Raw genomic sequence first — 57,671 nt, forward strand, 5'->3', positions numbered from 1 at the left:
GCGGGAGCGGCTGTCGCCTGCGGCGGCGCCTGCTTCGCCTCCGCGCCCTCGCCCCGCACGATCGCCAGGGTCGCTCCCACGGGAACCTTCTGGCCCGGCTGAACGACCAGGGACTCGACGACGCCGCTTTCGAAGATCTCGACCTCGATGACCCCTTTGTCGGTCTCGACCAGAGCGACGATGTCGCCGCGCTTGACCGTGTCGCCCGGCTTCACGCGCCATTCGACGAGCGTGCCGAACCGCATGTCGGCGCCGAGCGACGGCATGCGAAATTCACTCATGGCCTCTCACCACCCGGCGCGCGGCCGCGACGATCCCCGGCACCTGCGGGATCGCCGCGTCCTCGAGGTGCTTCGGGTAAGGCATCGGCACCTCGGCGCTGCACACCCGCGCCACCGGCGCATCGAGATCGTAAAAGGCCTTCTCGACGATCCGCGCCGTGATCTCCGCCGAGATGCTGCCGCTGCGCCACCCCTCGTCGACGATGACCACGCGATGCGTGCGCGCCGCCGAAGCGACGAAGCTCTCGTCGTCGAGGGGGCGCAGCGTCCTGAGATCGATCACTTCCGCTTCGATGCCGTCGCGCGCGAGCTCCTCGGCCGCCTCCAGGGTCTTGAACAGCGTGCCGCCGTAGGTGATGAGCGTCACGTCTTTCCCCGCGCGCCGGATCGCCGCCCGGGAGATGTCCACCGCCCCGGCGTCGGCCGCGATCTCCCCCTCCATGTTGTAGAGCGAGCCGTGCTCGAAGATCAGCACGGGGTCCGGGTCCTCGAGCGCGGTCCAAAGCATTCCCCGGGCGTCTTCGAGGGTGGCCGGGGTGAGGACCTTGATGCCGGGAATGTGGGCGTACCAGCCCTCCAGGCTGTGGGAGTGCTGCGCCGCGAGCTGCCGCCCCGCGCCCGTCGTCATGCGGATCACCAGCGGAATGTTGAACTGCCCGCCCGACATGTGCAGGATCGTCGCCGCGTTGTTGACGATCTGGTCGAGAGCCAGCAGGCTGAAATTCACGGTCATGATCTCGACGATCGGCCGCGCCCCGCCCATCGCCGCGCCGATTCCGGCGCCGACGAACGCCGACTCGGAAAGCGGGGTGTCCCGGATGCGCTCCGGGCCGAACTCGTCGAGCAGGCCCCTGCTGACGGCGAAGCATCCGCCGTAGCGGCCGACGTCCTCGCCCATCAGGAAGACCCGCTCGTCGCGGATCAGCGCCTCGCGAATGGCGGCCCGCACCGCTTCGCGGTAGGTCAGCCTGATCTTCTCCGCGCTCATTTCTCCTCGCCTCGTCAAGGGGAACCGGGCCTCTGAACGGCGAACCTCCCGCCAGGCTCAGCCCGGGCGCTCGGAATAGACGAACCGGGTGAGATCCTCGACGGGTTCCCATGTGCCGGCCTCCGCGAATTCGATCGCCCGGGCGATCTCCTCGGCGATCTCCTTCTCGATCCGGTCCCAGTCCTCCGCCGTCATGAGTCCTTGCGCTTCGATCCGCGCCCGGAAGGTGGTCACCGGATCGCGCTTCTTCCACTCCTCGACTTCCTGTTTGTCGCGATAGAGCTCCGGGTCGTACATGGAGTGGGCGCGGAAGCGGTAGGTCCGGTACTCGAGAAAGTGCGGCCCGCCCCCGCATCGCACCGCCATGGCCGCGCGACGGGACGCCTTTTCCACGGCGAGCACGTCCATCCCGTCGACCGGCCATGCCGGCACCTCGAAGGACGCCGCCTTGAGGCAGAGATCGGTCTCCGATTCCGACCGCGCCAGGGCGGTGCCCATCGCGTAGAGATTGTTCTCGCAGCAGAAGAGGACCGGCAGATCCCACAACGCCGCAAGATTCATCGACTCGTGGAACTCGCCTTCGGCGACCGCGCCTTCGCCGAAAAAGCAGGCCGTCACGCGCGAGCGGCCCGCCAGCTTGTCGGCGAGAGCCAGACCCACGGCCAGGGGAAGGCCGCCGCCGACGATCGCGTTTCCCCCGTAAAAACGCGTCGCCGCGTCGAAGATGTGCATCGAGCCGCCGCGGCCGCGGCTGCAGCCCTCGACCTTGCCGTACATCTCGGCCATCAGCGAAGCGGCCGGGACGCCGCGCGCCAGCGCGTGACCGTGCTCGCGGTAGGTGGAGACGATCGCGTCGTCGGGCTCGAGCGCCTGCATCGCTCCCACCGCGACGGCCTCCTCGCCGATGTAAAGGTGGAGGAAGCCCCGGATCTTCGTGGCCGCGTAAAGCTCCGCGCACTTTTCCTCGAAGCGGCGGATGCGGAGCATCTCGCGCAGCAGATGCAGCGCGTGCTCGCGGTCGACGGCCAGCCGCTGCCGTTTGTTCTTTTGCGTTCGCCCGGTCTCGTGCCTCATGCGACCCGCGTTCCCGATCTTTCGACCCGTGTCGTCCCGGGGCTCCCCGGGCGCGCCTTCAGTCGTTCTCCAGAGTCGACAAATCCCCTTCGGGCAGGCCCAGCTCCCTCGCCCTGAGCAGGCGGCGCATGATCTTCCCGCTCCGCGTCTTCGGCACGCTGTCTCGAAAATCGATTTCCCTCGGGGCGACGGCCGGCCCCAGTCGGGCGCGCGCGAAGCCCAGCAGCTCCTTGCGCAACGCCTCGCTCGGCTCGTGCCCGGCTTTCAGCGAAACGAACGCTTTGACGACCTCTCCGATGACGGGATCGGGCTTTCCGATCACGCCCGCCTCGGCCACCGCCGGGTGTTCCATCAGCGCGCTTTCCACCTCGAAAGGCCCGATGAGATGCCCGGCCGACTTGATCACGTCATCGGCGCGCCCCACGAACCAGTAGTAGCCGTCGGCGTCCCGGCGGGCGAGATCGCCCGTCAGGTACCAGCCGCCGGCGAAGCACTTCCGGTAACGTTCCTCCTCGTGCAGGTAGCCGCGGAACATCGAGGGCCAGCCCGGCCTGAGCGCCAGCTCGCCCTGGACGCCGGGCTCGGTGACTTCCTCGACGGTGCCGTCCTTGTGCGCGTGGACGATCCCCGCTTCGATCCCCGGCAGCGGCTTCCCCATCGAGCCCGGGCGGATCGGCATGGCGGGAAAGTTGGCGATCATGATCCCCCCGGTCTCCGTCTGCCACCAGTTGTCGTGGATCGGCAGGCCGAAAGCCTCGCAGCCCCACATCACCGCTTCGGGATTCAGCGGCTCTCCGACGCTGGCGATGAATCGCAGGCTGCTCAGATCGTACTTGCGCGCGACCCCGGCGCCCGCTTTCATCATCATGCGAACCGCGGTCGGCGCCGTGTACCAGACGGTCACTTTTTGCTCCGCGATGATGCGATACCACCGTTCCGCGTCGAACTCCCCTTCGTCGACGACGCTGCGGATGCCGTGCGTGAGGGGCGAGATGATCCCGTAGGAGGTCCCGGTGATCCAGCCCGGGTCGGCCGTGCACCAGAAGACGTCGTCGGGATGAAAATCGAGCGCGTACTTGCCCGTCACGTAATGCGCGAGGACGGCCTCGTGCACGTGAACGGCTCCCTTCGGCCGGCCGGTAGTCCCCGAGGTGAAGTGAATCAGCGCCATGTCCTCGGGCGCGGTCGCCGGAATTTCGAAATCGTCGGCGGCGCCGTGCATGAGCTTCTGAAAATGCGCGGTGCCGGCGGGCGCAGGTCGTTCTCCTTCCGCGATCACCAGCACGTGCTTCAATCCCGGCAAAGCGGCCCGCAGATCGCTTATCCTGCGCCGGACGTAAAGCGTCTCGGTGGTGACCAGCACGCGCCCGTCGCCGATGGACAGTCGCTGCTGGATCGGCTCGGGCCCGAACGCCGAAAAGAGGGGGCAAAAAACGCTGCCGTTCTTCAACGTTCCCAGCGCGGCGATGTAAAGCTCGGGGATCCGGCCGGTCAACGTGAAGACGCGCTCGCCCTTTCCCACGCCCAGGTGCCTGAGGACGTTCGCAAATCGGTTGCTCAAGCGGCTCAGCTCGCCATAGGTGAAATCCCGCGCGCCGTCCTGCTTGCCGAGGCAGCGCAGCGCCAGCCGTTCGCGTTTTTCGCTCCGGGCATGCCGATCGACGCATTCGTAGGCGATGTTGAGCCCGCGTCCTTCGGGGAGCCCCGCCAGCTCCCGCCGCATCCGTTCCCACGAAAACTCGGCGCGAGCACGCTCGTAGCTCGTCAGGTTGGGCTCGACCTTCCAGCTCGACGGGGGTTTCTCGAGGATCTGCCACGCCATCGAATCTCGCCGACCTCCGGCTCAGGCGGTAGCGCAAGAAGCGAGCCAGGGAAATCCGTCGGAAATCTGCCGCCTTGGTGAACCCTCGGAGAGCGCCTCTTGCCAATCGTGCAAAGGCGACCCGCGTCTTTTTTCAAAACTGAAAAGGCGACGCTTCCGCTCCGGCCTCGCCCGTCTTCTTTCACCGGCTTTGTGCGCGGGGGCAAGGCACCGAAATTGCGATTCGAACCGGACGAAGTCGGCGATTTCCGGCAAAGGAGGGGAAGAAATGAAAACCGGACCCGTGGGACGCACGCAGGCGGTTCCCAAGCGGTCGCGCCGGCGGCGGTTGGACGTCTTCGACGCCACGATGGCAAAAACGCAAACCTGGTTGAACGAGCTGATGCTCGCGCTCGGATGGGAAGGCAAGCCGCAAAAGGCTTATCTCGCGCTTCGCACCGTGTTGCATGCGCTGCGCGACCGCCTGCCGGTGGACGAAGCCGTGCAACTGGGCGCTCAGCTCCCGATGCTCGTCCGCGGCTTTTACTACGAGGGATGGACCCCCAGGAAAAAGCCGGTCAAGGAGCGGCGCGAGGAAGACTTCCTGGAGCACGTCAAGGAAGCTTTCAAGGACGACGTCACGGTCAACGCCCGCGAGATCGTTCGCGCCGTCTTCAGGCTGCTGCGCCGTCACGTCAGCGCCGGCGAGGTGGAAGATGTGCGGCACATGCTTCCCAAGCCGCTGCAGCGCCTCTGGCCGTAGACAGGGCCCGCGCAACCGATCCGTGAAAGAAGGGGCTCTCTCGCGCTCCGGCGTCCGCCAGGCTCGGTCCCGATCGGCGACGGTCGCTCGATGCGGCCGCCCCTTGAACCGCTGCGTCCTGCATCGACATGAGCGCGCCGCAATTGGATAACCGGAGCGATCGGATGCTTCGTTTTCCTCCGGAGGGCGCTTCTCAGGTGTCGGGGCGCGAGCAGGCCGGTCTCTCTTGGTACCGGCGGGAAGCCGCCGAGGTGGTCGAGGAGCTGGGCACGGATGCGGAGCGCGGCCTCACCGCCGCCGAGGCGCTGCGGCGGCTTGCGCGCTACGGGCCGAACGAGCTCCAGGAGAGCCGCAAGCCTTCGCCCTGGACGATCCTCGCGCGACAGTTCAAGAACGTCCTGGTCGTGATCCTGATCTCGGCCATCGCGCTTTCGGCCGCGCTCGGCCACGACCTGGAAGCCGCCGCGATCGGCGCCATCGTCGTGCTTGCCGTCCTTCTCGGCTTCTTCCAGGAATTTCGGGCGGAGAAGGCGGTCGAGACGCTGCGACGCATGGCGGCGCCGAAGGCAACCGTGGTGCGGGACGGACAGGTGCTGGAGATTCCGGCGCGAGATCTCGTCCCGGGGGACATCGTCCTGGTCCGGATGGGCGACAAGGTTCCCGGCGACGCTCGGTTGATCGAGGCGGTAAACCTCAGGGTCGAAGAGGCCGCGCTCACCGGGGAATCCGCTCCCGTAGAAAAGCAAAGCGACGCGCTTCGCAGCGACGCCCTGTCCGCGGGCGACCAGACGAACATGATTTTCGCCGGGACGGCGGTCACCTACGGGCGCGGCAAAGCCGTGGTGGTGGCGACGGCCATGGAGACCGAGTTCGGCCGGATCGCGCGCCTCCTTCAGACCATAGAACCCGCGAAAACCCCTCTGCAGCGGAACCTCGATCGGGTCGGGCGCGCCCTCGCGCAGGCGGCCATCGCGCTGGTGCTGATCGTCGTCGGGCTTGCGGTGCTGCGCGGGCAGCCGCTGATCGAGATGCTGATCTTCGGCATTGCCCTCGCCGTCGCGGTCGTCCCCGAAGCGCTCCCGGCGGTGGTCACCATATCGCTCGCCATCGGCGTCCAGCGGATGGTCAGGCGCAACGCGCTCATCCGGCGCCTGCCGGCGGTGGAAACGCTCGGCAGCGTGTCGGTGATCTGCTCCGACAAGACCGGAACGCTCACACGCGACGAAATGACGGTCCGGCGGATTTTCGTCGACGGCAAGCTGCTCGAGGTTTCGGGGTCCGGCTACGAGCCCAAAGGCGCATTCTCGTGCGGCGGCGCTCCGGCCCCGATTTCTCCCCCGCTGGACGCCCTGCTCCGCGCCGCTGCGCTGGCATCCGACGCGGCCCTGATACAAAGCGACAACGACTCCGGCCCTCTCGGATGGCAAATCAGAGGCGATCCCACGGAAGGCGCGCTGGTCGTGGCGGCCGCCAAGGCCGGCCTGTGGAAAGCCGATCTCGAAGCGCGGTATCCCCGGATCCATGAAATCCCGTTCACCTCCGAGTCCAAGCGGATGACCACGCTGCACGCAGCGCCCGAGGGCATCTTCGCCTGTGCGAAGGGCGCGCCCGAGGTGATCCTCGGCTCGTGCACGTGTGTGGCGACCGCATCCGGTCACGCGCCGCTGGACCCGGCGGTCCGGGACGGCATCCTGCGGGCCGCGCGCGCGATGGCCGGAGATGCACTGCGTGTGCTGGGGGTAGCCTTCAAGCCGGCCGCAACCCCGCAGGATGCCGAGCGGGATATGGTTTTTCTCGGCCTGGTGGGAATGATCGATCCGCCGCGCCCCGAGGTCGCCCAGGCGATCGAGAGATGCGAGCGGGCGGGCGTCAAACCGGTCATGATCACCGGCGATCACCCCGTGACCGCGGAGGCCGTGGCGCGCGAGATCAATCTGCTGAAGGACGGCAGGGTGCTCACCGGAGCCGAGCTGGACGCCCTCGGCGAGGCGGAATTCGAAAGCAGCGTGGAGACGGTTTCCGTTTACGCTCGGGTCTCGCCCGCGCACAAGCTTCGCATCGTAACGGCCCTCCAACGAAAAGGTCATGTCGTCGCGATGACCGGCGACGGCGTCAACGACGCCCCGGCCTTGAAGAAGGCCGACATCGGCATCGCCATGGGGATCACCGGAACGGACGTCAGCCGGGAAGCCGCCGCGATGACGCTGCTCGATGACAATTTTGCGTCGATCGTCGCGGCCGTGGACGAGGGACGCCGTATCTTCAACAACATCAAGAAGTACCTCATGTACCTGCTCTCCTCGAACATCGGCGAGATCGGCCTGATGCTCGGCGCCGTCGTTCTCGACCTGCCGCTGCCCCTGACGGCCGCCCAGATTCTCTACGTGAACCTCGCCACCGACGGCTTGCCCGCGCTGGCGCTGGCAGTGGATCCGCCGGAAGCGGACCTCATGAGCCGCCCTCCGAGAAATCCTCGCGCCGGAATCTTCACCCGGCCGGTGCTCGTCCTGATGAGCGCCGGGGGGTTGTGGTCGGCGATGGCCAACCTGTTGCTCTTCCGCTGGCTGATCTCGTCCGGTCGGCCGGCCTCGGAGGCGATGGCGATGATCTTCGTTTCGCTGGTCGCGATCGAGTTCTTCAAGGCCTACAACTTCCGCTCCGATCGCCTTTCTGCGTTCGCGCGGCCGTTCGCCAACCGCTGGCTGAACGCGGCGGTGCTGGCCGAGCTTGCCTTGCTGGCGTTGATCGTCTACCTTCCCGTGCTCCAGCTGTTGCTCGGCACGTTCGACATGAGAGAATCGGACTGGCTGGTGGCGATCGGGGTGGCCTCGACGATCACGCCGGTCCTGGAGCTGACGAAGCGGCTCGCCCGGCGCGGCTGGTTCGGCGAGCTGGACTGAGTCGTTCGGGAATGACGGAGACGCGATGGTTCTATGGCTGCAATTCCTTCTTTGCGCCGGGCTGATTCTGGTCTCGGGCGTTTACGTCTCGCGCTACGGGGACGTCATCGCCGAGAAGAGCGGCCTCGGCAGGACCTGGATCGGCGTCGTGCTCGTCGCCTCGATCACCTCGCTGCCCGAGCTGGTGACGGGGGTGAGCTCGGTTGCGCTTTTCGACCTGCCCGACATCGCGGCCGCCAACGTCCTGGGCGCGTGTCTCCTGAACCTGGCGATGATCCCCGTGCTCGACTTCCTGAACGGCTCGGAGCCGATTTCCGCGCGCATCCACCAGGGGCACGTGCTCACGGCGGGGTTCGGCATCCTGATGCTGGGCGTGGTGAGCCTCGGGACGATTCTCGGCCCGAGGCTCCCTTCGATCGGATGGGTGGGCGTCGGCACCCCGCTGTTCATCGCCGTTTATCTTGTGGCGATGCGGATGGTGTTCGTTTACGAGCGCAGGCGCATCGCCGAATTCGTCAGGGAGATGGCGGAAGAAGCGCGGTACCGCCACGTTTCGAAGCGGAGAGCCTACGCCCTCTTCGCCCTGAACGCGCTGGTGATCGTCGGCGCGGCGCTCTACCTCCCCCGGCTCGGGGAGCAGATCGCCGAGGCAACCGGCCTGGGCCAGACCTTCGTGGGCACCGTTTTCATCGCAATTTCGACGACGCTTCCCGAGCTGGTGGTGTCGGTCTCCGCGCTCGCCATCGGCGCCGCCGACATGGCCGTGGGCAACCTTTTCGGCAGCACCGTGTTCAACGTCTTCATTCTGGCGGTGGACGATCTCCTGTACCCCCGCGCCCCGCTGCTCGCTGTCGTCTCGCCGGACCACGTCGTCAGCGCGCTCTCGGCGATGATCGCGCTTTCCATCGCCGTCATCGGGCTCGTTTACCGCAGCGGCAGGAAGCCGATTTTCTTCGGCTGGGACTCGCTGGCGATCCTGGCCGTCTATCTGGTGAACCTCTCGCTCCTCTACGCGACGCGCTAGAACGCGCCCCGACCGCAGGGAGGCGGCGATGAAGAAACGCTCGTGGCTCGTCAATATCGAGGATTACGCGCCGCTGATCGGCGAGGAGGCCGTGGAGCGCACCATGCGCAAGGCGCAGCGGCTTCGCGGCATGCACGTGGTGCACGTGAGCTCCACGTTTTACGGCGGCGGTGTCGCCGAAATCCTCTCCTCGGAAACTCTGCTCGCGCGGAGCCTCGGGATCCGCGCCGAATGGCGACTGATCCAGGGTACTCCGGACTTCTTCAGCGTCACCAAGAAGATCCACAACGCGCTCCAGGGCGCCGCCATCAACCTGACCGACCTGAAAAAGGAGATCTACGAGACGGTCATTCTGCAGAACGCGATGCGCATGGACATCGGCGGCGACTTCGTCGTGATCCACGATCCCCAGCCGTTGCCGCTGGTCCAGCACACGCGGCACACCTGTCCCTGGGTATGGCGCTGCCACGTCGATCTCTCGAACCCGAATCCCGAGATCTGGGACTACTTGCGCGGCTTCGTCGATCAGTACGACGCCGTGGTGCTCTCGCTCCCGGAATACCGCCGCGAGCTCGCCGTCCCGCAACTCTTCATCATGCCGGCGATCGATCCCTTCTCGGCGAAAAACGCCGAGATGAGCGAGGACGAGATCCGGGATCGGCTGCGCCACTACCGGATCCCCACCGAGCTCCCGATCGTCTGTCAGGTCTCGCGTTTCGACCGCTGGAAGGACCCGGAGGGCGTGATCGAGGCCTTCCGCATCGCGCGCCGAGAAATCGACGCCACGCTCGTTCTCATCGGCAACGTGGCCCTGGACGATCCCGAAGGCCAGGAGGTGTTCGAGTCCCTGCTCAAGAACGCTGCCGACGACGTCTGGATTCTCACCGTCGAGGACAGCGCCCTGGTCAACGCGTTGCAGCGGCGCGCCCACGTCATCGTGCAAAAATCGCTGCGCGAAGGCTTCGGGCTGACCGCGGCGGAGGCGATGTGGAAGGGAACCCCCGTGATCGCCGGGCGCTGCGGCGGGCTCAGGCACCAGATCGAGGACGGCGTCAACGGTTTTCTCGTTTCCTCGGTCCAGGAATGCGCCGCGCGCATCGTGCAGCTCGTCCGCGACGAGAAGCTGCGGCGGGAAATGGGCCGGCGGGCGCGGCAGACCGTGTGCGAGCGCTTCCTGCTCGCGCGCAAGCTCGAGCAGTTCCTCGACCTCTTCAGCGCCTTCGAGCCTCAGTTCGCCGTCGACCGGCAGCGGCTGGAGGCGCTGCAATCCGGAGCCTTGCCGGGAGCGCCGGCCACGGGCGCGGCCGGAGGGGCGCGGCCGGGCTCCAAACCGGGGGCCCGCTGACGGAGACGGGGCGTGAAACGGCGGCGCGCAACGTTTCGGGTCGGGACATCCGGCTGGCACTACGCCCACTGGAGGGGAATCTTCTACCCCGAGGATCTTCCGCCGGCGCGGTGGTTCTCCCACTACGCCCGCGAGTTCGACACCGTCGAGATCAACAACACGTTCTACCGTCTTCCGGAGGCGGCCACGTTCGAGGCCTGGCGGCGACAGGCCCCGCCCGGCTTTTGCTACGCGCTGAAGTTCAGCCGCTACGGGTCGCACATCGTCCGGCTCAAGCGGCCGCGCGCCACGATCGGGAGGTTCCTTGCGCGCGCCACGCGCCTGGGGGAGTTCCTCGGACCGATCCTCGTACAGCTCCCGCCGAACTGGAAAGCCGATCCCGGCCGGCTCGCGGCCTTCTTGAAGGCCGCCCCGAAACAGCTGCGCTGGGCGGTGGAGCTCAGGGACCCGCGCTGGCTATGCGAGGATGTATTCGCGGCGCTCGAGGAGCACGCCGCGGCGCTCTGCATCCACGACCTGATCGCCGATCACCCGCGTCGCCTGACCGCCTCCTGGACCTACCTGCGCTTCCACGGCGACCGCTACAGCGGGAGCTACTCGCCGCGGCGTCTGAGAGCCGAGGCGGGCTGGATCCGCGACCGGCTCGAGGAAGGAAGGGACGTCTTCGCCTACTTCAACAACGACGCCGAGGGCTACGCCGTCCGCAACGCCGCCGATCTTCGCGCCTACGTCACGGGGAGATGAAAAGCCGCCGGTGCGCTTTCCGGCCCCAGACATGGTTCCTGCGTCCAGGATCCCGGGCTTGCCTCCCGACGAGCTCAGGAGCTCCGCTCGCTGAGATAGTAGAGGATCGGCACCGTGACGCGGGATAAGAGCAGCGAGGCCACCTCTCCGGCCATCAAAGAAATCGCCAGCCCTTGGAAGATCGGGTCGAAGAGAATCACGGAAGCGCCGACGATCACGGCGGCGGCCGTGAGCATCATCGGACGAAACCGCACGGCGCCGGCGTCGATCACGGCTTCCGCCAGAGGCATCCCCTGCGCCCGGCGCAGTTCGGCGAAATCGACGAGAATGATCGAGTTCCTGACCACGATTCCCGCGCCGGCAATGAAACCGATCATGGAAGTTGCCGTGAAGAACGCGCCCATCAGAGCATGCGCCGGCAGGATGCCCACCAGGGAGAACGGGATGGCCGCCATGATCACCAGAGGCGTTTTAAACGACCGGAACCATCCCACGACCAGGATGTAGATCAGGACGAGAACCGCGGCGAACGCGATGCCGAGATCGCGAAACACCTCGTAGGTGATGTGCCATTCCCCGTTCCATTTCATGGAAAAGCGCTCCGCGGAGAAGGGCTGCCGGGCGACATGTCGTTCCAGCCGGCGGCCGTCCGGAAGTTGCAGCCGATCGAGGGCTTCGTTCATTTTCAGGATCGCATAAACCGGGCTCTCCTCGCGTCCGGCGACGTCGCCCGTCACGTACACCACGGGCATGAGGTTCTTGTGATAAATGGTCTTGTCGGCGACCTGCCTTTCCACGCGGACCAGCTCGCCCAAAGCAACGAGATTGCCGTTCTGGCCGATGACTTTAACCGACTGCAGGTCCCCGAGGCTCGAACGCCCGGCCCTGGGCAAGCGGAGTACGATGGCGACGTCCTCTTTTTCTTCGGGCTGATGCAGCAATCCCACGCCCGCTCCTTCGACCGCGAGTCTCAACGTGCTGGCGATCTGTTCCGTGGAGACGCCGTTGAGCGCCGCCTTCTCCTTGTCGACGAGGAAGCGGTATTTGACCTGGTCGTCCTCGACGTACCAGTCGACGTCGACGACTCCTTCGGTCTTCTCGAAAATGTCCCGGATCCGGCGCGCGATCTCGATCTGCCGCCGGTAATCCGGACCGTAAACTTCCGCCACCAGCGTCTGCAGAACCGGCGGACCCGGAGGCACCTCGGCGACTTTGACCCGTGCATCGTACCTGGCCGCGATCGCGGCAATCCCGGGCCGAACTCTTTTGGCGATTTCGTGGCTCTGAGCCCGGCGCTCGCCCCTGGGTAGAAGATTGACCTGGATATCGGCGACGTTTGGCCCGCGCCGAAGGAAGTAGTGGCGCACCAGGCCGTTGAAATTGTAAGGCGAGGCGTTCCCGATATAGGCCTGATAGTGGGTGACCTCGGGCACAGCATGAATCGCGCCGCCGATCTCCCGCGCAATCGCCGCGGTCTCTTCGAGCGTCGATCCTTCGGGCATATCGATGACGATTTGAAATTCGCTCTTGTTATCGAAGGGCAGCATTTTCACCACGACGACCTTGAGGGCAACGAGAGAGAACGCCGCCGCCAGGAACACCACCACGGCAGCGAGAAATCCGAACCGCCATTTTGGCACATGGATCAGCGGGGTCATGACGCGGCGGTACCACCGAGTCGTGAGGCTTTCTCCGGATCGCACGTGATCCGCCGCCCCCGTCCGTCGAAGGAGCCGGAGCGAGGCCCAGGGCGTCACCACAAAGGCGACGATGAGAGAGAACAGCATCGCCGCGGAGGCCCCGACCGGGATGGGCCGCATGTACGGCCCCATGAGGCCGCGCACGAAAGCCATGGGCAGGATGGCGGCGATGACCGTGAAGGTCGCCAGGATGGTCGGGTTGCCCACCTCGTCCACCGCCTCGACCGCAATCTCGAGCAACGGCCTGTCCTGGTTCTCCGGCAAACGGCAGTGCCGGACGATGTTTTCGACCACGACGATGCCGTCGTCGACCAGAATGCCGATGGCAAAGATGAGGGCGAATAAGGTTACGCGATTGAGCGTGTACCCGTAAAGGTGGAAAACGACCAGGGTGAGCGCCAAAGTCACGGGAATCGCGATCGCGACGATTCCCGACTCTCGAAGGCCCAGAACGAGCCAGATGAGCACCGACACCGACAGGATGGCGAGCAGCATATGAAAAAGCAGCTCATCGGATTTCTCTTTGGCCGTCTCGCCGTAGTTGCGGGTAATGGTCCAGCGAACGTCGCTCGGGATCAGCCGGCCCTGAAGCTCCTGCACCCCGGCGGTGACCCGCTCGGCGACCGAAATGGCGTTGGTGCCCTTGCGCTTGGCGACCGAAATCGTGACCGCAGGGTAGAGGGTCGCGGGCGCCCCTTCGACCCGGCGGGATCCCCCGCCCGGACCTTCGCCGAAAAACACATAATCGGCCGGCTCCTCCGGCCCGTCTTCGAGCTGGGCGACGTCGCGCAGATAGACCGGGCGGCTTTGAAAAACCGCGATCACCACCCGCCCCACGTCCTCGGCGGTCTGGAGAAAACCGCCCGCCTCCACCGCGAACTCCCGGTTCGCGCTCGAAAAACTGCCGGCCTGCAACTGTCGATTCGCCTGTTCCAGCACCGGGACGATGGTCGCGGGAGCGACGTTGAAAGCAGCCATCTTGGCCGCGTCCAGGACCACCCGGATTTGCCGCCGCTGGCCGCCGATGATTCTGACTTCGGACACGTCTTGAATCCGCTTGATACGGTCCCGGAGTTCCGCCGCGATCCGCCGCAGCATGAAATGATCGTAGCGATCGCTCCACAGCGTCAGCGCCAGCATCGGGACGTCGTCGATCGACCGCGGCTTGATCAGCGGCGGACTGGCGCCGGGCGGGATCAGGTCGAGGTTCGCGAACATCTTCTGGTTGAGCCGAACGATGCTCTGTTCTTCATCCTCACCCACGTAAAATCTGACGATCGCCAGCGCGGCGCCGGCCGTGGAGGTGGAGTAAACGTACTCGACGCCGGGAATTTCCCAGAGCAGCGCCTCCATGGGTTTGGTGACGCGCTCCTCGACTTCTTTCGCGCTGGCGCCGGGCATCTGCACGAAGACGTCGATCATCGGCACGACGATCTGCGGTTCCTCTTCGCGGGGAAGCAGCAGGATCGATCCCGCCCCGAGCAGGACCGACGTCAAGATGACGAGCGGCGTAAGCTTCGAATCGATAAAGGCGCGGGCGACTTTACCGGCTAATCCCAATTTTCGCCTCCTCAGAGCGAGCCTGGCGTGGAAGCTTGCTTCCTTCGTCGACGCGCTCGATGCCTTTCGTGACGACTCGCTCGCCCGCCTTGAGCCCGGAGAGAATCTCCACGCGGTCCCCGTAGCGCTCTCCCGTCGTGACCAGCCGGAAACGGACGATCCCTTCAGGGTTCGCGACGTAGATTCCGACGAGCTGTCCCCTCCGCAAAAGCGCCGCGGCAGGGACGCTCAAGACAGTGCGCTTTCCCAGAGAAAACCTCGCCTTTCCATAGAGTCCGGAGCGGATCGCGGGATGGGACGGAAGAGCGACTTTCACGGTGAAAGTGCGACTCCTTGGGTCCGCGGCGGGGACGATCTCGGCCACGTTTCCGGAAAGTTCCTGCTCGACGGCATCGAGCACAACCGGAACCGTCTTCCCGAGAGCCACATGCCCCATCCGTGACTCCCCGACTTGAAGCTCGAGGCGATAGTGACCGGCTTCTTCGAGCGTCAGAAGGGGGCTGCCGGGAGACGCCAGCATGCCCGCCTCGGCGGTTTTTGCCGTGACCAGAGCATCAAAGGGAGCGGCGATCGCCGTGTAGCTGAGCACGGCCCTGGCATAAGCGAGCCTGGCCTTCGCCTGCTCCTTCCTGGCCCTCAGGGATTGCAGATTTTCCTCCGCGCGTCCCGCCTCGGCATCCGCGATCGCGTATCTGGTCCTCACCTCGTCGTACTCCTGAGGAGCCACCGATCCTCTCGCGATCAGCGACTCGTACCGCTTGAAGGTGGCGTATGCCAGCTCTCGTTGCCCGCGGGCCGCAACCAGCCCCAATTCGGCGCCTTTCACGGCCCTTTCGATCTCGTCGAGCGCCGCCTCGGCACCCTGAAGCTCGGCCCGAAGATCCCGATTGTCGATCTCGACGACCGTTTTTCCCCTGGGTACCCGGTCGCCTTCCCTGACGGCGACCGCGACCACGGTCCCGACGATCTTGCTGGAAAGCGTCGCGGTTCTCCTCGACACGACCGTGCCGGTGGCCTCGAAAAAATCCTCCCCGAGCGTCGGTTGAACGACCTCGACCTCGACGCCTCGAAGGGCGTTGGCCTCGCCCCCGCCCCGGCCTACCGGCCTTTCCCGAGAGCAGGCGGTAAGCGCCAGAAAGAACGCGATCGCCAGCGGTTTCTTCGCATTCATGGCAGCGCCCCTGTGGCAAGATTCAGTCGCGCGCGAAAGATTTGGCTGTTGATCCGAGCCTGGAGGAGGTCCTGCTCCGCTCTTTTCAACGCCGCTTCTCCGTCCACGACGTCGACGCTTTTCGCCAACCCGACCTCGTAGCGGTCCTTGACGATCCTGAGGCTCTCCGCGGCCTGGTCCACGTTCTGGCTGGCCACGGCGACCTGCCGGCGCGACGAGCGGAGCCCCAGATAGGCCTCTTCGACCTCGACGGCGATCGCCTGAAGCAGATCGTCGCGGAGCAACCGGGCGCGTCCGGTCAGGGCTCTGGCTTCTCTCTCCTTCTCTTGCGTGGCGAAGCCATTAAACAGGTTCCACCTGGCCGTGATGAACACGGCGAAGCTCTCGCCGCTCGTGCTGAATTTCCGGGTGTTGCCCTCGAATTGGGTGACGAATCCCAGAGCGGGATAGTAATCCGCTCGGGCGGCGCGCATGCTTTCCGTCGCCTTCTCCACGTCCTTTTCCGCGGCCTTCAGATCGGGGCGAGAGGATCTCGCCACGGCAACGAGGCGGTGAAAGTCCTCCAGCGGGAGACGGTCCTCGTTCACGCGCTCGGTCAAGCGAAACTTTTCCGTCTCGATCCCCAGGACGTGTCTTAGCCGTGCGCGGCTGATCGCGACAAGGTTTTCGGCTTCCATCTTTTCTCTCTCCAGGCCGCCGACCAGAACCTCGGCGCGCAGGAAATCGGAGCGAACGGTGAGCCCCTTTTGGAAGAGATCTTCCGCTCGTCTTCGATGGGCGCGCGCGGACGCCAGCGCGCGCTCCACGACTTCAAGATTTCCATCGGCCAGGAGCGCCTGGTAGTAAGCCTCGGTGGCGCGAAAGACCACATCCTGCTGCGCCCGCCGTTTTATATCTTCCGAGGCTTCGGCGCTCAATTGGGCCTGCCGGAGATTTGCCGACAGCCTTCCCCCCGTGTAAAGGGGCTGCTCCAGGCGAATCTGGCTGCTGAGGTTGGTCAGCGGGGGAGGTTCGTTGAGGGATCCGATCGCGAAGTTCCTCTGCTTGAAGCTGGCTTGATCCAGGAGACCGGAAAATACCAGCGTCGGCTTGTCGCTGTAAGTAAATCCCTCGACGAGGTCCAGGCGAGGGAAGAAAGCCCCCCGCGCCTGACCGACGCCGCTGGCAGCAGCCTCCGACTGTCGCGCCACAGCCTGCAAGCGGCGGTTGTTCGTCAAAGCCAGCTGAACGGCCTCGGCCAACGTGAGAGGCGTCTGATCTTGAGCCAGCGCGGGCCAGCGGCACAGGAGCAGCGTCATGCAAAAGAAAACCCCGGCCATCCTCGGCGCCTGTTTCATGTTTCCTCCCTAATTTTCGCCGTTGGAAGATCCGCCTGCCGCCGGCGAATTCGACGCACCCTAGGCAAACAGGCGGTCCAGCAGGACCATCCACAGAAACCCCAAAACCGCGCCGACGGTCGCCTCGCGTCGATAGCCGCGGCTTTGACTCTCCGGAATCATTTCGCCGAACACAACGTACAGCATGGCGCCGGCCGCAAAGGCCAAACCAGACAGGAGCAGCGCCTGAGCTCCACTGACGAGCACGAGACTCGGGATTCCGACCAGAGGCTCCGTCAGACCGCTCAAGAGCGCGCTCCCGACGGCGCGCCCCCTGCCGTACCCTTCGCGAACGATGGTCAGGGCGACGGCCAAACCCTCGGGCATATTGTGCAGCCCGATTGCAATTGCCATGACTGTTCCCGCCGACTGGTTTTCTTGTCCGAAGCTCATGCCCACGGAGAGCCCCTCGGGAATGTTGTGGATGACCATGGCTAGAACGAGCAGCCAGACCCTGCGAAGGCGGGATGAGGTGCCATCGGCGCCCTGGGCCGGATGAAAGCGCTGGAACGCCAAACTGGCGAGGTCCAGGAAGGCGGCGCCGGCGAGAAAGCCCGGGCCCGCGGCCCATACGCTGCCCAGCCGCAACGAGGGAAGGAGCAGCCCGAAACTGGCGGCGGCGACCATGACCCCGGCGGCGAAACCGAGCATCGCATCGAGAGCTCGCTCGGGCTTCCCGGCCATGACCAGAGCCGGCAAGGCTCCCAGACCGGTGGCGAGGCCGGCGGTGAGACTGGCTACGGATCCGGCGACGATCGAGTCCATGCGCGAAGCAAAGCCGCGGCCGTTTCATTCGACGAACGTCAGGAGACCCATCACCGCGATCCCCGTCGTGATCAGGCCGGTCTGCAGGCCCAGCGCGCGAACGCTGCGGTCGTGCTGCAGCTCCGGAATCAAATCCGCCGCGGCCAGGTACACGAAGCCGCCGGCCGTGACGGGCAGCAAAGTCCTGGTGACGGCCTCGTGAGCCACGGTTCCTGCTCCCAGCGACACCCCCGCGCCGACGATCGCCACGCTCGCCGATGCCAGATTGAGCAGGACCGCCCTGCGCACGCTCAAGCCGCTGTGAACCAGGATTCCGAAATCGCCGAGCTCCTGCGGGATCTCGTGGAGCACGACCGCGATCGTGGTCGATATCCCGAGCGTCGGGCCGGCAAGATAGCTCGCGCCGATCACCAGCCCGTCGATGAAATTGTGGATCGCGTCGCCGAGAACGTTGATCGCCGCGAGCTCGGGCCGGCGAACCGTTTCGCCGGGATGGTGGTGCGCGTGGAGCACGCCGTGCGTGTGGCGAAGAAGCTTCTCGACGACGAAAAAGGCCATCATGCCGGCGAGAATCAAAAGCGAGGCTGCCAGCGATGCTCCAGCGGCTGCAAACGCTTCGAAAGTCCCCGGGATCAGGTGGATGAACGCGTCGCCCAGAAGCGCGCCGACGGCGAAGCTGACGAAAAAGGTGGCCAGGGCGCGCACGCGGGCTTCGTCCATCGACAGCGTCAGCACCCCGACAAGCGACACGAGACTGACCGCCAGAACGCTGGCGATCGTGAGCAGCACCGTCATCGACCCTCTACGATTTCGACAACTGCCGCCGGATGCGGTCGAGCACCTCGGCGAACGTCATCTGGTTCAGCAGGCGGCTGAACTGCGCCCGGTAATTGTTCACCAGGCTCACGTTCTCGATCACAACGTCGTAGACTTTCCAGTCTCCATCGGTTTTGTGGAGCCTGTAATTCACCGCGATCTCCTCGCCTTTGTCGGTGACGATCTTGGTGGCCACCTCGGCGAAACCCTGTTCCTCGGTCTCGCGGCCGTAGACGATCCTTTCGCCGTGATAGGACTCGATGTTCCGGATGTAAGAATCCTCGAGAAGCTGCGTGAAGAGCTTGACGAATTCCTGCCGCTCCGCCGGAGTGATGCGCCGCCAGGCGGCGCCGAGCGAGCGCCGCGCCATCTCGGGAAAGTCGAATCTGGGATAGATCGCCTCGCGCAGCTTTTGCCGGCGCTCCTCCCTCGCTGCGGGCCGGGCCAATTTCGGATCGTTGAGGATCCGCAGAACCCTGTCGGCGGTCGCGCGCACCTGATCGCCGGGGACCCCGGCGCGGAGATTTCCCGGAGTCACGGCGCAGGCGAGCACTACACCGAACAGAACGCGCGCGATCGAGATAAATCCTGCCGCCATTGCTTCAGTTCCCATCGAATCTTCGACTAACCAACCGCCGGCAGGCGGCCCCGCCCCGCACAACCACCCTACGATGTCTGCATGCCCCGGACCCCGTCAATATTTGGACAATACGGCGAGCAACCTCCGCGCGCCAGCCGGCGGCTGCACCTTGCCGGAAAGGATATCCCGCGCCGACACGGGTTTGCCGTAATACGCCGCGTTGAGCTCGTCGCGCGTGGTCAGGACCGTTCCCTCGAGAGAGACGCCGGCGAAAAGGCCCTGACTGCGGCTGTAGGTGTAAACGGCCGCCTGCAAGCCCACCGCGGCCTCCGCGGTGCGCCCGACGGGGCCGGCCGCCACGCTCAGAGCCCCGCCGAGAGTGAAACTGCCGCCTCGCGCGAACGCCTCCACGGCGGCCGGAGTGTTGAGCACGATGACCAGCTCGGAGATCTCGACGCCGGCCTGAAAGCCGGCTCCGATCCCTGCCGCGCCGATCGCCGAAGGGCCGCTCCAGCCGGTTTCGGTCCGCTGCACCACGATCCCGCTCCCCCCTCGAACGCTGCCTACGAATCCGGCCTTCGTGACGTTGAGGATCGCCAGTCCTCGTGCCGCGCGCATGACGGCGGGCGGAATTCCCGATTCCGGGATCGCCTCGAAGCGTTCGATGATGGCCGCCGCCTGGTCCACATCCGCCTGCATCGCGTTTTCGGGAGAAACCGTAGCGCACGCCGCGAACAACGCCGCAACGACGAGAAAAATGGTTGCTCTCATGCCGGCGCCTCCTCTTTTGTCGACCGGTTTCCCCTTTTGAAGCCTCGCCTTTCGAGCGACCGACCGAGCGGCGCTCACAACAGCTCGAGCCGCCAGATCGGGCTGCGGGCGTCCGGCGGCAGGCAGAGCACGGGCCGCGCGTTTTCGATGCGCTCGCCCGGCGGCTCGACTCCCAGGACGCGGCACAGGACGCGGAACACGCCCGAATGAGAGACGATCAGCGGAAGCCCTTCCGGCTCGACCCTGGCGAAACCGCGCAAGACCCGACTCGAAAACTCCTCCTCGGTCTCGCCTCCTGGAGGGGTGACCCCGGCGAGGCACAGGTCGCGCGGTCGGCCTTCGAGCGCGCCCCAGTTACGCTCCCCCAGCTCCGGAACGATGGTCACGGGCAGCTCCAGGGCTTCCGCGACGTACCGCGCGGTCTGGCGCGCGCGCTGCAGCGCGCTCGAGCAGATCGCCGTAATGCCGCGTCCCGCGAGCAACGCGGCCGCCTCGCGCGCCTGGACGTGCCCCAGCTCGGTCAGGGGGACGTCGCGCGAGCCGGCCACAATCCTGAGCACGTTCGCCTCGGTCTCCCCGTGGCGCAGAAAGTAAAAAGGCCGCGCGAAGAGCGGAACCCTCGGGACCTCCACCGTCATAGGCGCACCACGCCGGCCGCCGCGACTTCGGCCGGAGCAAAGGCGCGCGCGAGCTCGTCGAGAGCCTCGCGTTCGCAGAACGCCGGAACTACGGTGGCCGGCCCGGCCGACCGGACGAGGGCGACGTTGTCGGACAGGCGTGGGTGAACGTTCCAGCGCAGATATCGCGCCCGGCCGCTCTTGATCAGCCGTTCCGCCGGAGTGCCCGGCGGAACGTAGCCTGTAAAAACGATCGCCGGCCGTGCAGCACCTCCCCATTCCGCGACCCGGCGCGCGGCCTCTCCGGCCGTCGCGTCGGCGCGGCTCGCGAGCATCACTCCCTGCGTTCCGTCGATCGGCCCGGCGGTCGCCGCGATTCGGGCGATCTCCGTTTCAGTCCCAGGATGCAGCGACTCCCGGCCCTCTTCCGCCAGGCGCCGCAGCCCGGCGCGCACGGCTTCATCCACGCGCACGGCGCAACCCCGGCGCGCGAGGTAGAGAGCGATCTCGGGCCCCCGGCCGTCAGCCGGAACCGGCAGCAAAACGTCGCCCGCGGAAAAGACCGCATCGAAGCTCGCAAACTGTCTGGCAAGCGGCGTGTCGTCGGCTCCGTAGGAGGCGTCGAGGATGACCGTCCGCGCGGGCGGGGGAGCGTCGTAGCGGTAGAGAATCGACTCGCTCGAGTGGTCGCCCATGTAGAGAAGACCGCCGCCCACATGCAGACGAAGCCAGACGCCGCCCGGCGCGTGGCCCGAACGGCCCGTGTCGACCCGTATCCCGACGATGTCGGTCGAGCCTGCAAGCGGCAGGACGCGGGATTCGACGCCTGCCGGAAGGCCCCGGCAAACCCACTCGGTGGCGAAAACGGGAGGATTCCCGATCTTCGACATCAGGGACAGGCCGCCCGCGTGGTCCCGGTGGCCATGGCTCAGGACAAGAGCGTCGACCTCGCCGACGCCGCTTACGTCGGGCAGCAGTCCCGGCTGAGGCCCGTAGCCGAGATCGAGCAGCAGGCGAACGCTTCCGGCCTCCACGAGAAAGCAGGCCGGTCCCTTCCCGGCGACGCCCGAGATCGGGGTGAGCGCGGGTCCGGATGTCGCGGCACGAGCCGGTTGCATGTCGTCACCGGTGCTGTAGCAAAGCTTCCACGGGCAAAGACCGTGCCGGTCAAAAATACGCTTTCAACACGTACTGTTGCAGCATCCGATGGGTGTTGAAGAACGAGCCGTTGAGCGCGATCGCGTGCCGCATCACGTCGATGAAGCCGTTGCGGTTGCCGTAGAACAGCGGAACCACGACGTCCTGCAGCTTCTCGTAGAGCGCCGCCGCGTCGCGAGAGTGATTCTTCGCTTCGTCGCCCGCGGGCTTCGGTCCGATCGACCAGCCGGTCACGCCTTCGATGCATCCCTCGATCCACCACCCGTCGAGCACGCTGAGGCTGGGAACGCCGTTGAGCGCGGCCTTCATGCCGCTGGTTCCCGAGGCCTCGAGCGGCGGCTGAGGCGTGTTGAGCCAGACGTCGACTCCCGAGGTCAGCTTCTTCCCGAGCTCCAGGTCGTAGTTCTCCAGGTAGACCCCTTTGACCGAGCCCCGCAGCGACTGCAGGGCGCGAACGACGCGCTGGATCGATTCCTTGCCCGAGGCGTCATGCGGGTGCGCCTTGCCCGCGTAGACGATCTGCAACCTGCCGCCCGACGCGATCTCCTTCAGCCGCGCGAGATCCGAAACGAGAAGATCGGCGCGCTTGTACGCCGCCGCGCGGCGCGCGAAGCCGATCGTCAGCACGTCGACGTCCATCCCGGCGTTCGTCTGTCGGTTGATGTCCAGGATCAGCGACCGCTTCGCCCGCATGTGGGCGCGCCAGATGTCCTCGGCCGGAATGCTGAGCGCGTAGCGGAGGCTGAAATTGTCTTGCTGCCACCCCGGAATATACTGATCGAAGAGCCTGCGGAATGGCCCCGAAGTCCAGGTGGCGGCGTGCACGCCGTTGGTGATCGCGTCGATGTTGTACCCCGCGAACATCAGCCGCGAGATCTCGCCGTGGCGCTTGGCGACCCCGTTCACGTAGTGGCTCAGGTTCAGCGCGAGGTACGTCATGTTCAGGATCCCCTCGCAGCAGAAGACGTCCTTCATCTCGTGGACTTCCCGGCGCGCCAGGAGACGATCGACGAGATCGAGCGGAAACTGGTCGTGGCCCGCCGCGACCGGCGTATGGGTCGTGAAGATGCACTTTTTCCGGACCACCTCCACGTCGCGCGGCTCGATCTTCTCCCTGCCGGCCTTTCTCGCCTCCTCGTCCAGAAGCTCGAGCGCCAGCAAACCGGCGTGTCCTTCGTTCATGTGGAATCGGCTGATGGCGTCGTAGCCAATCGCCCGGAGCATTCTCACGCCGCCGATGCCGAGAATGATCTCCTGAGCCAGGCGATAGCGTTGATCGCCGCCGTAAAGGAAATGCGTCAGGGTCCGGTCCCACTCGGAGTTGTCCGGAAGGTCGGAGTCCAGGAAGTAGACCGGGACGATGAAGTTCCCGGCGCCGCGCAGCTCGTATTTCCACGCGCGGAGCTGCACGCTTCGACCTTCGATCACGACGGCGGTCCGGTGCGGGGTTTCGGCGAGAAAATCCTCGACCACCCAATCCACCGGCTCTTCCGTCTGCCATCCACTGGGATCCAGCCTCTGGTAGAAATACCCCTTGCGATGAAGGAGCGTCACGCCCACGAGGGGAACCTTCAGATCGGCCGCAGCCCGCAACGTGTCCCCCGCGAGCACGCCGAGCCCGCCGCTGTACGTGGGCATGGCCGCTTCCAGCCCGATCTCCATGGAAAAATAGGCGATCCACCTGTCGGATTCGACCGGCATACACCACCACCCGAGAGTTCGGTGCCGCTGCGTGACAGGATAACCCGCCGCCGGCGCAGCAGCGGCCGCCCTCTGCGCCGGCGAAAAAAGAATACACGATACCCGAACGGTTGACCATCCCGAAGGCCGTCGGCGCATTCGCGATTCGGGAGCGAATCGAGCCGTGAACATCGCGCCGGCTCACGGCTGAAGGCCCGCAAGCTGCGTCCAGCCGCCGCCGAGCGACTTGTACAGGGCGATGAGATTGGAGGCGACCCGCCCGCGGCTCTGGACCAGCTGGTCCTGGGACGCAAGCGACGTTCGCTCCGCGTCCAGCACCGTCTGGAAGTCGACCAGACCAGACGCGTACTGGTCGCGCGCCAGCTGCGCCGCGTGCCGGGCGGCCTGATCCGCCTCCGCGAGCGCCCGCTGCCGCTCCTGTTCTCCGGCATAGGCGACCAGGGCGTTCTCGACGTCTTCGAGCGCGGTAAGAACGGCGGCTTCGTACTGCTCCAATGCCTGCTGCTGGAGCGCGCTTTGGGCTTCGATCGCCCGACGGATCGCTCCGCCCTTGAAAATTGTCCAGACGAGGCTCCCGGCGAGGCTCGCCGCCCGGCTTCCGGCGGAGAACAGCCGATCGCCCGAGAGCGCTTCCAAACCGATGGATCCAGGCAGGGAGAGCCGGGGATAGAGATCGGCCGTGGCGACCCCGACGCGCGCGGTCTGCGCGGCGAGCTGCCGCTCCGCGCGGCGAACGTCCGGCCGGCGCCGTAGAGTCTCGGCGGGCACCCCGACCGCGATCTCGACGGGCGGTTGGGGTATCGGCTTTCGCGCCGACAACTCCGCGTCGAGCGCGCCCGGATGAACCCCGACCAGCACCGCGATCCGGTTCCTGGCCGCCTCGATGTCGGAGCGCAACCGCGGGAGCTGCGCGCGTGTGTTCTCGAGATTGGACCTCGCCTGTTCCACGTCGAGCCTGCTCACGAGGCCGGCCTCGAATCGCCATTCGGTGAGCTGCAGGGTTTCCGTCTGTGCTTCGACGTTTTCCTCCGCCACCTGGAGTTGGGCCTGGAGAGTGCGCGCCTCCACGTAGTTGACCGCGACCTCCGCGAGCACTGTCACGAGCACGTCGTGGTAATCCGCCACGCTCGCCTCGAGGTCCCCCTGCGCCGCCTCGACGGAACGGCGCACCCGGCCGAAGACGTCGATTTCCCACGTGGCGTCGAACCCGGTCTTGTACAGCTCGCGCGTTTCTCCCGCGCCGGTCTGCTCGCTGCCACGGCTGCGCGCGGCGGACGCGGTGAAGTTGACCTGTGGAAAGTATCCGGCCTCGGCGATGGCGCGCCGGGCCCGGGCCTCGCGCACGCGCGCCAGCGCGACCTTGAGGTTCCGGTTACCCGCCGCGGCCCGCTCGATCAGCGCCGACAGATCGGGATCGCCCAGCACGGTCCACCAGCGGGCGAGTCCATCCTCTGCCGGCGACGCCGCGCTCAGGCCGCCGCCGAGTTCGCGGCTCCATGCGGCCGGCAACCTCGTCTCGGGCTCGACGTAGTCGGGCCCGACCGTAAAGCAACCCCACAGCGCGAGCGCGACGGATAGAGCGCCCGAGAACCGCACGGCTGCGCGGGACACCTCGTACCGGCGACTCGCGCGTGTCGTCTCCAGGATGAACATGGTCCTTCCGCATTCATTCATGACGCAGCGCCTCGATCGGATCGAGCTGCGCGGCGCGGCGCGCCGGAACGTAGCCGAAGACGACCCCCACGCCTCCGGAAAAGAGCAGAGCGAGCACCATGATCCCGGGATTCAGCACCAGCGGAACTTCCAGCAGGCGCGCCAGGGCGGCGGACGCCGCGAGCGCGAGCAGCAGGCCGAACAGGCCGCCGAACGAGGCCAGCACCACCGACTCCACCAGAAACTGCGTCAGCACGTCGCGCTCGTAGGCGCCGATCGCCAGCCGGATCCCGATTTCGCGCGTCCGCTCCGTGACCGACACGAGCATGATGTTCATGATCCCGATGCCGCCCACCACCAGGCTGACTGCTGCGACGGCGCTCAGCAGCAGCGTGAGGATGCGGGTCGTACCGGTGAGCGTCTGCGCGATCTGGCGGGTATCCAGGACCGAGAAGTCGTTGATCTCGTTGGGAGCGAGATGCCGTCGCTCGCGCATCAACCGCTCGACGGCCGCCTTGACCCTGTCGATGGCGCCCTCCTCCCGCACGGAAAGCTGGATCGAAGAGATGTCGCGGTTGCCTGCGATACGCCGCTGAAAGGTCCGAAGCGGTATCACGACGAGATCGTCTTGATCCCTGCCCATCACGGACTGTCCTTTTGCCTCCAGCAGCCCGATGACCTCGCAAGAAACGTTCCTCAACCGCACCTTGCTGCCCAGCGGGTCCTGCGCGCCGAACAGCTCCCTGCTCACCGTGGCTCCGAGCACGCAGACGGCCTTGCCGGCGCGCAGCTCGGCCTCGCTGAACGTCCGCCCGCGCGCCAGGACCCAGTTCGCCGCGGCGAAGTAGTCGTTGGTCGTCCCCGTGACCGCGGTCGACCAGTTTTTGTTGCCGAAGACGGCCGTGACCGGCTTGGTCGCCGTGGGCGCCACGACTTTAAGATCCCCGATCTCCCGGGCGATCGCTTCGACGTCGCTCTCGCTGAACGGGGCCACGGTTACGCCTCGCCCGGGGCCCATCTGTCCCGGGAGCACGATCACCACGTTGCTCCCCAGGCTCGCGATCTGCTGAGAGACCTGCAGCGTGGCGCCGCTCCCGAGCGTCACCATCACGATGACCGACGCCACGCCGATGACGATTCCGAGGATGGTAAGGAACGAGCGCAGGGCGTTGCGGCGCAGCTCCCGCACGGCGAGCAAGAAGGCATTCCCGAGCATCACGCCGCCTCGTGCCGCTGGCCCTCGTCGGACTCCACGCGCCCGTCGACGAAGCGCACGACGCGCCGCGCGTACGCCGCGATGTCGCGCTCGTGGGTGACCAGAACGATCGTGATTCCGCGGTCGCGGTTGAGCGCGTCCAGCAGATCCATGATCTCGCGGCTCCGCGCGGTATCGAGGTTCCCCGTCGGCTCATCGGCGAACAGAACCCGCGGCGCCGTCACGATCGCGCGGGCGATCGCGACCCGTTGCTGCTGGCCGCCCGAAAGCTCGGAGGGAGTGTGGCTTTCCCACCCGCCCAGCCCCACCGCCTCCAGCGCCCGGCGGGCGAGCGCCCGGCGCTCCGCGACCGGATACCCGCGGTAGATCAGCGGCAGCTCGACGTTCTCCAGAGCCGAGGTGCGGTTGAGCAGGTTGTAGCCTTGAAAGACGAACCCGAGGAAATAGCGCCGCAGCCGCGCTCTCTGGACGCGGGAGAGGTCGCGTACCTCGACGCCCTCGAAGCGGTACGATCCCGATGTCGGGGTGTCCAGGCAGCCGAGAATGTTCAGGCAGGTCGATTTTCCCGAGCCGCTCGGCCCCATGACGGCGACGAACTCGCCCCGTTCGATGCGCAGGTCCACGCCGCGCAAGGCGTGCACCGCCGCCGTTCCCACGCCGTAGACTTTGGTTACCTTGCGCAGCAGGATCTGGGGTCCGCGAGCCGATTCTTCCGCAGGCGCTTCCATCACGAACCTGCCTTGATGACGTCGACGACGACCTGGGTTCCCGGCGCGATTTCGCCGCCGACAATTTCCGTCATCACCCCGTCGGTCGATCCCGTGGTTACCGGAACGGCAGCGAGCTCTCCGTCCCGCAGGACCCACAGCCGCTGCTGCCTGCTCTTCAGGTCGGCCGGCTCACGTCGGCGTTCCCGCGGAGGGCGGGGAAACAGCCGGCCAAGCAGGCTGCCGGCGGGAGCCGCTTCCTCTACCGGAGGCGGCGAAAAACGCAGCGCGGCATTCGGCGCCAGCAGGACATCGGCGAGCTTTTTCACGGTGATGTTCGCCGTGGCGGTCATACCGGGCCGGAGCGCGAGATCGGTGTTGTCGACCGAGAGCAGCGTCTTGTAGGTGACCACGCCCTGAACGGTCTCCGGGCCGTAGCGAACCTGCTTGACGACCGCCTTGAAGATCCGGCCCGGGTAACCGTCCACCGTAAAGAAGGCCTCCTGTCCGTCCCTGACGTGGGCCACGTCGGCCTCGTCGACGTCGACCTGCACCTCCATCTGCGCTAGGTTCTCCGCGATCGTGAAGAGCACCGGCGTCTGCAGCGATGCCGTCACCGTCTGTCCCGGTTCCACCTGACGCTTGAGCACGACGCCGTTGATCGGCGAGCGGATCACGGCCTTGGAGAGGTTCGTCCGGTCGATGTCGAGTTTCCACCTCGCCTCGGAAACCTGCGCCCTGAGCGTCGCCTCCAGCGCCAGCGCGCGCTTGAGCGCCGCCTCGGCGGCTGCGAACTCCCGCTCGGACGGGACCTTCCCGCCGCTCATTTCGCGGACGCGCTTGAAGCGCTCGAGGTTGTCGCGCGCTTCGGCCACCGTCGCCTGAGCCTCGATCAATCTGGCCTGCATCGACTCCAGCGTCGATTGGGACTGCAAGACCTGCGCTTGCAGCTTGTCGGTGTCGAGGCGGGCGAGAACCTGCCCGACGACCACGCGATCGTTGTAATCGACCTCGACCGTCCTTATGGTCCCGGAAATTTCCGTGCCCACTTCCACCTGGTTGACCGGCTGCACCGTGCCTGTTGCCGTGACAACGACCGTGAGATCTCCTCGCACCACCGGAGCCGTCCTGTACCGGACCGCCGTGGAGCGCCGGTCGGCGAAATAACGGGCGGCGGCAACGACACCGGCTAACACCAGCAGCAGAACGGCGGCGGCCTTGGCGTAACGCCTGCGGCGCGGCGCCTCGTCGAGGCGCAAAACCTCTTCGATTTCCCGCGCCGTATCTTCACGCAAGCTCATCGATCATGCCGTTTAGAATCGAAGTCATCGGACGCGGCTACGAATCCGCGGTCCGGAGCTTCTCACAGTCTCGCGGGCAATTACCGTGCCACGGAGCGAAAAGAAAGGAATCGATACGCGGTTCCGAGAATTGAAAAGAACGAGGCACTGGCATTCCCGGGCGTGCCATACATTCGTGCGCTCGGAAGCCGAGCTCTCCTTCAACCGGAAATCGTGCGGTCGCACATATCTCTCTGAAAAACCGCGAACCCTGGCTTATCGCACCGGGGGTCGATCGGCGAAATCGGATCGTCGCGCCGGCTGGCATCGGGGTTGCTTCTCGATAATTCGCTCCGGAAACGAGTGCTCGAAGGGAAACCACGGCAACGCCGCGCTAACGCGATGGCGAGCCGAGTCCCTCCTTAAAGACTGTCGGGAGGAATTGATCCCTATGTGGAGTCGGTTGTACCGCAACCATGCCATGATTCCGTGCCCCACCTTCGATACCGCTTCGGCGAGCTGGGTGCCGCAAGTCGCGATCAGCTGGTGGGAGGACGTTTCGCGACGTTTCGAGTTCGTCGAGTTTCCCGATCGGGTGACCAGCGAGGAGGAGGCGGTTCGCTGCGCCCTGGCTCGCGCCGAAACCTGGGTCGATCATCGCCTGGGCGGCATCTCCGAACGTTCTTGACGCTTTTCCGCTGGGGCGAAGACCTCCAGCGGATCCAGTCCTTTCTTCAGCGCTTCGGAGACCTTCTCCATGGCGAGCAGCCTTTCGGCCGAGGTCGGGTGGGAAGAGAGAAATCCTCGCTCGACGCTTTCTGGCATCTCGATCGCCATCCGGCGAAAGAGACCTTTGGCAACCTCGGGGTCGAACCCGGCCCGGTGAACCCAGATCAAACCGAACAGGTCCGCTTCCCTTTCCTGGTCTCGGTCGAATTTTTTCGTTGCGGCCTCGACGAGCAGCGCCGCCAGCTGGCCGGCCGCCTGGCCGCCGAAGATCGCTGCCGGAATGCTGAGCGCCAGCCCCAGGGCTTGCTTGCCGCGGAGGTAGGCCATGTGGCCCCGATACGCGTGCGCCATCTCGTGCCCGAGCACCACGGCCAGCTCGTCGTCGCTCCTGAGGAAGCGCATCATGCCTCGTGTGATCCACACGCCTTCGCCGTCCGTCCACGCGTTGACCAAATCGGGATGGATCCTGCCTCCGGTTTGCTCCGGCCGCCCGACGTAATGGAGCTTCAGCTTTTCTTTCGCGCCACTCGCCTTCATCAACCGGGCGCCGACTCGGTCGAGCCGCGCCTGCTGAGCCTCATGGAAGGCTTTCGCCTCGGCTTTCAGGGCGAGCTGGACCCGCTGCTCCTCCTCGGACTCGATCCGCGGGCCCGTAACGGTCGCGCACGAGGCGAGCGACAGGATAACGATTACCCGCGCGATCCTGGGGAGAACAGGAGGCCTGTGAACGCCGCCGACGCCGCGGCAATTCGGGGAGCTGCGTTCAATTGAAATCATTGCGCCCGGCTGCCGGTGGACCGTTCTCATTATCAGATCCCCCATGGACGAGGACGGCAATCGACGTGCCATTGCGATGGACCTCGCGTTTATTCCTAAAAATGAAAATCGACCACGCGCTTATTCCTAACCGTGCGACAAATTATGGCCTGTCCCCGCCATGACCGCGAATTCGAAGACCCGCTCGCTGCAAAACCGATTTGCCACGGAAACGCGGGGAAAATCGCCCTCGACCTATGGGGCGATGCCCGCCCGGATCGTTTCAGGCGCCGGGTGGCACACCCGTTGCTGTTTTCGCGGCATGTGATGCGCGAAAAAGTCGACCCGGGCACAACGGGAATGAGGTGCCGGGCAACTCAGGACGTAAGGAGTCACCGGGGGTTGATCAAGAGATCGACCGAAGGAACGATTCTCTACGACATCGAGAACCTCGGGCGCCGTCTCATCAGCGTCCGATGGGACATCGGTGTGACCGATTATGTATTCCCTTCCGAGATCGAAATCTTGGGGCGGCAGGGAATAGCGGCTTAGCCGGAATTTCTCTGCACGCAAAGCCCATGAACGATCACCGGCGGAAGGGGAACGAAGAACGCGCCAGTGCCGATTTCGCTCAGGCGAGAGGCGCGTTCAGCCACCGGGGTCGGTGTCCGGAGGTGATCGGTGGTCTTCTTATTGGGCCTTCGTCCTCGGGCATCCCGGCATTTCTTCATTCAGGCGCCGGCGGCATTTCTTTCAACGGCGATTGATCCCACCCCGCCTCGCCGGGCGTGTCGCCTTTTGTCCCGGGAGGGACGCGATGGTTGAACGCACGCGGGCTCCAGCGCAAGCCGATCGAGCTCTGCAGCGGGAAGTTGCCACGCGCCAGGCGGAGGAAGAAGTTCGCCTTCTTCTGACGCTGACCGAGGCCATCAGCACGGCGGAAGATTTCCACTCGGCGCTGGCGCTGACGCTCCAGAAAGTCTGCGAGTTCGCCGGTTGGGAGTACGGCGAGGCCTGGGCGCCCAACGAGCGGAAAGATCGACTCGTCATAGCCTCTTCCTGGCATGCGAAGAACGAGCAGGCGGAAAGGATCGCACGGGCCAGGCATGGAATTTCCTTTGCCCCGCACGAGGGGCTGCCCGGCCGCGTCTGGTCCAGCCGCCGCCCCGAGTGGAACGACGAGCGTGCCCTTCGATCCGGGATCGTGCGGCAGCCGGCGATCCTCGAGTTGGGCGTCCGGGCCACCTTTGCGATTCCGATCATGGCCGGGTCCGAAGTCTTCGCCGTTTTGTTGTTCGCCATGCTCGAGCCGCGCCGGGAGAGCACTCGTCAGGTCGCCATCGTTTCGTCGGTCGCCGCGCAATTGGGGTCGATCATTCGCCGCAAGCGGGCCGAGGACGAGCTCCACAAGCGAGAGACGTTGCTGCGTACCATCGTCGACAGCTCCAGCAGCGTCATTTACCTCAAGGACGCGGCCGGCAAGTATCTCGACGCGAATCGCCAATACGAGCAGCTCTTCCATCTCCGTCCGAGCGAGATCCGGGGCAAGACCGACCACGACATTTTCCCCGGAGAGCTGGCGGATGTATTCCGCGCGAACGACGTGAAGGTCCTGGAGGCCGGAACTGCGATGGAGTTCGAGGAAGTGGTGCCGTGTGACGACGGCCTGCACACCTTCGTTTCCAGCAAGTTTCCGCTGCTCGATTCCAGCGGAAAGCCATACGCGGTCTGCGGCATCTCGACCGACGTCACCGAACTGAAAAAAAAGGAAAAGGAGCTCGAAGAACGCCTGCTGCAGCAGGAAGGGTTTTCTCAGAGCGTGCTCAACACGGTGCAGGTGCCGGTGCTGCTGCTCGACCAGGAGGGACGACTGGACTACGCCAACCCCTGCTTTGAACGACTCTCGGGTTACCGCCTCGAAGAGGCTCGGGGAAAGGACTGGTTCGAGACGTTCCTGCCGCCCGGGGAGCGCGAACGATTTCGAAATGCCTACCGGACCGTGCTGGCGGGAGCGCCCGTGGTCGGCGATACCAGCCGGATCGTCACCAGGGACGGGTGTGAGCGCGAGATCGAATGGAACGCGAACCTGCTCAAAGACAAGAACGGCAAGCTGATCGGCGTGCTCTGCTCGGGATTGGACGTCACCGAGCGGAGAAGGGCCGAGAGCTGGCTGAACAGTCTGGTTCGAGCCGCTCCCGATGCTCTGGTGTCGATCGACCGCCGGGGCTCGATCGTGGAGTTCAACCCGGCGGCGGAGCGGCTGTTCGGTTATTCCAGGGACGAAGTGGCCGGCAAGCCGGTCGGTCTCCTGATGCCCGAGCCTTACAAGTCGGAGCACGGAGATTACATCGCCCGTTACGAAACGACCCGCGAAGCCCGCGCGGTCGGCCGGATTCGCACGGTGAAGGCGAAACGAAAAGACGGCAGTGTTTTCCCGATCGAGCTGTCCGTCGTGGAGATTCCCACGGAAGAGGGAATTCACTACGCCGCCTTTATCCGGGACATCTCGGAACGAATCAAGCTCCAGGGGCGGCTGATCGAGCACGAGCGGCTGGCGGCGATCGGCCTGACTTCGGCGAAGTTCGCGCACGAGATCAGCAATCCCATCAACGGCATTTATCTGACGGTTCAGCTGCTGCGACAGCGGCTTCAGCAGGCCGGGGCCGCAGACCAGAAAACCCTGGCGACGCTACAGACCATCGTCAGGGAAATCGAACGGTTGAACAATCTCCTGGGCGATTTCCGTGCCCTGTACCGCAGCGAACAGTACAAATTTCAGCCGATCTCGGTGGCGCAAGTCGTGGCTCAGACGCTGGCTCTCGAAGAAGCGGAATATGCGGGCCGGGGAATCCGGGTGCAGGTCGAAATTCCCGCCGATTTGCCCGCGGTGATCGCCGACGGTGACAAGCTCGAGCAGGCGTTGCTCAATCTCTGCAAGAACGCCGTCGAGGCGATGCCCTGGGGCGGCACGCTTACGGTGCGGGCCGCCGTGAACGGACCCGAGGTTGCAATCGAGGTCAGCGACACCGGCACCGGCATTCCGGCGGACATCGATGTCTGGGAACCCTTCAAGACCACCAAGAAAACCGGAACCGGGCTCGGCCTTGTCATCGTCCGGCGAATCGTCGCCGCTCACGGCGGCACGATCACCTATACGAGCGAATTCGGAAAAGGAACGACCTTCCGTTTGACTCTACCCTTGAGGCCGCAGGAATCGGCGGCCGAGAAGAGCGCGCCTCTTTGAACCTGGCGGTTTCGACGGCACGCGCCCGAAGAGCGTCGCATCCCGTCATGGAATCGCTGCGATACCTGGTGGCTCTCGGCCTGGTGGTTGCTTTGCCGCCGCTGTTTCTCTACTGGCTTTTGATCCACCCGCTGGTCCACTTCTGGCGCGCTCGGGGCATCGCGCTGACTTATACGATCGTCCTGACCGCAGTTGCGCTCGCGATGATGGGCCTGTTCTCCATTCGTCACTATCTCCTGGAAACGGATTTCGGCACGCGTTATCCGCTGGTCGCGCTGGGAACGGCATGTCTGGCGCTCTCCGCCGCCATGGGCTTTGCGCTGCGCGGGCGCGCGACGATCGCCGTCTTCCTGGGGCTTCCGGAAATAGCTCCGGACTTTTATCCCCGCAAGCTGATGACCGAAGGCATCTACGGGAGAATCCGGCACCCTCGCTACGTCCAGATCCTGATCGCGCTGGTCGGCTATTCCCTGATCGCCAACTATCTCGCCTCGTACCTGATCGTAGCGCTATGGGTGCCGGCCGTTTACATCATCGTTTGCCTGGAAGAGAAAGAGCTGAGAGAGCACTTCGGCGCCGCCTACGAGGACTACTGCCGTGAGGTCCCCCGGTTCGTGCCCAGGTTGCGCGGCAAGCGGTAAGCGAACCGCCGATTCTCACCGCTCCTTCAGTTCCGGGGACTGCTCGCCCAGATCCCAGGTGAGCGTGCGGCGGACGGTTTTGCCCTTCGGCACCGAAATCCGCTTGATCTCACGGGTGACGCCGTTGAACGTGGCGCTTACCCGATAATCGCCGGACGGCAGCTGGATGTAAAAAAACGGGCCGTTGGTGGTGAGAGAGACGATCTCACCGCCCTTGATCTCCGCCACGGCGAGCTTGATCCCGGCCAGATACGGACCCCGCTTCTCCGCGAAGGTGAGCTGCACGTTGTAATCTTTCGCCAGCGCCTCGATCGCTTCCCGCTCCTCGCTGCTCACCCCGCCGTGGAGATAGCGATAGCCCTGCGGGCTCTTTCCCTGTTCAACCGAAGACCCCGAGCCCATTTCCTGCGCGAACAGCTCCGCCGTCGGAATGCCGCATCTTACCGGCCCGGCGAGCGTCGCGACCAGAGCACCCAGCAGGATCCGCAAATGAAATGTCGAACGCATAACCCCCTCCGCTTCTAAGAGTTCAAACCGTTCAAGCCCGTCAACCGCCGCGCTCCGTTCAAACCGTGCCGCCCCGAAGGCGGCGATTCAATCCTCTGCGGCGGTTCGAAACCTCGAACCGGAAACCGGAAACCAGGAACGGGAATCCATGTCGGCTAGTATTCTTTCGCTTCCTTCCTGATTCGCTCCAGCTCCCTGCGCTGGCTTTCGAGCTCTTCTCGAGATTCCTTGAGCTGCCGTTCCAGCTCCGCCTGGCGGTTCTGCAACGCCTGGATCTGGTCGCCGATCAACGCTCCCGCGCCCAGGCCCAAGGCCCCGCCGATGGCGGCGCCCGTGCCGGGGCGCCCGACCGCGCTGCCGATAATGCCTCCGGCGGCCGCTCCGCCGATCCCGCCGGCCACCGCACCGGTCTCGCGCGTGGTCATGGGCGTCGAGCAGGAAGCAAGCCCCGCTGCAAGCAGCAAACCGATAATCAGGATCCGGATAGGTTTCATGTCTGTCCTCCGAGAGATGTATCCGCAAGAAACGTGCCCCGAAGGCGCCAGATTCGTCCCGACGCGGAAACGGCGCTGCGCATCGCAGAAAAGCCCGCGCTTCGGTCGCGCCGGAAACATTCTCCCCGATCGCATCCTGTCATTGCTGCAAGTACCGCAAGTCGGCCTTTTGCAGCGGCGCGAACCCATGCGGCTTGCGGCGGATCTCCGTCCCACCGTTTTATCCTTTTCACGACTTGCAAGAATTCAAGCCGTTTTTTCGCATTTCTGAAACACAATCTTCAGCCGACGAAATCGTTGGCACATCGGATGCATAAGCCTCCCATGAGCTTTCGAGGGTGACTTACATGCTACACAAGACCCGTCCTGGCAAGTTGGCTCTCTTGATTAGCGTCGCGGCCGCTGCGCTTCTGTGGGATCCGGGATTTTCCTCCTTTGTCCCGCTCGTGCTCGCCCACTGTGACACCCTGGACGGTCCTGTAGTCCAGGATGCCCGCAAAGCCCTCGAAGCCGGGAACGTCGATCGGGCTCTGATCTGGGTTCGAAAACCGGACGAGGCCGAGATCCGGGAAGCTTTCAACAAGACACTAGCGGTTCGCAGGCTCGGTGCGGAAGCAAGAGAGCTCGCCGACCGCTATTTCTTCGAGACCCTGGTGCGCGTCCATCGGTCAGGCGAAGGAGAGCCTTATACCGGGCTCAAACCGGCCGGCTCGCCGGTGGATCCGGGAATCGAAGCGGCCGACAGAGCCGTCGAGACCGGTAGCGTGGATGCCCTTGCCGATCGGCTCGGGCGGGAAGTCGCCGAAACCATCCGCTCCCGTTTCAGCTCGGTCATGGCGAAGAAGCGGCACAAGGATGAGAGCGTCGCCGCCGGACGCGACTACGTGGAAGCCTACGTCGCCTTCATTCACCAGGTGGAAAAGCTGCACGCCTTGCTGGCCGGCGCTCACGCGCCCGACCACGGCAGCGAAATGATGGGACATCGCCGGGATCCCGGCCACTGATGCAGGATCGGGTTCAGCCCTGCCGCGGCGGACCGGCTTCAGGTCAGCAGATGGGATGGATGCCGGCGGCGAGCTCCGCGCAAAATTCCCTCGTCCTCGCAAGGTTTGCGGCGACGATCGTGCGGACCTGCTTTGTGACGTCTCCGAGCTCCGCTCCCTTCGTCAGCTCGAGCTGCACCGAGGTGATCCACGGACGATCCACGGGGTCGCCGATGCGACTGCACAGCCATACGAAGACCTGCTCGACGCCTGAAACCTCCCGGTAAATCCGGCCGGCCAGGAGGTGGGCCAGAACGCTGTAAATCTTGCCCACGTGGCTCACCGGATTTTTTCCTGCGGCCGCTTCCGAGCCACGCGGGCGATTGAGCGCGATGATGCCGTTGACCTGATTTCCCCGCCCCACCTCTCCCGAGTCGGCGTCTTCCGCCGAAGTCCCAAGAACCGAGAGGTACATCCCGGCCGGTCCCGCGCCGCGCCGGTCCAACGTGTTGATACTCACCGCGACCTCCCGGAGCCGCCGCAGGCGGGACCGGAGATACGCCAGGAGGGTCTCGCGCATTTCCTCCTTTTTTCGAAAATAGCTTCGCTCGCCGGTCACGTACCCGTCGAGAAGCGGCATCGCAACCGTAACCCCGAGGCGATCCCGCTTGCGTATTCCCATGACCTTGACGTCCTTGCCGCTTTCGGGATACCGGCTCTTGAAATCCGGCCCGTTCAGGAACCTCTCCGTTTCGAGCACGAGGCTCTCCGTTTCCGTGAGAGGAGCGTATCCCACCGCCGCCGAGGTGTCGTTCGCCGCAACCGTGCGTGCCTTCCGGCGAAAAATTCCGGCCAGTTCTTCCGAGCCCCCTTTGAGCTCCACCTGGATTGCCAGGTGCCTGTCCGGATCGATGTTGGGAAAATTGGTTTCGAACCAGCTCCTGGCGGCCTCTGCCGCGAGGCTGCAGACGTCGAACTCTTCGACCGGAGTGGCGCGATCGCCGATCACGAGCCGCATGGGCTCGACCACCCGTCCTCCCCCGTAACGACGCTCGACCTTGCCGGCGATCAAAAGACCCTTGTCGCAGTTGTAATGGAGGACCCGCCCGACCTTCCGCTCGTATGCGGCGTACAGCTCCCGCGAGATGTGCTCCATGACGAGGTCACAAATCGTATCCGGATGGCCCACCCCCTTGCGCTCCACAATTTCGACGTCGCTTCGGGCAGCGTCGATCTGGTCGATGTAAAACTCGCCCATCGTCCGGCGGACCGGCAAGAGACATGCCAGAGCCGCACCCCGCTCCCCTGCCGGGCATGACCGGAGCCCCAATGGCACTTTCGCCAAGAAGACCCGGGACTTTTCTCCCTGGTGCGAAAAAATGAAGCCGGCCGATGACCGCCGGCGCGTTTTTCGCTGATTGCGGCCACGCTGTTCTGGCACGCTGGTTGCGGGAACGAAAATGAGGAGATCCAGGCCATGGCGCAAAAGCAACCGGACCTTTCGCTCTGGTTTTTCATCGTGGCCGTCTTGGTCATTCTGGCCATCCAAACCACGTTTCTTAGACCGCAGCCCGAGACCCTTTCTTACAGCCAGTTCAAATCCCTGGCCAGGCAGGGCCTGGTAACGGACCTGGTCGTGGAAACGCAGACGATTCGCGGCAATCTGAAGGCCGAGGGCTTGAAACAGGTCTTTACGGAAGAAAAAATCAGCCAGCTTACCAGGGACGGCAAAACCGTTTTTCCGTTCACGGTGGTCCGGGTCGAAGACCCGGACCTGACCAGGGAGCTCGAAGAGCTGGGGATCCCGTTTCGCGGAGAGGTGACCAGCAACTGGCTTCCCACGATCCTCTCCTGGGTGGTTCCCATCGCCGTCTTCTTCGTCCTGTGGAGTTATTTCTTCTCCCGGGTGGGCGGCGGCGGAGGGCTCATGCAGATCGGCAAGAGCAAGGCCAAGGTCTACATCGAAAAGAAGACCGGCGTGACCTTCGCGGACGTCGAGGGCATCGACGAAGCGGAGGAAGAGCTGGTCGAAGTGGTCGAGTTCCTCAAGAACCCGGCCAAGTATCAGCGGCTCGGCGGGCGCATCCCCAAAGGGGTGCTGCTCATCGGACCGCCGGGGACCGGAAAGACGCTACTGGCGCGGGCCGTGGCCGGAGAGGCCGGGGTGCCGTTCTTCAGCATCTCGGGGTCGGATTTCGTCGAGATGTTCGTGGGGGTCGGCGCGGCGCGGGTTCGCGATCTGTTCGCGCAGGCGGTTCAGTACGCGCCGAGCATCATATTCATCGACGAGCTCGACGCTCTGGGGAAAGCGCGCGGATTGAACATTCTCACGAGCCACGACGAGCGCGAGCAGACGCTCAACCAGTTGCTCGCGGAAATGGACGGCTTCGACCCGAACCAGGGGGTCATCATCATGGCCGCGACCAACCGGCCCGAGATTCTCGACCCCGCGCTGCTCAGGCCGGGCCGGTTCGATCGCCACGTCCTGGTGGACCGGCCCGACCTCAAGGGGCGCGAGAAGATCCTGCGCCTGCACGCGAAACGAATCAAGCTCTCCCCTTCCGTCGACCTCGCGGTGATCGCCGCCAAGACACCGGGCTTCGTGGGCGCCGACCTCGCCAACATCGTCAACGAAGCGGCGCTGCTGGCCGCCCGCCAGGGCAAGGACGCGGTCGAGATGTCGGATTTCGACGAGGCTATCGAGAGAGTGGTCGCCGGGCTGCAGAAGAAGAACCGCGTGATGAGCCCGAAGGAAAAAAAGGTGGTCGCATACCATGAGTGTGGCCACGCGCTGGTCGCCGAGTTGGTGCCGGGCGCCGATCCAGTCTCCAAGATCTCGATCATCCCGCGTGGAGTCGCGGCGCTCGGCTACACGCAGCAGCTCCCGACCGAAGACCGCTATCTGATGAGCCGCTCCGAGCTGGTGGCGAAGATCTCGGTTCTCCTCGGCGGCCGGGTCGCCGAGGAGATGGTCTTCGGTGATGTCTCTACCGGCGCCCAGAACGATTTGCAGAAGGCGACCGAGATCGCCCGAACGATGGTGACGCGATTCGGCATGAGCCAGAAGCTCGGCCTGGCGTCGCTCGAGGGTCCGAGGACGCCGCCGTTTCTTCCCGTGCCCGTGCAGACGCCCAGGGAGTACAGCGAGCGCACCGCGCAGGCGATCGACGAAGAAGTGAACCGGATTCTCTCCGAGGCGTACGCGAAGGTCCAGGAAATCCTCGGCTCGTATCGGCCGGCGCTGGACGCGCTGGCGACGGTCCTCCTGGAAAAGGAAACGATCGAGCGTCCCATGCTCCAGGCGATTCTGAAAGAGACGGCGCTCGACGGCATCCGTCGCGCCGCGGGAGAAGCCCCCGGTGAAAAACCGGACGGCGAGCCGGCCAAAGCGCACGCCTGACCGCTTTCGGCCGACTCGGCAAGCAGGGAAACGACCTTGAGCAGTCAGGTTCGCTGGGAGCATTTTCCGCACGGGGCGGACATCGGGGTGCGCGGGATCGGAAGCTCCAAGGAGGAGGCCTTCGAGCAGGCGGCGGTGGCGCTCACGGCGGTCGTCACCGACCCGGCGCTGGTCGCCCCGGGCGAGTGCGTGCCGCTTTCCTGCGAGGCTCCCGACGACGAGCTTTTGCTCGTCAACTGGCTCAACGCCGTGATTTACGAGATGGCGGTCAGGCGCATGCTCTTTGCCCGGTTCGAAGTCCGGATCTCGGGTCGAAGGCTCGATGCAAAGGCGTGGGGCGAGCCCGTCGATCCGGCCAGGCACGAGCCGGCGGTCGAGGTCAAAGGCGCGACCTGTACGGGCCTCAGGGTGGGGCGCGAGGACGGTGTCTGGGTTGCGCAGTGCGTGGTCGACGTGTAGTCGATTCGTATAAGGAGAACGTCGTGGATATCTCCCGTCTCGAAAGAAGAGCGGAAACCGAATGGTGGATCGCCCCGTTCGGCAAGATGCGCGTTCCGGCGGTGATCTTCGCGACCGAACGGCTGATCCGGGACATGGACGAGAAAGTGTTCGAACAAGTCACCAATGTCGCCACCTTGCCGGGCATCGTGAAGGCATCGTACGCCATGCCGGATGCCCACTGGGGCTACGGCTTTCCGATCGGAGGGGTCGCCGCGTTCGACGCCGACAAGGGCGGGGTGATCTCCGCCGGCGGCGTCGGGTTCGACATCTCCTGCGGCGTGCGAACGCTCCTGACGGGCCTCAGGGTCGAGCAGGTCGAGCCCGTAAAGGAGCGGCTGGCCGATGTGCTCTTCAGGACCGTCCCCGCCGGGGTGGGCAGCCGGGGAAAACTCAGCCTCGATCGCAGAGAGATGGATTCGATGCTAAAAGGAGGGGCGCGCTGGGCGGTCGAGCGGGGGTACGGCACCGAGGAGGATCTCCAGCGGGTCGAGGAGGGCGGGTGCGTTTCCGGCGCCCGCCCCGAAGAGGTCTCCGACCACGCCAAGAAGCGCCAGGAAGAGGAAATGGGGACTCTCGGCTCCGGCAACCATTACCTGGAGGTTCAGCGGGTCGCCCAGGTGCTGGACGGGTCGATCGCCGCCGCTTACGAGATCAGGGAAGGCGACGTGGTGCTGAGCATACACTGCGGGTCGCGCGGCCTCGGCCATCAAATCGGGACGGAATTTCTCGCCCGCATGGCGGTGAGCGCGGCCCAGTACGGCATCGAGCTGCCCGACCGTGAGCTGGCCTGCGCGCCGATCGATTCCCCTGTCGGCCAGGCCTATCTCGGGGCCATGAGAGCCGCCATCAACTGCGCCCTCGCCAACCGCCAGATCATCACGCATCTGGTGCGGCAGGCCTTTTCCGACGTGTTTCCCGGCGTCCGCCTGCCGCTGCTCTACGATGTGTCCCACAACACGTGCAAGACCGAGGAGCACGTGGTTGACGGCAGGCTCATGCGGCTGTTCGTGCACCGGAAGGGGGCGACCCGAGCCTTCGGGCCGGGTCACCCCTCGATCGCTCCGGCTCTTCGGGACGCCGGTCAGCCGGTTCTGATCGGCGGAACGATGGGGACGGCCTCCTACGTCCTGGCCGGTACTGCAAAGGGCATGGAGCTGGCCTTCGGCTCGGCGTGCCACGGCGCCGGGCGCAGCATGAGCCGCCATCAGGCGCTGCGGCAGTGGCACGGGAATCAGATCGTTCAGGAGCTCGCCGCTCGAGGCGTGGTGATTCGCAGCCGGTCGATGCGCGGGGTCGCCGAGGAGGCGCCCGGAGCATACAAGGACGTGGGAGCGGTCGCCGAGGCGGCCGACCGCGCCGGGCTGGCGCGGGTGGTCGCCCGTCTCGAGCCGATGGTCTGCATCAAAGGCTGAGGGGGCCGGCGGTCCGGCCGGAGGTGGAAGCGATGTTCGAACCCGGGGCGCCCCTGGTTTTTTTCGCCATCGTCCTGGTCCTGCTCATCAGCGGGATCAAGATCGTCAAGGAATACGAGCGGGCGGTCATCTTCCGCCTGGGCCGGATGGTCGCTCCCCGCGGCCCCGGGATCATCTACGTGATCCCCTTCGTCGAGAAGATGGTCAGGGTCGACCTGCGCACCGTGACCATGGATGTGCCGGCGCAAGACGTCATCACCCGGGACAACGTGTCGGTGAAGGTGAGCGCCGTGCTCTATTTCCGGGTGCTCGACCCGAATCGCGCCATCCGGGAAGTCGCCAACTATCTGTTCGCCACTTCGCAGCTGGCGCAGGTAACGCTGCGCAGCGTGTGCGGCCAGGCCGAGCTGGACGAGTTGCTCGCCGAGCGCGAAAAGATCAACACGCGGATCCAGACCATTCTGGACACCCAGACCGAGCCGTGGGGAATCAAAGCGGTGCTGGTCGAGGTAAAGCACATCGACCTTCCCCAGGAGATGCAGCGCGCCATGGCGAAGCAGGCGGAAGCGGAAAGGGAGCGGCGCGCCAAGATCATCCATGCCGAGGGCGAATTTCAGGCCTCGCAAAAGCTCGCGGACGCCGCAAGGGTCATCGGCAAGGAGCCCACGGCGATGCACCTGAGATTTCTCCAGAGCCTGGTCAGCGTGGCAGCGGAGAACAACCAGACGATCGTCCTGCCCATTCCGATCGATTTCGTGACCCGCCTGCTCGAGCAAAGGAGGACGGGCGGGAGCGACGGCGGACGAAAGCCTTCCTGACTCCGCGGAGCTCGCCATGAGCCTCAAGGTCCTGTCGGGCTCCTCCCACCCGAAGCTCGCCGAGCGCGTGGCCGCGGCTCTCGGCCTGGAACCCGTGCGGCGCGTGCTCGAGCGCTTCCCGGACAGCGAGCTCCATCTGGAGCTGCAGGAGAGCGTTCGGGGCGACGACGTTTACGTCCTGCAACCCACGAGCCCGCCCGTCGACGAGCACCTCCTCGAGCTGCTGCTCATGGCCGACGCCTGCCGCCGGGCCGGCGCAGGCCGCCTCACCGCCGTGCTCCCCTACTTCGGCTACGCGCGGCAGGACCGCCGCGCGCGCGGCCGCGAGCCGGTGAGCGCCCGGCTCGTCTGCGACCTGATCGCGGCGTGCGGCTACCGTCGGCTCGTCGCCGTCGATCTCCACAGCCGCGCGATCGAGACCGCTCTGACGATACCGCTGGAGCACCTGAGCGCGGTTCCGATTCTGGCGGAAGCCGTCCGCCCTTCCATCAGCTCCGACGCGGTGGTCGTCTCGCCCGACCTCGGGGCCGTTAAGATGGCCGAGCGCTACGCGGCGTTCCTGGATCTGCCGGTCGCCATCGCGCACAAGACCCGGATCAGCGGAACGGAAGTGAGCGTTCGGCGGATCGTCGGCGAGGTCCGCGGCCGGGAAGTACTGCTCGTCGACGATATGATCAGCACGGGCGGAACCCTGGAAAAGGCGATTGAGGCCTTGCTCGACGCGGGCTGCTCGCCTCACGGCATCAAGGTCGCCGCGAGCCATGCCCTGCTCGCCGGTCCCGCGGCGCGGCTGCTGGGAAAGCTTCCCGTCGAAAAGATATACACCTGCGACAGCGTTTCGGTCGCTGCAGGTTTTCCCGTGCCGATCCAGATCTCGCCGCTGGCCCCTCTCCTCGCCGAGGCGCTCCGGCGGCTCCACAACGAAGAATCGCTTGCAGGGCTGGTTAACCCCTAGGCGGTCGGCGGCTAAATTCAAAAGCCAATGCAAAAACCGGAAACGGGAACCCGAAATTGGCATCGTGCGAGCCTGTCATGCCGCTGGAATCCTTTTCGCACGGCTGAAAAACTATCGCCCGGCAATTGCAAAACTGGAAGGCGACGGCGCGGTGCCTTCGCCGAGCGAGATTTTCCTGTGGCATGCGCCCGGCACTGAAATTGCACTATGTCTTTGCGGAATTTTCCTGGAATTCGGGTTTCCGTTTTCTGGTTCTCACGCATCGGTCCGTTATTGAACTTTTCGAACCGCCGCTTTTCGGGCGGCTCGGCTTGAACGGAGCGAAGCGATTGAACGGTTTGAACGTATAATGGGCGCCCGCCCTGCCGGAAAGGAGGAAGGGGTTCCATGACCAACGCCGCCCTGGAGATTTTCGACTCGTCCCTGCAGAAGACCCAGATCTGGCTCAACGACGTGATGAGCGAGCTCGGCTGGGACAATATCCACAAAGCCTATCTGGCGCTGCGCACGGTGCTCCACGCGCTGCGGGATCGGTTGACCGTCGAGGAGGCGGTGCACCTCGGTGCCGAGCTGCCGATGCCGATACGCGGATTCTACTACGAGGGATGGACGCCCAGGAAGAAGCCGGTCAAGGAACGTCACAAGAGCGAGTTTCTCGACCACATCGCGCACGCTTTTCGCAACGACGAGCGCGTCGACCCGGAGAAGGTGGCGCGCGCGGTTTTCAAGGTCCTCTCGCGCCACGTGAGCAAGGGGGAAATCCATGACGTAACGCACCTTCTCCCCAAGTCGCTGCGCGAGCTCTGGCCGTAGGCCCCCTTCGGGCGCGGGCCCGCGCCGGCCGTCCGGGCCGCGCGGAGGGCCCGAGGCGCGGACTCCCGGAAACGAGGACATGGCGAAAGCAAAGCTCCTGGAACCGGTGGAGGTCTCGCGGCTTTCGCGCGCGGAGGCCCGGGACTATGCCGAGCGGCTGCGGCGCGAGATCCGGCGCCACGACTACCTCTACTATGTCAAAGACCGCCCGGAGATCTCCGACGAGGAATACGACCGGCTCTTCGATCAGCTCAAGCGCATCGAGGAACGGTTCCCGGATCTGGTCACGCCGGACTCTCCGACCCAGCGGGTCGGCGGGAAACCGCTCGAACAGTTCCGCATCGTCGAGCATACCGCACCGATGCTGAGCCTCGACGCCACGCGCGAGGAGAGCGAGGTACGGCGCTTCGACGAGCGCATGCGCCGCAGCCTGGGCGGCAAGGTGCGCTATCTCCTGGAAGAAAAATTCGACGGCGCCTCCGTGGAGCTGGTTTACGAGAACGGGGTGCTCGCGCGCGCGCTGACGCGCGGCGACGGCCTCAGGGGCGAGGAGGTGACCGAAAACGTCAAGACGATCCGCTCCGTACCGCTGAGGCTCCACGGCGAGCACCGCGCCCCGCCGGCGTTGCTCGCGGTCCGCGGGGAGATCCTCATGAGGATCTCCGCCTTCGAGGCGCTCAATCGCAGGCTGCTCGAAGCCGGGAACGAGCCGTTCGCCAACCCGCGCAACGCCGCGGCCGGCTCTCTGCGACAGCTCGATCCGCGCGTGACCGCGCAGCGACGGCTGGACGCCGTCGTGTACGAGGTCATGGCGGTCGAGGGAACCCGTTTTGCGGCCGACTCGGAAGCCCTCAGAGCCTTCGAGGACTGGGGCTTGCCGACGCCCGGCAGGGTCTTTGAAGTTTTTACCGTGGACGAAATCCTCGAGCGTCACGCCGAGCTTGCCAGGGAGCGCGACCGCCTCCCCTACGAGATCGATGGAGTCGTGATCAAGCTCGACGATCTGAGCGCTCGCGCGAGGCTCGGCTCCACGGCGCACCACCCGCGCTGGGCGATCGCCTACAAATTCGCGCCGCGCGGCGAGCGGACTCGCATCGAAGGAATCGCCGTTCAGGTCGGCCGAACCGGCATCCTGACGCCCGTCGCCTTGATGCGTCCGGTCGAGGTCGGCGGCGTGACCATAAGCCGCGCCACGCTCCACAACCGCGAAGAGGTCGAGCGCAAGGACGTGCGCACGGGAGACCTGGTGCGAATCCAGCGGGCCGGAGATGTCATTCCGGAGGTCGTCGAGCGTATTCCCGAACCCGGCCTGCGGCGCGCGCCGCCCTTCAAGATGCCGTCGAAATGCCCCGCGTGCGGCAGCCGCGTGATCGAGCGCGGCCCTTACACGCTCTGCCCGAACCGCTTCGGCTGCCCGGCCCAGCTCAAGGGTCGCATCCGGCACTTCGCATCCAAGAGGGCGTTCGATATCGAGGGTCTGGGAGAGGAGACCGTCTCGGCCCTGGTCGACCGCGGACTGGTGCGCGAGCCCGCGGATCTCTTCCGCCTCAAAAAAGAGGATCTGCTGAAGGTCGAGCGCTTTGCGGAGCGCTCGGCGGCCAAGCTCGCCGACGCCATCCGGAACAGCCGGCGCGTCGACCTCGCCCGTTTTCTCTACGCTCTCGGCATCCCGGAAGTGGGAGCGGCCGTGGCGCGGGATCTGGCGGACCATTTCCGGAGCCTCGATCGCCTGCGGCGCGCGCGCCGCGACGAGCTCGAAGCGGTTCCGGGGATCGGCCCGGCGATGTCGGAGGCGATTTACGAGTTTTTTGCCGATCGGAGAAACCAGCGGACGATCGACGCGCTGCTCGAAGCCGGCGTGCAGATCGCCGAGGCCAAAAAGCCCTCGAAGGGGCCGCTGAGCGGCAAGACCTTCGTCTTCACGGGCTCGCTCGATCGCTTTTCCCGAAGCGAGGCTCAGAAGCTGGTGGAGAGCCTGGGCGGCGAGGCCGCCTCCTCCGTGAGCCGGCGGGTCGATTACGTCGTGGTGGGCTCCGAGCCGGGGAGGAAATTCGACGAGGCAAGATCCAAAGGCGTCAAGACGCTGACCGAAGCCGAATTCATCGCGCTGCTGCGCGACGCCGGAGCCGCAGTCTAGAGTCCCGGCCGACGTCCCGCGTCCTGCGCCCGGAGTCCAGGGGAAGTCCGGGAAGCGAGGCCCGGGAACCGGGCAACGGAACCTTGCGGTCCGGAGAGAATTTATGGAAAACGTCGAGATCGCGCGGGTATTGAGCAGGTATGCGGACCTGCTCGAGATCCAGGGCGAAGACCTCTTCCGGATCCTCGCATACCGGAAAGCCGCGCGGACGCTGGAAAGCCTTTCGCAGCCGGTCGCCCAAATGCTCGCGGAGGGCAAGAACCTCGACGAGCTACCGGGAATAGGCAAGAGCATGGCCGAGCACATCGAGGAGATCGTCCGGACCGGGACCTTGACCGGATTCAAGAAGCTCCGAAAAAAGATCCCCGCGAGCCTGGCCGAGCTGCTCGACATCGAGGGCCTCGGTCCGAAGCGGGCAAAGCTGCTTTACGATCGTCTGGGCATAAGCTCCGTCAAGGAGCTCGAGCGCGCCCTCGACTCGGGCAAGGTCGCCTCTCTCCCGGGGTTCGGCCAGAAGAGCTGCGAGAAGATCCGCCAGGCGCTTCGCAATCTCGGCAAACGCCCCCGACGGTTCAAGCTGCTCGACGCCGACCAGCTGGTCCGGCCCCTCGTGGACTACCTGCGCAAAGGCGGCGACGTCGAGCAGCTCGAGGTTGCCGGGAGCTACCGCCGGCGCATGGAAACGGTCGGCGACATCGATATCCTGGCGGCTTCCGAAAAGCCGGAAGCGGTCATGGGTCGCTTTCGCGCCTATCCGGAGGTCGACCGCGTGGTGGCCGCCGGCACGACGCGCGGCACCGTGATCCTGCGCTCCGGCCTCCAGGTGGACCTCCGGATCCTCGCGCGGCGCTCCTACGGAGCCGCCTTGCACTACTTTACGGGATCCAAGGCTCACAACGTGGCGGTTCGCAAGCTCGGCGTGGAACGCGGCCTTCGGATCAACGAGTACGGCGTTTTCCGCGTGCCGCGCGGAAAGAAAGCCGACGAGACGGGCGTCGAGGAAGGCGAGCGGATCGGCGGTGCGACCGAAGAAGAGGTCTTCCGCGCGGTGGGCCTGGACTGGGTGCCTCCCGAGCTGCGCGAAGATCGCGGGGAGATCCAGGCCGCCCAAAAGCACCGGCTGCCCGACCTGATCGTCCTCGGCGACATCCGCGGCGACCTCCACCTGCACAGCAAGTGGACGGACGGTGCCGCGACGATCCTGGAGATGGTGCGCGCTTGCCGGGAGCGCGGTTACGAGTACTGCGCGATCACCGACCACAGCCGCGCCGTTCGCGTGGCCGGAGGCCTGAGCCCCGACGATTTCCGGCGGCAGCGGGACGAGATCGAGCGGGCGCGCGCGAAGGTGCAGGGCATCGCCGTGCTCGCGGGCTGCGAGGTCGACATCCTGCCGGACGGGTCGCTCGATCTGCCGGACGCGCTCCTCGAGCAGCTCGATGTCGTCGTGGCGGCGGTCCATTCCCGGATGAACATGACGCAGAGCGAGATGACCAGACGCGTCCTCAAGGCTCTCGCCCATCCCGCCGTGACCATCCTGGCCCACCCCACCGGGCGGCTGATCAACGAGCGCGAGCCCTTCGCCATCGATCTGGAACAGGTATTTCACGCGGCGAAAGAGCGCAACGTCGCCATCGAGCTGAACGCCCAGCCCGACCGGCTCGATCTCAACGATTTGCACGCCTTGCGCGCGCGTGAAATCGGCGTCAAGATCGCGGTCAACACCGACGCGCACAGCGTCGAGCAGCTCCATTTCATGAAATACGGCGTCGATCAGGCCCGGCGCGGCTGGCTGGAAAAGCGCCATGTCCTGAACGCCCTCGCCCGGCCGCAGCTCGAAGCCTGGCTCAATCAGCGGCGCCGGCGATTCGACAAGGCCGCCGCCGTTTGAACGGAGAAGTCTGGCACGGAAGGTTCTCCGGTTGTAAGCTGCTCATCGATGGTTGTAAGCTGCTCATCGATGGATTACCACCGGATCGTTTCGAGACTGTTCGTCGGTTCCTATCCGGAAAATGCCGCGGAGATCGAACGCCTGCGGCGGGAAAGCGGCGTCACGGCGGTGTTGAACCTCCAAACCGACGACGACATGCGCCACTTCGGGCTGGACCGGGATTCGCTGCTCGATTGCTACAGGAGCTGCGGCATCGAGCTTCGCCGCATTCCGGTGCGCGACTTCGACGCAGTGGATCTTCGAGACAAGCTCCCGGCTTGCGTGTCCGCATTGAACGACCTTCTGGAATCGGGCCACACGGTTTACCTTCACTGCTCCGCGGGCGCCGGCCGGTCGCCGACGGTGGCGATCGCCTATCTCTCGTGGCGCCGCGGCTGGGAGCTGGACCGGGCCGTCGCTCACGTCACGCAATGCCGGCCTTGCTTCCCGAACATCGAAGCGATCCGGCTTTGCAGCCCCGATCGCTGAGCCGCCCGCGCGCCCTTCCATTTACCAGACTCTCATGCCGGGAGCCGACAGCTCGGCATTTCGCACCAGCTCCGCCAGCGGCCATCCGTAGGAAAGCACGATCAGGATGACCGTCGCGATCAGCCACGGCCTCCACGCATCGAGCCACGCCGGGGTCTCCTGCACGTCGCGAACCGCTTCCGCGACCGGCATCTCCGCCGGATTCGCGACCCTCCGCGAAGCGAGCACGGTGCCGAGGATCACGATGAAATAAAGCACGACGCTCGTCCACAACAGGACGCCCCCGATCGCGGCGACGACCAGCAGCGGATTCCACTCGGGGGCGAGGTAAGGGGCCGCGCCGAGCATGGTCCGCCTCGGCACGCCGAACCGAAATCCGAGGAGGTGGTGGCTGATGGAAAACGGCGCCATCCCGGCGACCCAGAGCCACGCCTGGACGAGGGCCGTTCGCGGGCTCCACAGCTCCCTTCCGGCGAGCCGGGGAACGAGCCAGTAGCTGATCCCGATAAAGCTCAGGACCACGGCGGTGGCGAGCGTCAGGTGAAAGTGGCCGACGATCCAGAGCGTATTGTGCACGATCAGATCGACGTTGTACGAGGCGTTGATGATGCCCCCGATGCCGCCCAGCGCGAAGGTCACGATTGCGAGCGCCTGAGCGGTGAAAGAAGGATCGCGCCAGGGCAGCTTGCTGACCCAGCCGAACAGTCCCGTTCCGCCGCGCGCCCGGCCGCCCAGCTCCAACGATGCGATGACCGTGAAGGCGGTGAGCAGGCTGGGAAACGAAACCGCGTAGGTCAGCAACGCGTGAAACGCCTTCCACACGGGCGATATTCCCGGGTCGGCGAACTGGTGATGGAACCCCACGGGAATCGACAGCACGAGAAACAGCCAGAAAGCGAGGCGCGCCAGCGGATCGCTGAAAACCTTCCCTCCCGCCTGCCGGGGGAGCATGCCGTACCACGAGACGTAGGCGGGCAGGAGCCAGAAGTACACGATGGGGTGCCCGGTGAACCAGAAGAGGGTTCGGGCGAGCAGCGGGTCGGTTCCCCGGACCCAACCCAGGGACCACGGAATGAGCAGGGCGAGCATCTCGGCAGCGATTCCCAGGGACGCGATCTGCCACATCGCCATGGTCAGCACGGAGCCGAAGGCGATGAAAGGAGTGCGCACCCCCGGGTGCGCGGCGCGCCACGCGCCGAGGGTGAAATAGAGCCCGAAGCCTTCCACCCACGAGCCGACGACGACGAGGGTCAACCCGATGTAGAACAAGGCGCTCGCCTTCAGCGGCGGATAAAACGTGTAGAGCACGGTGGCGTCGTTCAGCAGCAGCGGAGCCGCGGCGAGCACCAGCCCGCCCGCCATCAGCCAGAGCCCTGCGGCGTTGAGCCGGGGAAAACGCAGGCTCGTCTTCAGGCTGTAAACGGTCGTGAAGGTCAGAAAGCCGACGATGAAAAAGGTCGTGAAGACCAGCGCGTTGAGAACTCCGTGAAGCGTCAGTCCCTGATAGTAGCTCTGGATTCCCGGCGCGAGCACGCCGTACAGGTCGACCCCGGCGTGCTCGAGAACCTGGAGCGGGCCGAACCAGGTGCCGAGGAACAGCGCTCCCAGCGCGATCCCGAGATGCCAGGCGGTCAGTTTCTCCTCGAGCGCGAAGCGGTCCTCAGGCATGACGCCTCCCTTTCATGGGCGTGGCTCGACGACCACCCTCCCGAACATCGCATGGTGAGCGAGGCCGCAGTATTCCTGGCAGAAGAACCGGTATTCGCCGGGCTCGTCGAACCGCGCGGCGATCTTGCTCACCTGCCCGGGAAGCACCATGACGTTGACGTTGGTCCGCTCGATCAGAAGGCCGTGCTGGAGATCGGGGCTGGTGATGTAAAAGGTCACCGTGGAGCCGGCCGGAACCCTGATTTCATTGGGAGCGAAGGCCCAGATCTGAGCCCTCATGTAAACGTCGTAGCGCCCGGGGCCCCGTTGCAGCACGGCCGGCTCGGCAAAAGGAGGATCGACCGCCACGCGGCCGGGGTCGACGCGCTTTTCGGGGCCCGGCAACGCAAAGCCGTAGAATGCGCCGATCACGACGGCGACGAAAAAGGCGGCGAGAATCGCTCCGCTCGCCACCATCCACCACCGCTCGCAGGAATCGACGCCGAAGCCGTTCATTGCGTTGCTCCTCTCAGCAGGAGCCCAAGATAGACCGTGCCCCACAGGAGCACGGTGACGAGGGCGAAAATGGCGAGGATTGCGACGGTACCCTTGGGCTTGGGATACGGCTCTTGCATCTCGCTGCTCCCCGCGCCAGAGAAAGGCGCGATCTCTGGACAATGGGCCCGCCCGGACCGGGCTAAAATAGGGCAGAGCCGTCGCGCCCGTCAAGGGCACCGTTGAACGGGCTTCCGGTTTCGTTCCAGATTCGAGGCTCCCGTAAATCAGCAGCGAGCGGTCCGCGGTAGACAGGTTTGCGTCCGCGCCGGTCCTCGGTCCCCGGTCTCAGGTCTGCCGCTCTCGGCCGGTCACGGTCGGTTTTTTTCCCGCGGGACCTTGACCGCGATGAACGCCGGGCTCTGGCCGCGCTGCACGAGAAAAAGAACGACGCCTCCTCTTTTCAATCCCGCAATCGCCTGACGGTAATCGGACACGTTGCGGATCGTCTTGCGGTCGACTTCCAGGATCACGTCGCCCTGGCGTAATCCCGCGTCGTCGGCGGCGCTCCCGGGCGCGACCGCGGTGATCAGGGCTCCCTGGGCCCGCTCGAGCCCGAGGCCCTGCGCGATCTCCGGGGTCACGTCCTGCACCGTCAACCCGAGGATGTCTTCGTGCTTCGGGGCAGGAACCGCCGGTCGCTCCTCCTTCAGCTCGGCGACCGTGACCGCAAGCGTGAGGCGCTTCTTGTCCCGCAGGACCACGATGTCGACCCGCGACCCGGGGCGCGTGCGCGCTACCATCCACGGAAGATCGGAAGACTCCTTCACCGCTTTTCCGCCGTACTCGACGATAACGTCTCGGGCTCTGATCCCGGCTTTCGCCGCGGGACTGCCGGGGACCACGCTCGCGACGAGCGCGCCGCCGGGCCTCTCCATTCCCAACGAATCGGCGATCTCGGGCGTGACCTTCTGAACGCTCACGCCCAGCCAACCGCGAGTCACTCTGCCTCTGGTCTTCAGCTCGGGCAGCAGCTCTTTGGCGAGATTGATGGGAATGGCGAAGCCGATCCCGATATTCGCCCCCGTCCGGCTGAAAATCGCCGTATTGATCCCGACGACCTCCCCGCGCAGGTTGATCAGCGGCCCTCCGGAGTTGCCCGGATTGATGGAGGCGTCGGTTTGTATGAAGTCGTCGTAGGGCCCCGCTCCGATCTGGCGGCTTTTCGCGCTCACGATTCCGGCGGTCACCGTGTTCTGCAGGCCGAACGGGCTTCCCATGGCGAGGACCCACTCTCCTACCCTCAACCGGTCGGAGTCTCCCAAGGGGGCCACGGGTAGCTCCCCTTTCGCGTCGATCTTGATGACCGCCAGGTCGGTTTTCTCGTCACGGCCGACGATCTTCGCCGCGTACTGCCGCCCGTCATAGAGCTGGACGACGATCTTCTGCGCGTTCTCGACGACATGGTTGTTCGTGAGAATGGTGCCGTCGCGCTCGATGATGAAGCCCGAGCCGAGCCCGCGCTGCCGGAACTCGGGTGGATAGATTTCGCCGAAGAACCTCCTCCAGAATTCGGCGAAGGGATCTTCCCTGCCGAACGGGCCCGGAAAGTCCTTGAGCACCTGCGTGGTCGAGATGTTGACGACCACGGGGCCGAGCTTCTCCGCCAGCGCGACGAAGTCCGGCAAGGCCCCTTGTCTCGCTTCCGCCGCCCGTGCCTCGTCCTCCCCGGCCAGCGCGACCGCGAGGAACAACAGAACCGCTGTGGCTCCCATCGCACGCCTGTGAAACGGTTTCATAAGCTCCCTCTTCTTCGATTTTGCCTGGTGTGAGGCCGCTCGTCCGGAAAGGCTGGCAAGAGCGATGCCAGTCTTGCAGCCGTGGCCGCTTTCGCATAATCCGCGACGGCGGTCCGGCTTTTTTTTCAAAAATGACAACCCCGGGGCTCGCCCCGGGAAAAAAGCACACAAAACTATTCGCCGCGCCCGCCGTGCTACGGCACCGATTTTGCCCGCTTACCGAGCGGATCATTGGCAGGTTGACATCGATGCCGGACAAACCCGGATACCGCTATATCCGCTGGTTCGACGAGATCGGGATCGGCGACGTGCCGGCCGTGGGGGGCAAGAACGCCTCCCTGGGAGAGCTTTACCGGGAACTCGTGCCGAAGGGAATCAAGGTGCCCCATGGCTTTGCGATCACGGTCGACGCGTACTGGGACCTGCTTCGCGGCGCCGATCTCGTCGGCCGCATCGCCCGAATGCTTTCCGGCATCGACGCCGGCGACGCCGCCAGCCTCCGGCGCGCGGGCAGCGCCATCCGCCGCGAGATCATGGAAGCCCCGCTTCCCGAAGCGCTCCGCCGCGAAATCATAGCGGCCTACCGCGAGCTGTGCGCCGGTGCTCGTGAGCCGCTCGACGTCGCGGTTCGAAGCAGCGCCACCGCCGAGGACCTCGCGGACGCAAGCTTCGCGGGACAGCACGAAACCTATCTGAACGTCCAGGGAGACGCGGCGCTGCTGGAGGCCTGCAGGCGCTGCTTTGCCTCGCTCTTCACCGATCGCGCCATCTCTTACCGGCAGGACAAGCGCTTCGACCACCTGAAGGTTGGGCTGTCGATCGGGGTCCAGCGCATGGTGCGCTCCGACCTCGCCGCCGCGGGAGTCATGTTTTCGGTCGACACCGAAACCGGATTTCCGGACGTCGTCTTGATCAACGCGGCCTACGGCCTCGGCGAAAACGTGGTGCAGGGCTCGGTCAATCCGGACGAGTACTACGTGTTCAAGCCGACCCTCCGGCTGGGCTACCGGCCGATCCTGCAAAAGATCGCGGGAAGCAAGGAATTCAAGCTCGTTTACGACGTCGGCGGCGGCAAGATGGTGAAGAACGTGCCCGTCGCACCCGAAGAGCGCGCGCGTTTCGCCATCGACGACGACGAGATCCTGCTGCTGGCCCGCTGGGCCTGCCTCATCGAGGAGCACTACAGCCGCAAGCGCGGCGCTTACACCCCAATGGACATGGAATGGGCCAAGGACGGCCGCACCGGCGAGCTGTTCATCGTCCAGGCCCGCCCGGAGACGGTCCAGTCGCGCCGGCCGCTCGACACGCTGGAGGTTTACCGTCTCGCGGAACGGGGCAAGCCGCTGGTGCAAGGCCGCGCCGTCGGCGAAAAGATCGCCTGCGGGCCCGTGCGCGTCGTCCGCAGCGTCCAGTATCTGCACGAAGTCCGCGACGGCGACGTGCTGGTCACGGACAAGACCGACCCCGATTGGGAACCGACGATGAAGAAGGCCGCGGCGATCGTCACCAACCGCGGCGGCAGAACCTGCCATGCCGCGATCGTCAGCCGGGAGCTGGGCCTGCCGGCGGTGGTCGGAACCGGAGACGCCACCGAGAGGCTGCGCGACGGGCAGCCGGTGACCGTCTCCTGCGCCGAAGGGGAGATCGGGTTCGTCTACGACGGCTTCCTGAAGTTCGAGGTCGACCGCGTCAACCTCCGGGACCTGCCGCGGCCAAGAACGAAAATCATGATGAACGTGGGAAACCCGGAGGAAGCCTTCCGCCTCTCCGCGATTCCCAACGACGGCGTCGGGCTCGCTCGGGAAGAGTTCATCATCACGACTTACATCAGGGCCCACCCGCTGGCGCTGCTGGATTACGACCGGCTGGAGGACCCGGCGGCACGCGCCGAGATCGATCGCCTGACCGCAGGGTACGCCGACAAACCGGAGTTCTTCGTCGACAAGCTGGCCCAGGGCGTGGCCATGATCGCCGCGGCCTTTTATCCCAGGGACGTCATCGTCCGGCTGAGCGACTTCAAGACCAACGAGTACGCCGACCTCATCGGCGGAAAAGCCTACGAGCCTGTCGAGGAGAACCCGATGCTCGGCTTTCGCGGCGCATCGCGCTACTACAGCCCGCGCTATCAGGCGGGATTCGCGCTGGAGTGCCGCGCCATGAAAAAAGTGCGCGACGAGATGGGGCTGGACAACGTCAAGCTCATGGTCCCCTTCTGCCGTACGGTCGAGGAAGGTCGCCGGGTGCTCTCCGAGATGGAAAAGCACGGGCTCAGGCGCGGCGAGAACCGGCTCGAGGTCTACGTCATGTGCGAGATTCCCAGCAACGTGATCCTCGCCGACGAATTCGCCGAGATTTTCGACGGCTTTTCGATCGGCTCGAACGATCTCACGCAGCTGGTCCTGGGGGTGGACCGCGACTCGGCGATCGTGGCGCACATCTTCGACGAGCGCAATCCCGCAGTCAAGAAAATGATCGCCAGCGCCGTTCGCTCCGCCAAGGCGAAGGGAAAGAAGATCGGCATTTGCGGGCAGGCCCCGAGCGACTACCCCGATTTCGCGGCGTTTCTGGTGGAGCTGGGCATCGACAGCATCTCGCTGAATCCCGACGCCGTGCTGAAGACGACGCTCACCGTGATGGAAGCCGAGCGGCGGCTCGGTGAAACGGGCCGCGGGGAGCCGGCCGGGCGTGCCGGCGCGACGAGAGCGCCCGTGGCGTGCGCCGAATCTGGCTGACATGCCCGGCGTCGATGCCCCATCTTCATGGTCTGGCGTACCGCCGGCCGAAAGGCTAAAAGCACGGCAGATGAACGCAAGGGAACGTTCGATTTACCGGCTCGAGACCAGGATCATCCGCCGCTACTTCAAGGGGCTGAGGCCCCGCCCTGTCAGGCTCGTGAAAACGCTCCCCCTGGGCGCGCAAGGAGAGGCCGCAGAGCCGGAGCTTCTCATCAAGGACACTCGCAGGACGCGAGAGGAGCTGGAAAAGCTGCTGAAGCACGAGCTGATCCATTACGAGCTCAAGGAAAAGGGCAACGTTTACCACGGACACGGCCAGGCCTTTCTCAAACGGGCGCGGCAGCTGGGAATCGTCGACACCTATGTTCTGCTGCGTTGTTTTTCCGCCGAGGAATACCAGCACAGACCGACGGTGCGCACCACCAGAAAAATCCCGCTTCCGAGGTTCATGCGGCTGGTCGATCGATGGTTCGAGACCTTGTTCCAGCAGGTGCTCCGCCTTCCGGACGAACAAAAAATCAAGATCTATCCCTGCTTCCAGAGCGTCTATGCCGGCTGGGCGGCTTTTTCGGAAGCCGTGCGAACCAAAAAAAGGTACGTCGTCCATGAAATCTGGAAGGTAAAGAAGGGGCGGCGCGGCAAGGACCTGCACGCGCTTCAGCAGGAATACGCGTCCCTCCGCGATCGCGCCGAGGCACTGCTCGAAAACATTCGCAAAGGGCGCATCGCGGACGGAAGAAGCCGGCGAATGCTCGAAGCCACTCGCGCGGCGATGGAAAAGATAAGAAAAACGCTGGAGAAAGACTACGGCATCTCGCCGCAGTAGGCCGCTTTGCTCCCGTTCGAACCGTTCGGGCCGTTCGACCGCTTCGCTCCGTTCGAGAGGTCAAACGCCACTAAGACCTGCGCGAGCGAATCGTGAACCTGAAACTGGAAACCAGGAAACGAATTACCGCGCCGGGCCCGGGGCGTTTCTGGAACCGCCGTAGCTCGCCCGCGGACCCGGCCGGCATCGCCGCTCACTCCACCTTCACCTTGATTTCTCGAGTCTTGGCCTCTTCGCTCTTCGGCAGCCTCACCTCCAGAACCCCATCCCTGAACGAGGCCTTGATCTTGTCCGCCTGCACCTCCTTGGGCAAATCGATGGCCCGGTAGAAAGCGCCGTAGGAGCGTTCGCACCGGTAGTAGTTTTCCTCCTCGATCTTTTCTTCTCTCTTTTTCTCCCCCTTGAGGATCAGCTGCGAGTCGGAGATGTTGACCTCGATGTCGTCCTTCTTCATCCCCGGGAGCTCCGCCTTGACGACGATCTCGTCCTTCTCCTCGTAAACGTCCATCGCGGGGCTGACGATCTCCCTGTCCTCCCGCCCCCACACCGGCCACCAGGGTCTCACTGCCCGGCCGAAGAACTCGTCCATCATCCGGTCCATCTCCCGCTCCCAGCGCCTGAAGTCCATGAACGGCCTCCATGGCGCCACCGCCCTCGTTTCGTGCTCTCTTGCCCTTTCTGCCATGACTCTTTCCTCCTTTCTCTCATTAACTGGGGGAGCCCACCCGGGTAGCCGTCGAAAAGTGGGATAAGCTCTTGCGCTCGGCCTGACGCTCACCAGCCTGCTCGAAACGCCTCGGCGACGAGCCACCCACGATACCATGTCTACATGGTTGCGGACTCAACAATACGTCGCCGCAATCGGCGTGCCACCAAAAACATCTTCATCTGTTTCGCCTTCGGTCGAAAGATTTTCGGCTCTGCAAAAAGGCGATCCTCTCCGCTTGCGACTTTGCAAACGCTCGCAAATGTATCGTGTAGCCGTCTCTGGAAAGGGCTGTTCCCTCAGCCCTTCAGGCCGGTTGCCAGGTTCAGGAAGTTATCCCACGGCGTTGCCACCCAGGTCTCCGTCGTCGCGTGGCCGAACGACCGGATCAGCAACGCCACCTTCGTGGCCGTCTCGCTGTCCGGAGCCTCGAAAATGTCCAGGTAGTCGCAAGGGCCCAGAACCGCGTAGTTGGCGAGCCACTTGACGCCCGGGCATTCCTTCTTGATCCGTTCCTCGGCCTGTTTGTTGAGCTCGGCCACGGATCCCGGCAGCTTGAGGGCTTCGGGCGAAAGCCTCGTCAGCATGATGTAAGTTGCCATTGTGCGCCTCCTTTTCTGGAGTCACGCGCGCCTGCTCGCTGTCACAGCTGCTCGATGGACCGCCGTCTTAAAGGCGTCGCGCTTTGTTTTCTTGTTATTGCTTTTGCCAGCGTTGGCGCCGGACGCTTTTCGCTAAGGCTACTCGCTGCGAGCGTGGTGCGCCGGCGGCTTCAACCGGCTCAGCTCCGCATCAATCTTCCGGAGTTCCGCCGTGTACCAGCGGTAGACCTGATTGAGCAGCGATCTCCGGTTTCGCTTTGCGGACAAATTCTTCCACCCCCGGTTGGCCTCCAGGGAGCCACGTTCCGCATTGACGTAATTGAGAGTCTGGACCACCACCTTGCGACGCTCCAAAAGCCTGGCACGGCGACGGCCCGACCTCAGGTCACCCAAAGCCTCCGTGGGAATCATTGCCGACGAAAAAAGCCAGCAAGAGCGGTGCCAGCAAGGAAAGATTATCCCGCGCTTCCGCAAGCAAGGTCTTCGAGGTTCGGATGGTCTTTCTTTGCGGTCATTTTCCTCGATCGCCCGCTTCCGTTCTTGTACCCCGCCCGATGACCTGCTCCCGGACGCATGCGGTCGATGTTCCGGCATGCATCAAGGCAACACGATGCCCGTTGTCCTGGGCTTCGCTGCGACCGGAGCCCTGATCTACAGGGTTTCCCTGTCATTTCCCACGAATGAAAAAAGGGCTCGCGGGAAATGGCACGATTGCAAAAGAATCGAGGCGCTGAGCCGGGGATTGCGGCCAAACGGGCGGTGCGAGATCTGGTATGCGAATTGCGGAGCGCAGCAAAAGGCGGGAATTTTTAAATCAGCTGGCCATAGGAGAGAGCATCATGAAAAAGACTCTTATCGCATGCATCGTTCTCCTCGCGGCCGCGCACGCCCGGGCCGCGGACCAAACCCTGCTCGATAAGGCCAGGGCCGAGGGCAAGGTAGCCTTCTACGCCAACATCACGGCCGTCGAGCCTATCATGAAAGCCTTCACCGAGGATACGGGCGTGAAGGCCGAATACACCAGGATCTCGACCGCGAGGTTCGTCGCAACTGCCGTCACCGAG

General features: G+C 65.1%; 51 protein-coding genes (1 of these 51 running past the window's edge). 22 read left to right on the top strand and 29 right to left on the bottom strand.

Annotation, left to right across the window (positions count from 1 at the left end):
* The 4 genes from VNN77_15420 to acsA all read right to left on the bottom strand — a co-directional run.
* Window positions 1-281: biotin/lipoyl-containing protein (locus VNN77_15420; protein ID HXG52786.1), on the bottom strand; the 281-nt coding region annotated here is incomplete at its 3' end.
* The gene (locus VNN77_15425) at window positions 274-1,269 is read right to left on the bottom strand and encodes an alpha-ketoacid dehydrogenase subunit beta (protein HXG52787.1); all 996 of its coding nucleotides are present in this window, start codon (window positions 1,267-1,269) and stop codon (window positions 274-276) included. The genes VNN77_15425 and VNN77_15420, both read right to left, overlap by 8 nt.
* Before the next feature lie 57 nt (window positions 1,270-1,326).
* The gene (gene pdhA, locus VNN77_15430; protein HXG52788.1) at window positions 1,327-2,343 is read right to left on the bottom strand and encodes a pyruvate dehydrogenase (acetyl-transferring) E1 component subunit alpha; all 1,017 of its coding nucleotides are present in this window, start codon (window positions 2,341-2,343) and stop codon (window positions 1,327-1,329) included.
* A gap of 58 nt (window positions 2,344-2,401) precedes the next feature.
* Window positions 2,402-4,165, bottom strand: a complete 1,764-nt coding sequence (gene acsA / locus VNN77_15435; protein ID HXG52789.1) for an acetate--CoA ligase — start codon at window positions 4,163-4,165, stop codon at window positions 2,402-2,404.
* Between the two features lie 268 nt (window positions 4,166-4,433).
* Here acsA and VNN77_15440 point away from each other — a divergent pair, with 268 nt between their 5' ends.
* From VNN77_15440 to VNN77_15460, 5 genes are all read left to right on the top strand, one after another.
* A complete protein-coding gene (locus tag VNN77_15440; protein HXG52790.1) occupies window positions 4,434-4,907 on the top strand; it encodes a DUF2267 domain-containing protein in 474 nt (157 codons plus the stop codon).
* Window positions 4,908-5,071: 164 nt separating this feature from the next.
* Complete coding sequence (locus VNN77_15445; protein HXG52791.1) at window positions 5,072-7,807, top strand: cation-translocating P-type ATPase; 2,736 nt, start codon at window positions 5,072-5,074, stop codon at window positions 7,805-7,807.
* A 25-nt stretch (window positions 7,808-7,832) separates the two neighbouring features.
* A complete protein-coding gene (locus VNN77_15450; protein HXG52792.1) occupies window positions 7,833-8,831 on the top strand; it encodes a sodium:calcium antiporter in 999 nt (332 codons plus the stop codon).
* A gap of 28 nt (window positions 8,832-8,859) precedes the next feature.
* Window positions 8,860-10,176, top strand: a complete 1,317-nt coding sequence (locus tag VNN77_15455; protein HXG52793.1) for a glycosyltransferase — start codon at window positions 8,860-8,862, stop codon at window positions 10,174-10,176.
* A 12-nt stretch (window positions 10,177-10,188) separates the two neighbouring features.
* Window positions 10,189-10,920 carry a DUF72 domain-containing protein gene (locus VNN77_15460; protein ID HXG52794.1) on the top strand — a complete coding sequence of 244 codons (732 nt, stop codon included), beginning with the start codon at window positions 10,189-10,191 and terminating at the stop codon, window positions 10,918-10,920.
* 74 nt (window positions 10,921-10,994) lie between these two features.
* On the opposite strand, the gene VNN77_15465 is transcribed toward VNN77_15460, so the two are convergent.
* The 14 genes from VNN77_15465 to VNN77_15530 form a co-directional block, all read right to left on the bottom strand.
* The gene (locus tag VNN77_15465) at window positions 10,995-14,180 is read right to left on the bottom strand and encodes an efflux RND transporter permease subunit (GenBank protein HXG52795.1); all 3,186 of its coding nucleotides are present in this window, start codon (window positions 14,178-14,180) and stop codon (window positions 10,995-10,997) included.
* Window positions 14,164-15,351: an efflux RND transporter periplasmic adaptor subunit gene (locus VNN77_15470; GenBank protein ID HXG52796.1), complete on the bottom strand. Its 1,188-nt coding sequence runs from the start codon at window positions 15,349-15,351 to the stop codon at window positions 14,164-14,166. Before VNN77_15470 ends, VNN77_15465 begins: the two co-directional genes overlap by 17 nt.
* Window positions 15,348-16,688, bottom strand: coding sequence for a TolC family protein (locus VNN77_15475; protein HXG52797.1), 1,341 nt, complete (start codon window positions 16,686-16,688; stop codon window positions 15,348-15,350). Before VNN77_15475 ends, VNN77_15470 begins: the two co-directional genes overlap by 4 nt.
* Before the next feature lie 60 nt (window positions 16,689-16,748).
* Window positions 16,749-17,492 carry a ZIP family metal transporter gene (locus VNN77_15480; protein ID HXG52798.1) on the bottom strand — a complete coding sequence of 248 codons (744 nt, stop codon included), beginning with the start codon at window positions 17,490-17,492 and terminating at the stop codon, window positions 16,749-16,751.
* Window positions 17,493-17,516: 24 nt separating this feature from the next.
* Window positions 17,517-18,287, bottom strand: coding sequence for a ZIP family metal transporter (locus tag VNN77_15485; protein HXG52799.1), 771 nt, complete (start codon window positions 18,285-18,287; stop codon window positions 17,517-17,519).
* A gap of 7 nt (window positions 18,288-18,294) precedes the next feature.
* Window positions 18,295-18,921 carry an ABC transporter substrate-binding protein gene (locus VNN77_15490; protein ID HXG52800.1) on the bottom strand — a complete coding sequence of 209 codons (627 nt, stop codon included), beginning with the start codon at window positions 18,919-18,921 and terminating at the stop codon, window positions 18,295-18,297.
* 81 nt (window positions 18,922-19,002) lie between these two features.
* A complete protein-coding gene (locus tag VNN77_15495; protein ID HXG52801.1) occupies window positions 19,003-19,659 on the bottom strand; it encodes a YSC84-related protein in 657 nt (218 codons plus the stop codon).
* Window positions 19,660-19,733: 74 nt separating this feature from the next.
* Window positions 19,734-20,297 carry a histidine phosphatase family protein gene (locus tag VNN77_15500; GenBank protein ID HXG52802.1) on the bottom strand — a complete coding sequence of 188 codons (564 nt, stop codon included), beginning with the start codon at window positions 20,295-20,297 and terminating at the stop codon, window positions 19,734-19,736.
* The gene (locus tag VNN77_15505) at window positions 20,294-21,394 is read right to left on the bottom strand and encodes an MBL fold metallo-hydrolase (protein HXG52803.1); all 1,101 of its coding nucleotides are present in this window, start codon (window positions 21,392-21,394) and stop codon (window positions 20,294-20,296) included. Before VNN77_15505 ends, VNN77_15500 begins: the two co-directional genes overlap by 4 nt.
* 49 nt (window positions 21,395-21,443) lie before the next feature.
* Window positions 21,444-23,135 (bottom strand): alpha-glucan family phosphorylase, encoded by a 1,692-nt coding sequence (gene glgP, locus VNN77_15510; GenBank protein ID HXG52804.1) that lies wholly within the window; start codon window positions 23,133-23,135, stop codon window positions 21,444-21,446.
* A gap of 180 nt (window positions 23,136-23,315) precedes the next feature.
* Window positions 23,316-24,809: an efflux transporter outer membrane subunit gene (locus VNN77_15515; protein ID HXG52805.1), complete on the bottom strand. Its 1,494-nt coding sequence runs from the start codon at window positions 24,807-24,809 to the stop codon at window positions 23,316-23,318.
* The gene (locus VNN77_15520; GenBank protein HXG52806.1) at window positions 24,802-26,004 is read right to left on the bottom strand and encodes an ABC transporter permease; all 1,203 of its coding nucleotides are present in this window, start codon (window positions 26,002-26,004) and stop codon (window positions 24,802-24,804) included. Before VNN77_15520 ends, VNN77_15515 begins: the two co-directional genes overlap by 8 nt.
* On the bottom strand, window positions 26,004-26,732 hold the full coding sequence (locus VNN77_15525) for an ABC transporter ATP-binding protein (GenBank protein ID HXG52807.1): 729 nt from the start codon (window positions 26,730-26,732) through the stop codon (window positions 26,004-26,006). The genes VNN77_15520 and VNN77_15525 overlap by 1 nt, the downstream gene beginning before the upstream one ends.
* Window positions 26,732-28,012 carry an efflux RND transporter periplasmic adaptor subunit gene (locus VNN77_15530; GenBank protein ID HXG52808.1) on the bottom strand — a complete coding sequence of 427 codons (1,281 nt, stop codon included), beginning with the start codon at window positions 28,010-28,012 and terminating at the stop codon, window positions 26,732-26,734. The genes VNN77_15525 and VNN77_15530 overlap by 1 nt, the downstream gene beginning before the upstream one ends.
* Window positions 28,013-28,442: 430 nt before the next feature.
* Here VNN77_15530 and VNN77_15535 point away from each other — a divergent pair, with 430 nt between their 5' ends.
* Window positions 28,443-28,679 (top strand): hypothetical protein, encoded by a 237-nt coding sequence (locus tag VNN77_15535; GenBank protein HXG52809.1) that lies wholly within the window; start codon window positions 28,443-28,445, stop codon window positions 28,677-28,679.
* On the opposite strand, the gene VNN77_15540 is transcribed toward VNN77_15535, so the two are convergent.
* A complete protein-coding gene (locus VNN77_15540) occupies window positions 28,646-29,497 on the bottom strand; it encodes a M48 family metalloprotease (GenBank protein ID HXG52810.1) in 852 nt (283 codons plus the stop codon). The genes VNN77_15535 and VNN77_15540 overlap by 34 nt on opposite strands.
* Window positions 29,498-29,878: 381 nt before the next feature.
* On the opposite strand from VNN77_15540, the gene VNN77_15545 reads away from it, so the two are divergent.
* From VNN77_15545 to VNN77_15555, 3 genes are all read left to right on the top strand, one after another.
* Window positions 29,879-30,028 carry a hypothetical protein gene (locus tag VNN77_15545; GenBank protein ID HXG52811.1) on the top strand — a complete coding sequence of 50 codons (150 nt, stop codon included), beginning with the start codon at window positions 29,879-29,881 and terminating at the stop codon, window positions 30,026-30,028.
* A 265-nt stretch (window positions 30,029-30,293) separates the two neighbouring features.
* The gene (locus VNN77_15550; protein HXG52812.1) at window positions 30,294-32,720 is read left to right on the top strand and encodes a PAS domain S-box protein; all 2,427 of its coding nucleotides are present in this window, start codon (window positions 30,294-30,296) and stop codon (window positions 32,718-32,720) included.
* 47 nt (window positions 32,721-32,767) lie between these two features.
* Window positions 32,768-33,361 (top strand): isoprenylcysteine carboxylmethyltransferase family protein, encoded by a 594-nt coding sequence (locus VNN77_15555; GenBank protein ID HXG52813.1) that lies wholly within the window; start codon window positions 32,768-32,770, stop codon window positions 33,359-33,361.
* A gap of 15 nt (window positions 33,362-33,376) precedes the next feature.
* Here the strand turns inward: VNN77_15555 and VNN77_15560 are convergent, their stop codons facing one another.
* Window positions 33,377-33,868, bottom strand: a complete 492-nt coding sequence (locus tag VNN77_15560; GenBank protein ID HXG52814.1) for a carboxypeptidase-like regulatory domain-containing protein — start codon at window positions 33,866-33,868, stop codon at window positions 33,377-33,379.
* Between the two features lie 155 nt (window positions 33,869-34,023).
* Window positions 34,024-34,362 (bottom strand): glycine zipper domain-containing protein, encoded by a 339-nt coding sequence (locus VNN77_15565; protein ID HXG52815.1) that lies wholly within the window; start codon window positions 34,360-34,362, stop codon window positions 34,024-34,026.
* 374 nt (window positions 34,363-34,736) lie between these two features.
* Between VNN77_15565 and VNN77_15570 the strand changes: the two genes are divergently transcribed.
* Entirely contained in the window at window positions 34,737-35,366 is a 630-nt protein-coding gene (locus VNN77_15570; protein HXG52816.1) for a DUF6448 family protein, read from the top strand.
* Between the two features lie 43 nt (window positions 35,367-35,409).
* Here VNN77_15570 and VNN77_15575 read toward each other — a convergent pair whose 3' ends face one another.
* The gene (locus VNN77_15575) at window positions 35,410-36,603 is read right to left on the bottom strand and encodes a methionine adenosyltransferase (protein HXG52817.1); all 1,194 of its coding nucleotides are present in this window, start codon (window positions 36,601-36,603) and stop codon (window positions 35,410-35,412) included.
* A gap of 219 nt (window positions 36,604-36,822) precedes the next feature.
* Between VNN77_15575 and ftsH the strand changes: the two genes are divergently transcribed.
* The 9 genes from ftsH (at window position 36,823) to VNN77_15620 (ending at window position 47,797) form a co-directional block, all read left to right on the top strand.
* Entirely contained in the window at window positions 36,823-38,745 is a 1,923-nt protein-coding gene (gene ftsH, locus VNN77_15580) for an ATP-dependent zinc metalloprotease FtsH (GenBank protein HXG52818.1), read from the top strand.
* Window positions 38,746-38,781: 36 nt separating this feature from the next.
* Window positions 38,782-39,204, top strand: a complete 423-nt coding sequence (locus VNN77_15585) for an archease (GenBank protein ID HXG52819.1) — start codon at window positions 38,782-38,784, stop codon at window positions 39,202-39,204.
* 23 nt (window positions 39,205-39,227) lie between these two features.
* Complete coding sequence (locus VNN77_15590) at window positions 39,228-40,658, top strand: RtcB family protein (protein HXG52820.1); 1,431 nt, start codon at window positions 39,228-39,230, stop codon at window positions 40,656-40,658.
* A gap of 32 nt (window positions 40,659-40,690) precedes the next feature.
* Window positions 40,691-41,476: a slipin family protein gene (locus VNN77_15595; protein ID HXG52821.1), complete on the top strand. Its 786-nt coding sequence runs from the start codon at window positions 40,691-40,693 to the stop codon at window positions 41,474-41,476.
* A gap of 16 nt (window positions 41,477-41,492) precedes the next feature.
* On the top strand, window positions 41,493-42,431 hold the full coding sequence (locus tag VNN77_15600; protein HXG52822.1) for a ribose-phosphate pyrophosphokinase: 939 nt from the start codon (window positions 41,493-41,495) through the stop codon (window positions 42,429-42,431).
* Between the two features lie 387 nt (window positions 42,432-42,818).
* Window positions 42,819-43,244: a DUF2267 domain-containing protein gene (locus VNN77_15605; GenBank protein ID HXG52823.1), complete on the top strand. Its 426-nt coding sequence runs from the start codon at window positions 42,819-42,821 to the stop codon at window positions 43,242-43,244.
* A 79-nt stretch (window positions 43,245-43,323) separates the two neighbouring features.
* On the top strand, window positions 43,324-45,381 hold the full coding sequence (ligA, locus tag VNN77_15610) for an NAD-dependent DNA ligase LigA (GenBank protein ID HXG52824.1): 2,058 nt from the start codon (window positions 43,324-43,326) through the stop codon (window positions 45,379-45,381).
* A gap of 103 nt (window positions 45,382-45,484) precedes the next feature.
* Complete coding sequence (gene polX / locus VNN77_15615) at window positions 45,485-47,269, top strand: DNA polymerase/3'-5' exonuclease PolX (protein HXG52825.1); 1,785 nt, start codon at window positions 45,485-45,487, stop codon at window positions 47,267-47,269.
* 69 nt (window positions 47,270-47,338) lie between these two features.
* Window positions 47,339-47,797, top strand: a complete 459-nt coding sequence (locus VNN77_15620; GenBank protein ID HXG52826.1) for a dual specificity protein phosphatase family protein — start codon at window positions 47,339-47,341, stop codon at window positions 47,795-47,797.
* A gap of 21 nt (window positions 47,798-47,818) precedes the next feature.
* Here the strand turns inward: VNN77_15620 and VNN77_15625 are convergent, their stop codons facing one another.
* The 4 genes from VNN77_15625 to VNN77_15640 form a co-directional block, all read right to left on the bottom strand.
* On the bottom strand, window positions 47,819-49,465 hold the full coding sequence (locus tag VNN77_15625; protein ID HXG52827.1) for a cbb3-type cytochrome c oxidase subunit I: 1,647 nt from the start codon (window positions 49,463-49,465) through the stop codon (window positions 47,819-47,821).
* Between the two features lie 12 nt (window positions 49,466-49,477).
* Window positions 49,478-49,960 (bottom strand): cytochrome c oxidase subunit II, encoded by a 483-nt coding sequence (locus VNN77_15630; GenBank protein ID HXG52828.1) that lies wholly within the window; start codon window positions 49,958-49,960, stop codon window positions 49,478-49,480.
* Window positions 49,957-50,079: a hypothetical protein gene (locus VNN77_15635; GenBank protein ID HXG52829.1), complete on the bottom strand. Its 123-nt coding sequence runs from the start codon at window positions 50,077-50,079 to the stop codon at window positions 49,957-49,959. Before VNN77_15635 ends, VNN77_15630 begins: the two co-directional genes overlap by 4 nt.
* A 231-nt stretch (window positions 50,080-50,310) precedes the next feature.
* Window positions 50,311-51,738: a DegQ family serine endoprotease gene (locus VNN77_15640; GenBank protein HXG52830.1), complete on the bottom strand. Its 1,428-nt coding sequence runs from the start codon at window positions 51,736-51,738 to the stop codon at window positions 50,311-50,313.
* Between the two features lie 248 nt (window positions 51,739-51,986).
* On the opposite strand from VNN77_15640, the gene ppsA reads away from it, so the two are divergent.
* On the top strand, window positions 51,987-54,470 hold the full coding sequence (gene ppsA, locus VNN77_15645) for a phosphoenolpyruvate synthase (protein ID HXG52831.1): 2,484 nt from the start codon (window positions 51,987-51,989) through the stop codon (window positions 54,468-54,470).
* A 70-nt stretch (window positions 54,471-54,540) separates the two neighbouring features.
* Window positions 54,541-55,299 carry a hypothetical protein gene (locus tag VNN77_15650; protein ID HXG52832.1) on the top strand — a complete coding sequence of 253 codons (759 nt, stop codon included), beginning with the start codon at window positions 54,541-54,543 and terminating at the stop codon, window positions 55,297-55,299.
* A 193-nt stretch (window positions 55,300-55,492) separates the two neighbouring features.
* On the opposite strand, the gene VNN77_15655 is transcribed toward VNN77_15650, so the two are convergent.
* The 3 genes from VNN77_15655 to VNN77_15665 all read right to left on the bottom strand — a co-directional run bounded on the left by VNN77_15655 (window position 55,493) and on the right by VNN77_15665 (window position 56,946).
* Window positions 55,493-55,984, bottom strand: a complete 492-nt coding sequence (locus tag VNN77_15655) for an Hsp20/alpha crystallin family protein (GenBank protein ID HXG52833.1) — start codon at window positions 55,982-55,984, stop codon at window positions 55,493-55,495.
* 320 nt (window positions 55,985-56,304) lie between these two features.
* Window positions 56,305-56,607, bottom strand: coding sequence for a GYD domain-containing protein (locus VNN77_15660; protein ID HXG52834.1), 303 nt, complete (start codon window positions 56,605-56,607; stop codon window positions 56,305-56,307).
* Window positions 56,608-56,745: 138 nt separating this feature from the next.
* Complete coding sequence (locus tag VNN77_15665; protein HXG52835.1) at window positions 56,746-56,946, bottom strand: hypothetical protein; 201 nt, start codon at window positions 56,944-56,946, stop codon at window positions 56,746-56,748.
* 500 nt (window positions 56,947-57,446) lie between these two features.
* Here VNN77_15665 and VNN77_15670 point away from each other — a divergent pair, with 500 nt between their 5' ends.
* A protein-coding gene (locus VNN77_15670; protein HXG52836.1) for an extracellular solute-binding protein crosses the window boundary here: on the top strand, window positions 57,447-57,671 show its 5' portion. It continues 774 nt past the right edge of the window; 225 of the gene's 999 nt are visible here — the first part of the coding sequence; it begins with the start codon at window positions 57,447-57,449; its stop codon lies off the right edge, out of view.

Source organism: Candidatus Zixiibacteriota bacterium (assembly GCA_035574315.1).
In the GTDB taxonomy this organism is placed as follows: Bacteria; Desulfobacterota; Binatia; order UBA9968; family UBA9968; genus DATLYW01.

Coding starts and splice junctions, on each gene's coding strand:
- VNN77_15425 (HXG52787.1), bottom strand. CDS start 1,269: ATGAGCGCGGAGAAGATCAGGCTGACCTACCGCGAAGCGGTGCGGGCC.
- pdhA (HXG52788.1), bottom strand. CDS start 2,343: ATGAGGCACGAGACCGGGCGAACGCAAAAGAACAAACGGCAGCGGCTG.
- acsA (HXG52789.1), bottom strand. CDS start 4,165: ATGGCGTGGCAGATCCTCGAGAAACCCCCGTCGAGCTGGAAGGTCGAG.
- VNN77_15440 (HXG52790.1), top strand. CDS start 4,434: ATGAAAACCGGACCCGTGGGACGCACGCAGGCGGTTCCCAAGCGGTCG.
- VNN77_15445 (HXG52791.1), top strand. CDS start 5,072: ATGCTTCGTTTTCCTCCGGAGGGCGCTTCTCAGGTGTCGGGGCGCGAG.
- VNN77_15450 (HXG52792.1), top strand. CDS start 7,833: ATGGTTCTATGGCTGCAATTCCTTCTTTGCGCCGGGCTGATTCTGGTC.
- VNN77_15455 (HXG52793.1), top strand. CDS start 8,860: ATGAAGAAACGCTCGTGGCTCGTCAATATCGAGGATTACGCGCCGCTG.
- VNN77_15470 (HXG52796.1), bottom strand. CDS start 15,351: ATGAATGCGAAGAAACCGCTGGCGATCGCGTTCTTTCTGGCGCTTACC.
- VNN77_15475 (HXG52797.1), bottom strand. CDS start 16,688: ATGAAACAGGCGCCGAGGATGGCCGGGGTTTTCTTTTGCATGACGCTG.
- VNN77_15480 (HXG52798.1), bottom strand. CDS start 17,492: ATGGACTCGATCGTCGCCGGATCCGTAGCCAGTCTCACCGCCGGCCTC.
- VNN77_15485 (HXG52799.1), bottom strand. CDS start 18,287: ATGACGGTGCTGCTCACGATCGCCAGCGTTCTGGCGGTCAGTCTCGTG.
- VNN77_15490 (HXG52800.1), bottom strand. CDS start 18,921: ATGGGAACTGAAGCAATGGCGGCAGGATTTATCTCGATCGCGCGCGTT.
- VNN77_15495 (HXG52801.1), bottom strand. CDS start 19,659: ATGAGAGCAACCATTTTTCTCGTCGTTGCGGCGTTGTTCGCGGCGTGC.
- VNN77_15500 (HXG52802.1), bottom strand. CDS start 20,297: ATGACGGTGGAGGTCCCGAGGGTTCCGCTCTTCGCGCGGCCTTTTTAC.
- VNN77_15505 (HXG52803.1), bottom strand. CDS start 21,394: ATGCAACCGGCTCGTGCCGCGACATCCGGACCCGCGCTCACCCCGATC.
- glgP (HXG52804.1), bottom strand. CDS start 23,135: ATGCCGGTCGAATCCGACAGGTGGATCGCCTATTTTTCCATGGAGATC.
- VNN77_15515 (HXG52805.1), bottom strand. CDS start 24,809: ATGAATGAATGCGGAAGGACCATGTTCATCCTGGAGACGACACGCGCG.
- VNN77_15520 (HXG52806.1), bottom strand. CDS start 26,004: ATGCTCGGGAATGCCTTCTTGCTCGCCGTGCGGGAGCTGCGCCGCAAC.
- VNN77_15525 (HXG52807.1), bottom strand. CDS start 26,732: ATGGAAGCGCCTGCGGAAGAATCGGCTCGCGGACCCCAGATCCTGCTG.
- VNN77_15530 (HXG52808.1), bottom strand. CDS start 28,012: ATGAGCTTGCGTGAAGATACGGCGCGGGAAATCGAAGAGGTTTTGCGC.
- VNN77_15535 (HXG52809.1), top strand. CDS start 28,443: ATGTGGAGTCGGTTGTACCGCAACCATGCCATGATTCCGTGCCCCACC.
- VNN77_15540 (HXG52810.1), bottom strand. CDS start 29,497: ATGATTTCAATTGAACGCAGCTCCCCGAATTGCCGCGGCGTCGGCGGC.
- VNN77_15550 (HXG52812.1), top strand. CDS start 30,294: ATGGTTGAACGCACGCGGGCTCCAGCGCAAGCCGATCGAGCTCTGCAG.
- VNN77_15555 (HXG52813.1), top strand. CDS start 32,768: ATGGAATCGCTGCGATACCTGGTGGCTCTCGGCCTGGTGGTTGCTTTG.
- VNN77_15560 (HXG52814.1), bottom strand. CDS start 33,868: ATGCGTTCGACATTTCATTTGCGGATCCTGCTGGGTGCTCTGGTCGCG.
- VNN77_15565 (HXG52815.1), bottom strand. CDS start 34,362: ATGAAACCTATCCGGATCCTGATTATCGGTTTGCTGCTTGCAGCGGGG.
- VNN77_15575 (HXG52817.1), bottom strand. CDS start 36,603: ATGGGCGAGTTTTACATCGACCAGATCGACGCTGCCCGAAGCGACGTC.
- ftsH (HXG52818.1), top strand. CDS start 36,823: ATGGCGCAAAAGCAACCGGACCTTTCGCTCTGGTTTTTCATCGTGGCC.
- VNN77_15595 (HXG52821.1), top strand. CDS start 40,691: ATGTTCGAACCCGGGGCGCCCCTGGTTTTTTTCGCCATCGTCCTGGTC.
- VNN77_15600 (HXG52822.1), top strand. CDS start 41,493: ATGAGCCTCAAGGTCCTGTCGGGCTCCTCCCACCCGAAGCTCGCCGAG.
- VNN77_15605 (HXG52823.1), top strand. CDS start 42,819: ATGACCAACGCCGCCCTGGAGATTTTCGACTCGTCCCTGCAGAAGACC.
- ligA (HXG52824.1), top strand. CDS start 43,324: ATGGCGAAAGCAAAGCTCCTGGAACCGGTGGAGGTCTCGCGGCTTTCG.
- polX (HXG52825.1), top strand. CDS start 45,485: ATGGAAAACGTCGAGATCGCGCGGGTATTGAGCAGGTATGCGGACCTG.
- VNN77_15620 (HXG52826.1), top strand. CDS start 47,339: ATGGATTACCACCGGATCGTTTCGAGACTGTTCGTCGGTTCCTATCCG.
- VNN77_15625 (HXG52827.1), bottom strand. CDS start 49,465: ATGCCTGAGGACCGCTTCGCGCTCGAGGAGAAACTGACCGCCTGGCAT.
- VNN77_15630 (HXG52828.1), bottom strand. CDS start 49,960: ATGAACGGCTTCGGCGTCGATTCCTGCGAGCGGTGGTGGATGGTGGCG.
- VNN77_15635 (HXG52829.1), bottom strand. CDS start 50,079: ATGCAAGAGCCGTATCCCAAGCCCAAGGGTACCGTCGCAATCCTCGCC.
- VNN77_15640 (HXG52830.1), bottom strand. CDS start 51,738: ATGAAACCGTTTCACAGGCGTGCGATGGGAGCCACAGCGGTTCTGTTG.
- ppsA (HXG52831.1), top strand. CDS start 51,987: ATGCCGGACAAACCCGGATACCGCTATATCCGCTGGTTCGACGAGATC.
- VNN77_15650 (HXG52832.1), top strand. CDS start 54,541: ATGAACGCAAGGGAACGTTCGATTTACCGGCTCGAGACCAGGATCATC.
- VNN77_15655 (HXG52833.1), bottom strand. CDS start 55,984: ATGGCAGAAAGGGCAAGAGAGCACGAAACGAGGGCGGTGGCGCCATGG.
- VNN77_15660 (HXG52834.1), bottom strand. CDS start 56,607: ATGGCAACTTACATCATGCTGACGAGGCTTTCGCCCGAAGCCCTCAAG.